We start from the raw sequence: 57,671 nt of genomic DNA, 5'->3' as shown, positions 1-57,671 counted from the left end.
TCCATACTTATATTCAGGATCATATTGATGTATTATGTGTACGCCGTGAAAAGTCTTTTCCTGATAAGGGTGGTCGTGTGAATTGTAGCAATATACTTCGTGTCCTTTTTCAACTAAATACACTGAAAAAAATTCGGCGAATTGTTCGAATCCTCCGTAATAATTGGGCACACCACGAGTTCCTAAGATGGCTATTTTCACTATAATGTTTCTTTTAAGGCGGTAAAAATAAGAAAATACTATGCCATTTAAATAGCTTTAATTACAAAATATTTTCTCAATTGTTTTTTTATCACAATAAAACAGTTGTTAAAACTGACACTATTAGCAATTATGATTTTAATCATGTATTTTATAAACTTTAATTTCTATTTTTGTATGCCTAAATTAAACCAATATCTTATGATTAATTTTGAACGACTTGAAAAGAATTTAGATGCTTTGCGTATTCAATATTTAACAGCTCAACCTTTTCCACATCTTTTAATTGATGATTTTTGTGATTCAGAAAAACTAACAAAAGCATACGAATCTGTACCTGAATTGAATAATAAAAGTCGTGACTATTCCTTTGCAAACAATAAGTTTGAAAAGTCAAATTATAAAGAAATTTGTCCTGAGTTTTTAGATTTATATAACGACTTGTCTTCTGAGAGATTCAATAAAATCATAGCATATATCACTGCTAAAAAAACTTTTGTTGATCCTAAAAACTTTGGTGGTGGTCTACATCAAGGTAAAAAAAACAGTTTTTTAGATATGCATTTAGACTTTAACTACCATCCTTTAAATAAAAACTGGTATAGAGAACTTAATTTATTACTGTATTTAAATAAAGACTGGAAACCCGAATATAAAGGACAATTGAAAATTAAAGATTTAAGAACGAATGAAGAAGCCGAATTAGATGTTCCTTTTAACCGTTTGATTATTCAACAATGTGGGCCATATACACTTCATGGTTATGACATGACCAATTTCCCTGACGGAAAGTTTAGAACTTCAATTGCAACTTATGCGTATCAAGTTCATGAGCGGTTAATTGAAACACCAAGAACAACTGATTGGTTTCCAAAAGAGGATGCTTCTTACTTAAAAAAACAATTTGCAAAAAATTATAATTTTTTAGTTAAGACAAAGAATAAATTCTTTGGAAGTGCAACCGCTAAAAACCAGTAATTTCTGTGAAAAAAAATGTTCTTATAATAAACCAATCAGCAGAGTTATATGGTGCTGACAAAGCATTATTGGAACTCCTACAAAACTATCCTGAAGACTACAACCCTATTGTTGTTTTGCATGAAGAAGGTCCTCTAAAAAAAATATTAGAAGAGCTTGGAATTCAAGTGATAAAATCATCAGTTATAAAAGTTAAAAGAGGTGTTTTAAACCCTTCTTTTTTCATAGCGCTCCCTTTTGATATTATTAGGTCTATTCTGCACATTAAAAAAGAACTTAAAGGTCAAAAAGTTGCTTTTGTACACTCTAATGCAATTTCTGTTTTTATAGGGGCTTTTTATTCTTTTTTTTTGAGAAAAAAACACCTCTGGCATGTTCACGAAATTATAGTTCATCCCGAGAAACTGGCCAAATGGTATCCAAAAATTGTTTCGTTTTTCTCTGATAAAATTGTGTTTAATTCAAAGGCGACTGCTGAACAGTTCAAAAAAAACTGTACCAATATTGAAAAAAAATCTGTAATAGTTTATAATGGTCAAAATAGAAATCAATCTTTTTCTACCTATGAAGAGACTGAACAAATAAGACTAAATGAGTTTAAACTAAGGAACAATTCAATTGTTGCTATTGGGCTCGTTGGGAGGATTAGCCGCTTGAAAGGTCAACAAGTTTTATTAAAATCGTTTAAAAAGCTATGTTCAAAATACCCCAACATCCACTTAGTTTACATAGGTTCAACTCCCCCCGGACAAGATTATTATTTAGATAAGTTGAAAGCTAAAATTGAGGAATATGGACTTTTTGAATATACAACCATATTAGATTTTAAACAAAATATTTGGCCTTACTATGATGCATTAGATATTGTGGTTGTACCCTCTACTGAACCTGAATCATTTGGCCTTGTGGCTACAGAATCTATGTTGTCAAAAAGACCTGTTGTAGCATCAAAATTAGGGGGATTGCAAGAAATAATTTTACATGGAGAAACAGGCTATTTATTTGAATCTGGAAATAGTGCCGATCTTTGTGACCAACTCGAAAAACTTATAGAAAACCCTTCTTTATGCAAAACTCTTGGTGAAAAAGGACAAGAAAGAGTTAAGATTTGTTTTTCAACCAAAAACTATGTTGGAGGAATAAAAAGTGTTTACGACTCTATGTAACCTGATTGGTTAGTAGAGATTAGTTTCTTAGCGATTTTCTCTCTGTAGGCTATTAAAAAACCTATAAGTAAAGCCTTGTTATCAACCTTGAAGTATAATCCCATAAAGACCCAATTGGAAAGTATTAAAAATAATGCTGTCCCTAGGATTAAATTATTCAAGTTAATGATTTCTCTGCTGTTGTATCTGTATTTTTTTTGTAGATAATAAATGAAAATCAACATTAATAGCACTCCGGATAATCCAGCCTTTAAAAGTATTGTCATATAAGAATTATGAAGCGTCGGGACAAATCTTATGAGTTCACCATCATTAGTCCACATTTCTCTACCTATATCAATATATGAACCCATTCCTTTGCCAAAAAAGATTGCTCGCCACCCTTGGTGAGTAACCTGCTTAACGGTCATTATATTTTCAAATGATCTATAATTATCATTAAAGTCTTTCCAGTCATCCTGATTAATTTTAGTCTTAAATGGTTCAATCGGCGCAATTTTAATTTTGTATAAAAACTCCTCTACAGCATCGCCTTTTCTTTTAGGATTACTAACATATATAAGGCCATATCCAATTAAAACAGTAAGTGCAAAAAATGTAACCACTTTAATGCTTTTTGGAGTTAATTTAAAATAACCCATCAAAGCAATACTCAAAATAGCTAATTGTATAAAATTGGTTCTAGCTAAATATAAGAATACTGAAAATGCGATTAAAAGTATAAATAACAACTTTTTCTTGGAAGGTAATTCAAGACCAATTCTATTCGAAAACAATAAAATCACTAAGCCGTAAACCTCAAAATCACTAAAATATCCTCCATACTGTCTTAGTTCTGAAACCGAAGCAATCTTAAAGATAAAGGCACTAATAAGAAGAATTAAAATATGCATAACGGCCAAAACCAAGCTTCCGTATACAATGACCATAAAAGGACTCTTTGATTTTATTTTTCTTATGATTTGATAACCAATCAAAAGCCCTAGTACTGGCTTTATAAGATAGGTGAAATCCCTTATGATGTTGTAGGTTTTATAATCATAGAAAAATATGGCAAAAGCTGCAATGACTATGATAACAATTTTTATAAATATTAGTCGAAATATTTGTGCTGAATAAGTTCTTTGTACTGTTATTAATGCAGCAAGACCCCAGGTTAGAAAGGTAAGTTCAAAATTATTAAATGTTGGTACAACAACACAAATGATGAAAAGCAGAATGTAATAAAACTCAGATTTATTTATTTTCATTGAACTGCAATTCTTTTTGAAGTTAAACTAATCAAATATAAGACGATTAAAATAATTTCAGTTATAATCATTGAAATTATTACTCCAATAATACCAAATTTTGGGACCAATAAAGACATCAATATCAGATTAAATATAACCGTGAAAACCGTAAAGCGGATATAATTTGATCGTTTGCCAATCAAAAAATAAAGCAGCTCTGTAGCAAAGGTTATTGAGAAGACAAAAGGGTAAATCAGAAAAAATCGCAACAGTGTTGATAATTCAGAAATCATTTTGAAATCTACTTTGAAAAAATGAAGTATGGTTGTTGAAAAACAATAAATTGTTATCAATATACTCCATATGAAAATAAAATTTAATGCATTAATTTTTTTCCAAAATGAAAATCCCTGATTATAGTTATGGTGAAGTTTAAAGCTTAATTTTGGATAAAAAAACCGGAAAAAAACTTGAAGATAAGTTCGAATGGGCATAATGATTTGCTCAATAATTTTATAATATCCGGCAACGCTAAAACCACCAAAGAACCCAATTATTACAACTGGAGCATAATTTTTTAAAGCTAAAAAAAATTGAGAGAAACAAAAGGTAAAATCTTCTTTCAGATAGTGTCTAATTTCTTCGTATTTGACTTGAAACAAATTAATTTTATAATCGATGATAATTTTTACACATCCAATTACGTTAGGAATAATCATGCCTATTCCGAAGAAGAAATTGACATAAATGTAATCTTCCTTACCATTTATAAAAGCAAAAATTAGCAGTAAATAGATAACTTTTGAAGCAACATTAACAATAGTTATACTATTATATCTTTCTAATCCTTGAAAAAACCATACAGGATTTAAAAACTGTCCAATTAAAATAGTAAATCCTAAGACTAATGCCGACTGATTTTCTTTGAAATAGGGAACAAAGAAATATGAAATCGTACTAATAACAATAACGGTAATTGCTAAAAAAATCTTGGAAACAAAAATTTTTCTAAAATAATTTGCAATGAGCTCATTATTGTTTCTGTTTACAGCTATATATTTTACTCCTAATATATCTGTTCCGTAATCTATAAAAACAATTAAAAAAAAGGCTATAGCTAGTCCAACTCCAATTTTACCATAATTATCTGCCCCACATTTGCTTAAAAGATATGGCGCAACTAATATTGGTATTAGCAAGTTAAAGCCTTGACCGAAAAGATAAATTGATAAGGTTTTTAATTTTGCGTTTTCTAGATATTGAGCCAGATTATTTAGGATTTTCAAAACACAGTGCTAAGATAAATAAACGTTAGTAAATGTAAAGAGTACCTCTTATGTATAATAAGCTTACTTATTACTTTTCCCAAAGTTCTCCAACATAGGTTTCATGGCATCCATTGGAAAGAAAGATGGCCCAACGTAAGGATCTTTCTTGATTGGCTTAATCAAATTGGTTTCCAATCCTGTCACTAACTCGTTAGGTCTGAAATAAGTTAGGAAATCTCCCCATTTCATGTCTTTTGTTGAGTTAAAATACTTAAGATTTAAGTTGATAAATTCAATGTTCTCTTGATCTTTATTTGTTCCTAAATCTAATCTTAACATTGTAGGATAAATATTTTCAGGTAATTCAAATTTTATTTTTTGTGGGTTTGGATTCCCTTTGAATTCAACCCAAACTGATTTGTCCTCTGTAAAATTTTGAGAACCATCCTCAGAATAATAAATATGGAAGGCATCATCCTTTATAACCTTAGCTTCTAAGGTAATTGTGAATTTATTTTCTACAGCCTTTGCTGGAGTTTCTACCGGTTGCGATTCTTCCTTGTTTTTACATGATGTTAGCACAATAAAAAGAGACAGAATAGAAATTAGTTTACTTTTCATAAATATGTTTTTTTAATTTGCCAAAAATAGAACTTTTTTTCTATTCTAGACAGAAAATTTTTTCCCCGTAAGTACCAAGCCTCTTCTTTTATTTACAAAGTCTTCAATTAAAATTCCAACTTCATAGCTGCCTTTTGATAAAGTGGTTTTATCAATAGTGGCTTTAAATCCTGTATTATCCAAATTAAACTTTTTATTTACAGAATCTGTGATATCCGTTCGTAACACTTTTTCAAACTGAAATATTCTTTGGGCTGAATTTCCACTGATTAAAACTATAGTGGTTTTCGAATTTGTATCATCCTGACCTTCAAGATAAGCCCATCCAAATAGGTCTACTTTATTTTGGCTGTCACTATATCGATCAACCCAACTCCTGATTGAATAGCCATTATTGGCTTTTAACGGTAAAAATTCTGAAATATCTACAGTGGTCTGCAATTTATTTTTAGGAACAAAATGCTTAGTCCAAGCTTGAAAACCTTCGAAATTATTTTCAATAAAAAAATGGTTATCAATAAACTTATGCAATTCTTCATTAGGATTATATTGTCTCCCGAACGCATCAAAATACCAGAAAGCTTCTATTTTGGTCGTGTCTTTTTGCATGTCAGCTAAATAAATTTCAAGTGGCTTATCAACTACATGATAATTGCCAAAATCTTCCTTAAAAAAATAAGGTAAATACCACCCCAAACTACTAACAATAGGCTCTTGATTTCTATTATTTGCCTTTATAAAATTTGTCCCCTCTCTAAATTGTTCTTTGCTTATTCTAGTGTAATAATTACTATGAAAGATTATTTCATATGATGAACCTATTAGGAAAACAACTAAAAAAACAAGGCTAATTTTTTGAAATTTAAATGCATCTAATGCCATAGCTACCATCAAAATTAAAGCTGGTAAAATCGTTATAAAATAACGACTTATAATCATGGGAACAACAAGATAAGAACGAATTATAGGAACTGCTAAAACTAGTACTACCCATAAAAATAAAATTATCCCGCCAAAAAAGTATTTGTTTTCTATACTGTATTTCTTTTTGAAAAGAAGGAAAAGAAAATAACCAATTGCCACAATCCCTAAAATCTGAATAAAATCTGAATTTCCGCAAAAGTCTTTGAAAATTTGTTTTATTGTATCGATAGTAGTAGGAGGAATCCAAAACTCTTTTATCTCTGAAACTTTGATAAAAATCTTGATTGCAGGGATAAAAAGTCCAATTGCTATTACTGCCGATATAACAAATTTTAAAACTACTTTAATTCTACTTTTTTTATCTACTGTTACTAAATAAAGCAGCCCTATAATGGCATGAGCTAAAATAATAAACAAACCAAAAAAATGGGTAAGCAATAGCAACCCAGCTGATAATCCATAATAAATGGCATTAATTGTATTTGGAGTCCTTATAAGTTTGATAAGTCTATAAAAAACAAGTATCGTAAATAACATTAAAAGCTCATAGGGTCTTGCTTCTTGAGAATAGTAAAGGTTAAATATATTCAGTGATAGTAATGCACTTGCTATCAGTCCAACTCTTTCATTTATAAGTTCTTTGCCTAAAAGATAAATAGCGTATAAGCTTAATAATCCTGTTATAGCAGATAATAATCGTGCTACAAAAATGGAATATCCAAAAAATTTAAATAAGAAATAAATACAATAAAAATAGAATGGCGGCATTTGTTCACTCGTCATCAAAGACGTGTAAACTTCGGAAAAAGTTAATTGAGGATTTGCTTCGTTTAAAGTGTGAATTTCGTCAAGCCATGGACTTTGAAAATCAAGCTTGTAAAAACTTAGAATTGCTCCTATGAATAATATAATTGCTAACCATTGGTTTTCCTTTAAATTCTTTATTGCTATCATCTTTCTATACTTTTTTGATGTTTTCTATAAAATCTAAATATATTTTGGCGTTGGGAGCACTAATGTTTTTTCGGGTACTGAGTTGTAACAAAAGGACAATCAATGTTACCGAAAAGAATTGAAGAATAATCCCAGAGATAATTAACACTAAACTTGATGCCCATCCAGGTATGGCATAAGTAGTAAATAGTTTTTCACCTAGTATGTAAAGTAAGGATAAGAAACACAAAAAAATTCCGGCTAAGGATAGTTTCAAAATTTTGATAGAAATTTGGTCAAAATACACTGCAATAGAACTTAGTCCGTGAAGGACTAAACTATTAAAGTTCATTTTAGAAACTCCTTTATATCTTTTTCCTCTATCCAATAATACTTTATCAAAAGGTATTTTTGATTGTATAATGCCGCCTGAATAATGATTCCAAATATTATTTTGATGTACCACTTTTATCAACAAGCTTTTAGGAATGGAACTGAAATTTCCAAAACTTATTTTTTGACCTGTTAAGTAACTAAATAGCCTTTTGTAAAAGAAATAGCCTGTTTTAAATAGTGTTGATTCTTGTCTTTTGTTGCGCTGAGCAAAAATGATTTTGTCTTTTGAATCTTGTTTATTCTTCATAAGCAAGGCTAAAATATCTTCCGGTTTGTCTTCACCATCGCTATCCATAACAACAACATAATCAAAATCATGAATTTCATTATGTATATATTGCAAACCAACAGCTATTGCTCTTTGATGTCCAATATTAATTTTTAAATTAACAAGAGTTATGGGTAATTTAGATGTTGAAAGTAACGTTTGAGGTTCCTCTGAAGAACCGTCGTTTACAATAATGATGTGGAACTCATAGTTGTCATTTTGTTCCATTTGTAGTCTTTCTATATGGCTCAATAAAATGCTACAACTTTCCCAATCATTGTATACTGGAGTTAGACAATAAACTTTTTTTACTTCTTTCATCAAAATATTCATTTTAAACTCTCTTCCCAATTCTTAACTTCAATTCCAAAAACTTGCCTAATCTTACTTTTGTCCAAAACACTGTATTTAGGCCTTTTGGCTGGAGTAGGAAAACTTGAAGTCGGGATTGGTTTTAAATCGATATCGCAATTATTTATTTCGAAAATCTTTTTCGCAAAATCATACCAGCTGCATTGTCCTTCGTTACTGAAGTTATAGATTCCAAAAACATTTTTATTGCTCAATACAATTTTTATTAAAACTTCCGCTAAATCTACTGCGTTTGTTGGTGTTCCTATTTGGTCATTTACTACTGAGAGAGAATCTCTTTCAGAAGCTAATCGCAACATGGTTTTCATGAAATTATTGCCAAATTGGGAATACACCCATGACGTTCTAATGATATAATATTTTTCAAAAACAGCTTGGATTGCCTTTTCTCCGTCTAATTTGGTTTGACCGTAAACTCCTGTAGGATTGGGAGTGTCATCCTCATTGTAGGGTGTGTGTTTATTTCCGTCAAAAACAAAATCAGTAGAAATATGCAGTAATATGGCGTCATTAGCTTTACAAACTTCAGCCAAATTTTTAGCCCCAATTACATTGATTAAATTTGCTTTATCTGGCTCACTTTCTGCTTTATCAACTGCAGTATAAGCCGCTGCGTTAATACAGTATTGGGGTTTTATTTTTGAAAAAGTTGCTTGACAATTTTCGAAATTAGTTATATCCAAATCGGAAGAGGAACAAAAAACGAAATGAAGTCTAGGATAATTTGAAGCAATAAATTGCAAGCTTTGTCCTAATTGTCCGTTAGCTCCAGTTACTAAAACTACCATGCTTTTTTGGCATTTTCTATAGTGGGTTGTACTTTGTCTTTTTCGGAGATGATTAATTCCTCAGTTGGAAAGTTCCAATCAATATTTATCGATTTATCATTGAAAATGATACCTCCTTCTGATTCTTTATTGTAAAAGTTGTCACATTTGTAGAAGAAAGTAGCTGTTTCACTCAAGACTAAAAATCCGTGGGCAAATCCTCTAGGGACAAAAAATTGCTTTTGATTTTCTCCTGATAAAACTACCGATTCATAGTGTCCAAATGTTGGTGAGTCTGGTCTTATATCAACCGCAACATCTAAAACTTCTCCTTGTAATACCCTAACCAATTTTGCTTGAGCAAATTCGCCTGTTTGGTAATGCAATCCTCTCAAAACCCCTTTAGAGGAAAACGATTGATTGTCCTGAACAAAATGAACTGGTTGATTTACTCCTTTTTGAAAAGTGTTTTCGTTAAAACTTTCCATAAAATAACCTCTTTCATCTTGAATTATTTTAGGTTCAATTATAAAACACCCTTCTAGTTTGGTTGCTATAAAATTCATAAATTAAATCAGGCTTATTAAGTGTTTGCCATAACCACTTTTTAATAAAGGTTGGGCTAATTTTTCTAACTGTTGTGCGTCAATAAATCCCATTCGGTAAGCTGCTTCTTCTATGGCTCCAATTTTCAAACCTTGTCTTTCTTCAATAACCTGTACAAATTGTCCAGCCTGCATCAAAGATTGAAATGTCCCTGTATCTAACCAAGCCGTACCTCTATCGAGAATACTTACTTTGAGTTTGCCTCTTCTTAAATATTCTTTATTTACATCGGTAATTTCTATTTCGCCTCTATGGCTAGGTTTGATATTCGCCGCAATTTCAACAACATCATTATCATAAAAATAAATCCCTGGTACAGCAAAATTTGATTTTGGGTGTTCCGGTTTTTCTTCTATCGATAATACTTTCCCATTAGCGTCAAAATCAACAACTCCATACCTTTCTGGGTCATGAACATGATAAGCGTAAATAATTCCTCCATCGGGATTATTATTGGCTAATAACAAATCCGAAAGACCTGTTCCGTAAAAAATATTGTCTCCTAGAACTAAAGCCACTTTATCGTTTCCAATAAATTCTTTTCCAATGATAAAAGCTTCCGCAAGACCATTTGGATTTTCTTGAACCGCATATTCAAAACGGCATCCTAAATTTTTTCCGTCGCCTAATAATTGACGAAATAACGGTAAATCATGAGGAGTTGATATGATTAAAATTTCTCTTATTCCAGACCACATTAAAGTAGATAACGGATAATAAATCATAGGTTTATCATAAATCGGCATCAACTGTTTGCTAACAGCTAATGTCAATGGGTGTAATCTTGTTCCTGACCCTCCTGCTAATATAATTCCTTTCATAATCTATTTTTTCAATTTTGCCATTTGTCTCTGATAGTAGGACTTAAAGTATCCTCCTAAAATGAATAAAAATACAAATAATAACGGTAGTACTATTTTCATTTTCCCATTTACTACTTGAGTGTTTTTTATATTTAATGTTGTGCTATTGTCTTTCACTATTTTATCAAAGTTAACTAATTCTATTCTGTGACTACCTTGTTCATTAGACAAAGCATCTTTAGTTTTAATAACTTCATTTAATTGAGAGTTCTCATTATAATAGACCAATTTATCACTCTTTTGAGAACCGTTTGTGGTGTTAGAAAAGGCATTTAAAAGCCCGTTTATTTGTGAAATGATAGAATCATTTTCAGCCATTTTTATTTTGACGTTATTCAAATAGGCTTTCTGAATTGTGGCGTAATAATCCGAATTATTTAGATATTTCAATAAGGGCTGAACCGTTTTTTCGTTTGACGTTTCTTTATCTGTTGTATATGAAATCAAGTGATACGGATAGTTCTTGCTTGTTAACGATTCGTTGACTATCTTTTTGATGTCACCATCCTCAGCCATTAATTTAATCAGCTCGAAGTTTTGTGCCTTATTATCGATAAATTTATAAACATCCGTAATTGGCACAATGGTAATTTTTTTGAGCTTTTTAGGTTGCTGTATTCCAACAACATTTTTTAGAAAAAGGGTGTCGTTGTCGCTAATTTTTGAACTAATCAAATCAATTTTTGCATATAAATAATCGACAGAACCAAAATTTGGAGAAACTATAATTTCATTATCATATACTTTAGTGGTTTTGTCAAGATATAAACCGATACCAACTCCAAGAATAAATAAAATTCCAATCCATAAAATGTTTCTTTTAAAGAACAAAAAACCTCTAAAAATGCTAGTTGATATGTTCTCAAAAAAACCTCCTATTCTTTTCGAAATTTGCGACAAATCGATTTCTTGATTGTCATTGTTTTGAGGTGTTGCGCTCATAAAAAAATAATTATTTTACGTTAAAAATTTGTTCTAATATTTTAATGGTAATTAAATAAGTCGGTTTCACCCCTGTCGTTCCTAAACCTCCTGAAGCCAATGTACTTCCCGTTTCCAAAGGATTATCAGACGCATAATAAGCATAACGGACTTTTACATTCTGAGGAATACTTTTTCTGATTTTTGATGCTGATTGAATTGCTTTTTGGTAATAAGCCCCCTCCATCTCAAGTCCAATTACTTCCCAAGTTGATTCATGGAAAAATCGCAATAAATCCTTATTCTGAAGTGAAGTTCCTAAAACAGTAACCATAGGCCCTGAAAAAACTGGTATTCCATTTCCTTCAAACATTTCAGCAGTCAATTCATTTTCAAAAGGATAATTATCAGCCGTCCCTTCATTGATGTGAGCTGAAGGTATCATAATATCTCCTTTTCCTCCTTCAAGAATTCCCGCTTTACCCATAATAGAAACCGATTCAACATCTAGAAAGGTTCTGTTTTTGCCTTCTTTATAAGGTTTCAACAATTCATCTATAGTTTCAAAAGCTTGTTCTCCAAAGGCATAATCCATTACAATTAATACTGGTGCTTCTTTGCCTACTTTTGCTTTTGGGAAGCTGGTTTTTGACCAATCAATTTTAGCGGTATCAAATAGTTGAACATCGATATTGGTTCCTGAAGCATCATCCGGAAGTGAAATCATTCCTTGCTTTAAAGCAACATCTTCTACTTTATTTCGTAGATCGTTTGCTCCTGATTTGCTTAGTTCTTCATAAATAAAAAAATCAGATTTGTCTTTGAATTTAGTTTTTAAAACCGTTGTAGCAAAAATCGAATTCATCACACTATGCATATTGGCACTAATGATGTGAATGGGTCTTTCTAAAAGATTATTGTTTTTTAATACTTCTTTGATGTTATTGGCCCAAATTTCGCCATGAATATGGTGACCCAATCTTTCTCTTAGTATCGGACTAAAAGTAATGGTTCTCTTATTGTTGTCAACCACTTCTTCAATGGCTAATTTTCCCAACCAATAAATAACATGTAAAAAACGATCTGGTTTTTCTTTAGTGGCAAAATCTTCATAAATATCTATCACTTCCGAAAAACTTCTTCCTAAAACATTAGCTGCATGTGAAATGGCTATTTCTTTTTCAACCAATGACAGTTTCTTGTTTTGTAAAACCGTTTGACCCAGTTTTTCCCAATCACGAGTAACCTCTACTTCAACATCATCTAATAAAACTCTGTCTTTTATTTTATGCGATTCGATAAAAATAAAAGTTAAGTGAGTTAAAATGTCGTAAATGTCTGAACGTCCTCGGGTGATTTCCACATTCATTTGTTCATCATCAATTCGATAACAATTTCTTCTCCTTTTGGGCGGAACAATAGGTTTGAATTGTGATTTTGAATACCCTTCATCTGAAGTTAAATTGATAAAACGGCATTCTTCTATGCCAACAGGAAGCCTTTCAATTACATAAAGTAAACCGCTAAGTTCTACTTTTTCTTCTGCAATACTTCCGTAAATTTCAGGTCTTAAAGATAATAAGGCCTCTCTTAAAGTTTCTCCCGAAACACCCATGGGTTTGTAAAAACCTCTGTTGAATAAATGTCTCATGGTAATGTACAATCGTTCGATAGCTGCCGACGATTCTTGCGCTCTAGAGCGCGAAATGTTTTTAATTTCTTTCATTAAATTATTTTTTCTAACCCGCAAATATAGGGTTTTTGTCGTTTAGTTGGTTAGAATTAGGTTTATTGCTGGCTCATTAATCATCATGTTTTCCTTTGTATTCCCATTGACTGTTTTAGTTTCCCTATTCCATTTACCTCCATAAAAAGTATAATAGTAATTACTAGGCACAAAATTATAAAGCACAAAAGGGTAATAGGTCTTTTCAACTCGGGTTGTATTTGAATTATAATCGGTAACGGTATTTTCAACTTTATTCTTTTCGATAATTAATTTTTCGAACCCAACAAATAGCCCTTTTTTAGGCATTCTCAGATTAAAGTCGCTAATATTAAAATAGGATTTTTTGACGCCTTTCTTAACCGTGACAATAAAGTCTTTTTCAAGCAACTCATCACTTGGAAACCCAAAATCATCAACATTGTAAAAGTGAAGTCGTATTGTAGCATTTTCAATACTACTGTCGGTGTAGATGGAAACTTGCTTTAAGTATTTTGTTTTTTTATACTTGGGAACGTAAGGAAAATACTTAACATCTATTCTTGGTCCGTTATCAAAAGCTTGTGCAATTTCGTTATTTGTACTGCCAATTTCTATAGTTTTTGTTCCAAATCTTTTAGAAATAACTACCTCATCTAATTGAAAAGTTTTAGGAACTAATCTTACTTCATTAACAAGTGTTGCTTTAATTTTTAGTTTTTCATAGCCTAGCGCTGAAAAAATTAGATTTCTGCTTTCGGGCTTGATGTTAATACTAAACTCTCCATTCTCTTCAGAAGTGGTCCCTTTGTTTTCATTTTCAACAGCAATATTTACGTAGGAAATCGGTTTTCCTGTAATACTATCTTTCACTATACCTTTCACTTGAGCCGATAAAGAAAATCCTATCAACAATACCAACCACAAACTTCTTTTTACCTGCATTTTTTCTGTTTTTAACTATTCTCTTTTTAATAAATCTGCTATTTTTCTATCATTACTAAGTCGGGGTAATTTGTTCTGTCCTCCTAATTTTCCAATTGATTTCATGTAGTCTTGAAATCCGTTATTAGCAACTTTAGTCACAATGACTGTTCTCAAAACATTGCCAATTATTAAATCATCATAATAGGTGTTCTGTTTCCGCATCGCTTGGTCAATAGCCAAAGCAAATACTTCAAGGTCTTCCGGTTCATTTTCAAATTCTATAAACCATTCGTGATAGGGCAACCCTTCGCCAGGATTTATTTGTGGTGCTACTGTAAATTCGTTAACACGAATAGTAGAATTTTCCATAGCTTCTTTTAAAGCACTTTCAACTTCCTTTCCAATCACATGTTCTCCAAAAGCAGAAATGTAATGTTTAATTCTTCCTGAAACGATTACACGATAAGGCTTTAAACTTGTGAACTGAATAGTGTCGCCAATGTTGTAGCCCCAAAGTCCGGCATTCGTAGAAATAATAAGAACATAATTGACATTCAATTCTACTTCTCCAATGGTGTAGCGTCTTGGCTTTTCCGTAAAAAACTCTTCCGATTTTACAAACTCATAGAAAATACCTGAATTCAAAAGCAGTAACATTCCCTTGTCTTTTTGAGAATCTTGGTAAGCAAAAAAGCCTTCGGAGGCTGGAAACAACTCAATCGAGTCCACTTTTCGTCCAATAAGATTTTCAAATTTGGCTCGATAGGGTTCGTAATTTACTCCTCCGTAAATGAATAAATTGAAATTTTTAAAAATGTCTCCAACAGGCTTGTTCCCTTTTTGTTGCAACTTCTCAAAATACATTTGAACCCACGACGGAATGCCTGAAATAACGCTCATGTTTTCGTTAAAAGTTTCTTCTACAATGGCATCCAATTTGGTTTCCCAGTCTTCAATGCAATTGGTTTCCCAACTAGGCATTCTGTTTTTTTGCAAATATTTCGGAACAAAATGCGCTACAATTCCGGAAAGCCTTCCTAATTTGATTCCGTTTTTTTCTTCCAAAATGGGGCTTCCTTGAAGGAAAATCATTTTACCATCTACAAAATCCGTTTTGCCCGTTTCGTGAATATAACTCAAAATGGCATTTCTTGCTGCCTCTATGTGAAACGGCATCGATTCCTTGGTTAACGGAATATATTTAGCGCCCGAGGTGGTGCCTGAAGTTTTAGCAAAATAAATGGGTTTACCAATCCAAAGAATGTCCTCCTCGCCTTTTACTACTCGGTCAACATAAGGACGTAATTCTTCGTAATCTCTTATTGGAACCTGTTTGGCAAAATCTTCGAACGATTTGATTTTAGAAAAATCATGGTCTCTTCCAAACTGAGTTTCTTTGGCTGTTGCCAATAATTCACTTAACACTTTTTGTTGTGTAGCTATAGGGTTTTGAACCCATTTTTGCGTTTTGTTGTGAATGATGTTTGCAAATATTTTGGCAGCAATTGATTTTATAGACATATTATTCGAATTCAATAAAAATACTTGGATCAATGGGATAACCATCTTTCCATAATTCAAAATGCAGATGCACTCCCGTAGATTCTTGTCCTGTCGAACCTGCTAAAGCAATAACTTCTCCTGTTCTTACTGCATCGCCTTGATCAACTGTAACCGAAGAAGCGTGTTTATAAACCGAAATAAATCCGTTGTTATGTCTTATGATAACTACATTTCCTGTATTAGGTGTCCAATCGGCAAAAATTACTTTTCCGCTGAGGATTGATTTTATCGGTGTGTTTTTAGCCAAAGCAATATCAACCGCATAATGTTTGTCTTTAGGATTGAATTTTTCGGTTATCATTCCTTTTACTGGAGGAAATAAAACTGTGGTGACTTTGGGTTTTGCTTTTTCAAAAAGATTGTATTTATCTTCTTGTTCTACCTCTGCTCGTAACTGTAAATCGGCTTTTGAAGGTTTTAATTCCTCCTGCGAAACTGCTTCTTGTGCTGTTGCTAAAATAGAGTCTTTATTGAATTTTGCATAATCTAAATCGCCAGTCAAAATCTTCTTTATCGATTTGATATAAGCATCGTTCTTCTTAAAAGCTTTAGTTAGAGAATCTGATTTCAGTGCCAACTCAGTAGCATCTCTTTTTAATTTTGTTGAAGCATAACCTGGAATAAATTCCCGCAAAGGGGTAAAAGCAATTATGTATGTAGTGACAAAAATAATTAGCAAAGCACCCACTGTGGCCACCACAAAGACATTCATCAAGGTCAATCGAAGGGAGAATATTTCTTCAAAAGTGTCTTCGTTCAAAATAACCAAGCGGTTTTTTGTGAAGAGTTTTTTCTTTATTATTTTTCGTTTGAGTCGTTTTTCAGACATGATTCTTTTGAATGTGTTACAAATATAGAAAATAAGTTGGCACCGAATTGACGGAACAGTGCTGTATTATTTCACTAACTAAAGTTAGTGTACCTGACTGCCACTGGCAGCCCTCCTCTTAATCTCAAATGTTTAACGTATATTTATTATCGTGAAATTCAAAAGAATGTTATTTTCTTTTTACCTTTGCCCAAGTTTATTTAAAATAAAATCTGCGAAAGCATAAAATTATATATCATGGGAAGATTAGGAATGCCTGAAATATTAGTGATTCTAGTTGTTGTTTTATTACTTTTTGGAGGTAAAAAAATTCCAGAATTAATGAAAGGTTTAGGTACTGGAATAAATGAATTTAAAAAAGCCTCTAAAGGAGAAGACGATTCTAACGCTACTTCTAAAAAAGAAGAAGAAACCAAATAATTTTCATTCCATTTAAAAAATATATCCCAACTTCCAGCAATGGAAATTGGGATTTTTTATATTTACCCATTGCATTATACTTTAAACCAAAACACATGAAAACTTACTTCTTTATTATTGTCTCTCTTTTTTCATTTTCCTTTATTTATAGCCAAGAAATTATAGGTTCTTGGGGAGGTGAATTGGATATTCAAGGAAACAAACTCCCTTTGATTTTTAATATCAAACAAAAGGGAAATCAATTGGTTTCTACCATGGATAGTCCAATGCAAGGAGCAAAAGACATTGCAATAAGTCAAACTACATTTGAAAAAAATGAGCTTACTTTAGTTTCTACTACTATGCAGCTTCAATTCAAAGGATCTTTAAATGTTGATAAAATTGAAGGGACTTTTACACAAGGACCTATGAGTTTGCCTTTGATTTTAACTCGAAAAAAAGACGGTGAATCAGTGCTGAAAAGACCTCAAACACCACAACCTCCTTTTAACTATAAAATAGAAGAAGTAACCTTTATCAATCCAATAGATAAAAACACCTTGGCCGGAACCCTGACAACACCTTCAAACAAAAAGGAATTCCCAGTTGTGGTTTTAATCACAGGTTCGGGACAACAAAACAGAAATTCTGAAATTTTTGGACACCAATCTTTTTGGGTAATTGCTGATGATTTTGCTAAAAAAGGAATTGGTGTTTTAAGAGTTGATGATAGAGGAATTGGCGGTTCTGATGGTTTAACGATGAGTGTAACCACTAAAAATTTTGCAGATGACACTAATGCTGCAGTAGATTTCTTAGCTCAAAAAGGATTCTCAAAAATTGGTTTAATTGGTCACAGCGAAGGAGGAATTATAGCGCCAATGGTAGCCTCACAAAACCCGAAAGTAAAATTCATTATTACTATGGCGGGTCCTGGAATTCCAACAGATGAATTGTTGATATTACAAACTAATGCCATTGCAAAAGCTTCGGGAGCTTCAGATGATGCCATAAAATCAGGGGAAGAAACCAATCGAAAACTTTATGCATTGGTAAAAAATCACACTGGAAATGATTTACAAGGGGAGCTCAAAAAAGTGCTGATTGCAAGCATGCAAAAACTACCCGAAGAACAACAACCAGATGCAAAAGAAATAGCAACAGTAGCCGAACAGGAAAGCAAAAAAATTAGCATTCCTTGGTATACCTATTTCTTAAAAATCAATCCGGATGTGTATTGGAGCAAGCTTAAAATTCCGGTATTGGCTATGAACGGAACTAAAGATTTACAAGTAATTTCTAAAGAAAACCTAGCTGGAATAAAAGCTTCATTAGAAAAAGCCAAAAACAAACAATTTGAAATTATAGAACTTCCTAACTTAAATCACCTTTTTCAAGAAGCTAAAACAGGAACGGTCGAGGAATATGGTCAACTAGAACAAACTATCGCTCCGGTAGTTTTAGATAAAATGAGTTCTTGGATTCTTAAAAGATAATTACTTCAAGCGTTATACTTAAATCCCAAATTCTTAATTGCGTTTGGGATTTTTTATTGCAACACAATAGGTTCTTTTTTATACAAGGCTACTCGTTTGTCTCTCCTCCCTTCAAGACTTTGTACAATTCCTCAATTTTTTCCAACGGTAAATTGTGTAGCAGCTTGTTAACTTCCGTAATCGTTTCTGTTTTTGTTAAGCTATGCAAGGCGTGATCCGGAGCTAGTGTTTTTTTGGTTTCTGGAATGTAAGTCAGCAAATCATTGGGAGTGCAATTCAAATCGGTACATAACATCTCTAGCTTTTTCATCGAAAGCGAATCGAGGTTATCGCGTAGCAGATGATAAGTATAACTAGGCGAATGGCCTCGCTGAATAAAAAATTGATTGGCTTCGGTTATCCCTTTTATCTTTAAAATCCTGGTAATGTTTAATCGTATCATGAGTTCCTTATTATAAATTGATTATTCAAAATAAATCCTCTCAAAAAAAGTGCCAAACTATTTTAGTAAAGGGTAATCCGCTCTAGATTAACCTTCCATAGGTCTAGATTGAGCTTCCGCCAATTAGGATTAATCTTCCGTCGGCTGCGATAAACCTACGGACGATTGACTTTGATTTACTGACGATGGAGTTCGATGTAATATCAATGGAGATAAACCTATTTACTATTCAGATGAACCTGCAATCAATCCATTTGAATTGACTAAGGGGTTTTTCGGTTTATAAAAGGACTTTGAAAAGGTTTTCGGCATTAAAAAACCATAGTCAGTTGAATTCTTTTTCGTTCTTCATCCACCTCAACAACTTTCACTTGAACATGTTGGTGTAATTTCACTACTTCATTCACATCTGAAACAAAACCTGCTTTTAGTTGGGAGATGTGAACCAGTCCGCTTTCCTTAATTCCAATATCCACAAAGCAACCGAAGGCAGTAATGTTATTCACAATGCCTGGTAAAATCATTCCGGAACGAACATTTTTTATAGTGGTCACCGTTGGGTCAAATTCGAATACTTTGGCTGCTTTTCTTGGATCGAGTCCCGGTTTTTCGAGTTCTTTTACGATATCTTTTAGTCCAAGCATTCCTATTTCTGGGGTGATGTATTGGTCTAATTTGATTTGCGAAATCTTTTCTTTATTGGCAATTAAATCATTGGTTTTTAGTCCCAAATCTTTAGCCATTTTTTCAACAATTGGATAGGCTTCCGGATGCACCGCTGAATTATCTAGCGGATTTTTTCCATTATGAATTCGAACGAAAGCGGCCGCCTGTTGATAGGCTTTATCTCCTAATCGTGGAACTTTTTTTAGTTGCTTTCTGTCTTCAAAAGGACCGTTTTCCGAACGGTAAGCTACAATGTTTTCTGCCATTTTTTCGCCAATTCCAGATACATAACTCAATAACGATTTACTGGCGGTATTGATATTGATGCCGACCGAATTCACACAACGTACTACAACAGTATCCAATTCTTCTTTAAGTTTATTTTGGTCCACATCATGTTGGTACTGACCTACTCCAATTGATTTTGGGTCGATTTTTACCAATTCTGCCAACGGGTCTGCTAATCTTCTTCCTATAGAAACAGATCCTCGAACGGTTACGTCATATTTTGGAAATTCCTCACGAGCTATTTTACTAGCGGAATACACCGATGCCCCAGCTTCCGAAACTACAAAAACTTGAACCGGTTTATCAAAAGCAATTTTCTTGATAAAGAATTCTGTTTCCCGACTGGCTGTTCCGTTTCCGATGGAAATCGCTTCAATATTATAGGCATTTACCATCGATTTGATTTTCTTCATCGCCATGGTAGTTTCATTCTGTGGCTGATGCGGATAAATGGTTTCGTTGTATAACAAATCCCCTTTTTCATCCAAACAAACTATTTTACAACCGGAACGAAATCCGGGGTCGATGGCTAAAATTCTTTTTTCTCCTAATGGCGGTGCCAATAACAACTGACTCAAATTCCCAGCAAAAACATCAATCGCTTTGATATCCGCTTTGGCCTTAGCGTCTTGCAAGGTTTCATTTGAAATGGCGGGTTCCAATAATCTTTTGTAACTATCGGAAATGGCTAATACCATATGTTCGGTAGTATCGTTGTTGGCTTTTAGGATTTCGTTTTCAATAAAATCAATGGCTTCTTCTTTTTCGAAATCAATGTTTAGCTTCACAAAACCTTCTGCTTCTGCTCGAAGCATGGCTAATAATCTATGCGATGGTGCTTTTGAAATCGGCTCTGCCCAATCGAAATATTGTTTGAATTTTTGCGCGTCTTCTTCGTTTTCTTTTTTCTTAACCACCTTCGTTTCCACGATAGCTTTTCTTTGAAACAGGCGTCGCAGATTTTTTCGGATATAAATATTCTCATTTATCCATTCTGCAATAATATCTCTTGCTCCTTGCAAAGCCTCATCTTCGTTTTTGACTTTAGCGTTGATGTATTGTGTTGAAATAAAATCGACGTCGTCTTTTCCTTGTGCGAAGATGATTTTGGCTAAAGGTTCTAAACCATTTTCACGAGCGATATCGGCTCTTGTTTTTTTCTTCTTTTTATAGGGTAAATACAAATCTTCTATTTCCTGTAAATCGAAACTTTCTTTGATTTTTTTGGCCAATTCGGGAGTTAACTGTCCTTGCTCCTCGATGGTTTTCAATATGCTTTCTTTTCGCTTTACGATATCATCATAGTGTTTAGAAAGTTTCGCTATCGACTCAATAACTACTTCATCCAAATTTCCGGTTTGGTCTTTTCGGTATCTCGAAATGAAGGGAATGGTGCAATCTTCTGATAATAATTTTAAAGTAGCTTCAATACTTTTTGGTGAAGCCGTAACTTGATTTTGAATGAATTGTATGCTAGTCATTGTTGGATTTTAATTTTGAATTTTTTTGAAAGCTTTACCAAGATTTTCAATTACATCAGTAATAATCATGCTTTCTACACTTTGTGATTCTAATGTACTATCGGCTGCTAATCCGTGAAGATAAACGCCTAGAATTGCCGCATATATTGGCTCGTTTCCTTGTGCTAAAAACGCCGTTATAATTCCGGTAAGTGCATCACCCGAACCACCTTTTGCTAAACCCGAATTGCCTGTGGTGTTTTGAAACGAATCGTTTCCATCAGTAATAAAAGTTTGATGTCCTTTGAGAACAATAATTAGATTAAGTTCTGCCGCTTTAGTTGTAGCCGTTGCTCTTCTTTCTTCTTCCGAAGTATGATTGCCAAACAATCTATCAAATTCTTTTGGGTGTGGTGTTAGTATTGATTTTGAAGAAAGTTTGGAAAACCAATCTTGATTTTTGGCTAAAATATTCAAGGCATCAGCATCAAAAACTATTGGTAAAGTTACTTGAGAAATCAATAGTTTCAAAAGATTTTCCGCCGATTTATCAGTGCCAATTCCCGGACCAATAGCAATCGAATTATAGTGACTCCATTCTTTTCCATCTTCTCTGAATTCCATCATTGCTTCTGGAATAGAGGTAAAAACAGCAGGTCTTTCTTTCTTTGGAATATTCACAGTAACTAAACCAGCTCCGGCTCTTAAGCAGGCTTTGGTAGCAATAATCGCCGCTCCCATTTTTGATTTACTTCCAGCAATAATTAATGCATGTCCGTGAGTTCCTTTATTGGAATCGGGCCATCGTTTTTGAAACAATCTTTGAATGAAGGTTATGTCAAGAGTAGTCATGATATTAGTCTTGCACTATGAAATCTTTAGGGTCTTCTTTATTAAATTCGGGTTGAATATTAATATGATTGATGTGAAATTGATCAAATAAAACATGTTCTACCTCATGAAGTAAATCGTTGAACTCACTCATCTTAATATCATGTGAACAATCTAGGTGAGCTTCGAGATGTAATTCTTCATCATTTAAATGCCAAACATGGATGTGATGTAGTTTATTAACTCCTTTGATTTTATGAACTTCGCGAACGATTTCTTTGATGTCGATAAAATCGGGGGTGAAAAGCATGAGCATTTTTGTGGCCGATTTAATCAAATCATAACTTACATAAATTAAGTAAAAAGCAATTAATAAGGTCATCAAACTATCCACCCAAAACCAACCATAAAACTTCATCAACAAACCTCCCACTAATACCGCAACCGAAGCCATCATATCGGTCAACAAATGCAAATAAGCCGATTTCATATTCAGATTGTGTTCTGAATCTTTTTTAAGTAATAAAACAGAACCGCCGTTTACAATAATTCCTAAAATTGCCAGCCAAATAACCAGACCAGACTTAATTGGTTCCGGATGAAATAACCTTGAAGATGCTTCATAAACTAAAAACAATGCTACAATAATTAATGTTATCGCGTTTATAAAAGCAGCTATGAGTTCAGCTCGTTTATAACCAAAAGTGTTGTTTATGGAAGCTTTTCTTCTGGATAATTTGTGTGCTATTAAACTAAAAACCAGTGAAAGCACATCCGAAAAATTGTGAAGTGCATCTGAAATTAAAGCCAAACTTCCTGAAATAATTCCACCAACAATTTGCGCAATAGTAATCAGTAAATTTAAAAGAATGGAATACACTAAATTCTTTCCTTCGACTTCATGTTTGTGAATGTGAACGTGGTTGTGGTTGTGTCCCATTTTATTGACAAGCAATTTTATTCACTCTGTTAGCGTGTCTTCCGCCTTCAAAATTGGTGTTTAAAAAAGTATCGACCATTTCAACCGCTTGTTGTATTGAAGTAAATCTTGCTGGAATACTAATAATATTAGCGTCATTATGTTGGCGAGCCAAAGCAGCGATTTCTTTAGTCCAACACAAAGCGGAACGAATGCCTTGGTGTTTATTCACCGTCATATTGATTCCGTTTCCAGAACCACAAATTACAACACCAAAATCAGCTTTACCTGATTCAACATCTATGGCTACAGGATGTCCAAAATCAGGATAATCAACACTATCAAAAGTATCAGTTCCGTGGTTGATTATTTCGTATCCTTTTATTTCTAAAAATCCAACTATTGCTTTCTTATAATCGGGTCCTGCGTGATCGTTTCCAATGGATATTTTCATAGTATTGTGTATGTGATTAGCAGGACAAATTTACGCAAAGTATTGGTTGTATTTTTAGTTTATTCTAACAGTTTGATATTTAAGGCATAGTGATTTTGTTGTTTTGCATAATTTTCATAACTATTTAAACATCATTAGAATATATTTAGTAAAAATGTTAAAATAGTAGATTGTTAATTATAAAACGCAATTCGTTGATTTTCAGTTAACCTTAAATTAACACCATTTGTTAACAACTTTGGATAGAATTTTAGAAGTTTTTCTTGGTTGTACCATTAAAAATTGTAATCAAAAATTCAGATGGAAAAAACAAATTTAGTTTGAGTAATTTTTAGAAAAGTTATCAATATAAAAAGCGCTTTTTTCAACCGAAATCTTATGATAAAGTTATTTACAAAAAAGCTATTTTTTTAGTTGTGAACAACTGTTAATTAAATATAAAAAAGAGCTAAAAATGAACGTTTTAATTTGGTAAAAGGATGTTGATAAATTGGTATAAAAAATCAAAACTATAAAATCTAGTTTTTAAAAATAAAGTTATTCCACAAATGAACACCCTATAATAACCATCATAAATTTAAATTTTTAAATCTTTTCTTTTTGTTGTTTTTAATAAGTGTTGATAACATTTCTTTTTAAAAAGGAAAAGTTATTTTTTAATTAAAACTAATCACTAATTACTGTTTACTAATTACTATTTCGTAATTTTCAGCATTAATTGAAAAAGATACAATGAGTAAGAAACACAAAAAATTCGGAAAAAATGAAAAGACTTTCTCCGAAAAGATATTTAAAATACTATCAAAGAATGCTAATAAACCTTTTAACTACAAACAAATAGCCGCTATTTTAGAATTAGATGATACTAAAAGTAGAAACGAAATTATTAAAGATTTAAAGATTCTAGCAGCTCAAAAACTAATCATAGAATCAGAACCTGGAAAGTATTTAGTCAAAGCCTCAAGCCAACAATATTATGAAGGTGTTGTAGATATGACATCGAGAAAATCGGGCTATTTTGTATGTGATGAATTAGAAGATGATGTTTATATACCTTTTATAAATCTAAACCATGCTTTGGATGGCGATAAAGTAAAAGCTTATGTTTATAACAGAAGAAGTTCCAGAAAACCAGAAGCTGAAGTAATTGAAATAGTTGAAAGACACAAAACAGAATTTGTAGGTGTTGTTGATATTCAAAAGAATTTTGGATTTGTAACGACAGCTAATGCCAAAATGTACACTGATATTTTTATCCCAAAAAATAAATTAGCCGAAGCTGAACATGGTGATGTAGTTTTAGTGAAACTTGAAGATTGGCCAGCAAAAGCCGATTCCCCTTTTGGTTCTGTTATAAAAGTACTCGGAAAACCTGGAGAACACAATACCGAAATTCATGCCATTTTAGCGGAATATGGTTTGCCTTATGATTTTCCAATTGAAGTAGAAGCTTATGCTAATAAACTAGACACTTCCATAACTCAAAAAGAAATAGACAAACGTCGAGATATGCGTAAAGTACTCACCTTTACTATTGATCCAAAAGATGCTAAAGATTTTGATGATGCTTTGTCTTTCCAAGTTTTAGAAAATGGAAACTATGAAATTGGTATTCATATTGCTGATGTTTCTCACTATTTACAAGAAGGAACTATTTTGGATGATGAAGCTTATAAACGAGCAACTTCTGTCTATTTAGTAGATAGAGTGGTGCCGATGTTACCCGAAGTGTTGTCTAATTTTGCTTGTTCCCTTCGTCCTCATGAAGAGAAATATACTTTCTCAGCGATTTTTCAGTTAAATGCTAAAGCTGAAGTTTTAGATTCTTGGTTTGGAAGAACTATTATTTATTCCGACCAACGTTTTTCATATGAAGAAGCACAAAGTATTATTGAAACTAAATCAGATATTATTCCAGCTGAGATTTCATTGACTGGTAAAGAATACAAAGTTCCAGCGGAAATTGTAGCAGCCACTTTAAAACAGGATGAATTAGCTAAAATTCTTCGTAGAAAAAGAATGGCTGATGGCGCAATATCTTTTGATAAAGTAGAAGTGAAATTTAATTTAGATGAAAATGCTGAACCAGTTGGTGTTTTCTTTAAAGTATCTAAAGATGCTAATCATTTGATTGAAGAATTCATGTTGTTAGCCAATAGAAAAGTAGCTGAATTTATTGGGAAACAAAAGAAGACTTTCATATATAGAATTCACGATGAACCTAATGAAGACAAATTAATCAACCTTCAAACGGTGATTTCAAAATTTGGTTATGCCATTAATATGAAATCAAAACAAGACATTTCTAAATCATTGAATAAATTATTGAATGATGTCAATGGAAAAAAAGAACAAAATTTAGTAGATACTTTAACCATTCGAAGTATGAGTAAAGCCAAATATTCGACAGAAAACATTGGTCATTACGGATTAGCTTTTGATTATTATAGTCATTTTACTTCGCCAATTCGACGTTATCCTGATGTCATGGCACATCGATTATTACAATATTATTTAGATGGAGGAAAATCGGTTGATGCTGAAATTTACGAAGAAAAATGTGCACACTCTAGTGATATGGAAGGTTTAGCAGCTCAAGCTGAAAGAGATTCGGTGAAATACATGCAAGTAAAATACATGCAAGATCATAAAGACCAAGAGTTTCTTGGAGTTATTTCAGGCGTTACCGAATGGGGAATTTATGTAGAAATCGTCGAAAACAAATGCGAAGGAATGGTGCGTATTCGTGAAATTAAAGAAGATTATTATACGTTTGATGAAAAACAATATGCCTTGGTTGGACAAGCAACACAAAGTATATTACAATTGGGTGACGAGGTATTTGTTAAAGTAAAAAATGCCGATTTAGTTAAGAAACAATTGGATTTTCATTTTATTAGAAGGAATGAATAGTTTGAAATAAATTCAAAGGTTATGAAAAATTTAGTTTTTAGTTTATTAGCTGTTAGTTCAATAGCTTTCGGGCAAGTTGAAAAAAATCCAGGAGATTTCAATAAAGTAACTGCATTTGATCAAATCGATGTAATGTTAATTCCTGGAAAAGAAAATAGTGTCCAAATTGATGGAAGAGGTGCTGATGATGTAGAGTTAGTCAATAAAAACGGAGAATTAAAAATCAGAATGCCTTTGCTTAAAATGTTGGATGGTGATCATATTTCAGTAACCGTTTACTATAAAGATTTAAATGCTGTTGAAGCAAATGAAGGTTCCAGAATTGCTTGTGGTGATAAAATCGAATCTACTTCTTTTGATATTATTGCCAAAGAAGGTTCTGAAGTAAAACTCATTCTTGATGTTGATAAATTGAGTAGTAGAACAGCCAATGGATCTACTGTTACTTTATCCGGAACGGCAAAAGTTCAAGATGTTTTAGTGAATTCAGGCGGAATTTATGAAGCTGAAAATCTTAAAACGCAGCAAACCATTATTACTTGTAATGCTGGTGGAGAAGCTAATATTTTTGCTAGTGATTTAGTTGATGCTAAAGTAAGAGCTGGTGGGAACATCACTATTTATGGGAAACCAAAACAGATTAACCAAAAAGTAGTTGCTGGTGGTAGCGTCAAAGAAGCAAAATAGATTTTATTTTAAATTCTAAATTTTAAATTCTAAATTGCAGTGTCAAAAAAATAAGCATGATTTTACTCAACGATATTTTATCTGCCATCTTTCCTGGATTTATTTTAAGCATTATGATTGGACCAGTTTTCTTTGTATTACTGGAAACCAGTGTCGTAAAAGGATTTAGAGCAGCAATATCTTTTGATTTAGGTGTTGTTTTAGCCGATATTATTTTTATCCTAATAGCTTATTTTAGTAGTTACCGTTTAATTCAAAGTATTAAAGACGATCCTGCGCTGTTTATTTTTGGTGGTTTAGTGATGCTTACTTATGGTATTATTTCGTTTCTAAAAAATAAAAAAGAAAACAAAAAGGGATTGACGAAGAAGACCCAGCCGAGTTGGCTAAAAACAATTATTTTTCTCTTTTCCTAAAAGGATTTTTTCTCAATTTTATTAACGTTGGAGTATTAGGATATTGGTTAGTGATTTTAATTACCATTGGTCCAAAAATGGAACTTGACCCAACAAGAATGTTTACTTTTTTAATTACAATGGTAGTTACTTATTTTGTTATCGATATTTTCAAAATACTGTTAGCTAAGCAATTGAGAAATCATCTTAATCAAAAAAACATTAGATTAATCAAAAAATTCATCAGTATTGTTTTAATAGCCTCAGGTATATTTCTTCTGAGTCAAGGCTGGTTTCCTAAAGAACAAAAAATCGTTAACAAAGCTTTCGAAAAGTTTGAGGATAAGAAGTAAAAGTTTAATTCTTCCTAAAAAGTATCACAAAAAAAAGAGCTACTATTTCTAGTAACTCTTTTGAGGCATCGTCCGGATTCGAACCGGAGTAGACGGTTTTGCAGACCGGTGCCTAGCCGCTCGGCCACGATGCCGTTGGAGGGCAAATATACTAAAAAAGTTAAAAGGCAAAAGGCAAAAGGCAAAAAGTTTTAGTTTCGTAATTCGTAATTTGAAATTCGTAATTATTTCTAACTTCGGTATTCTTCCATTTCAATGGTAACCGACTCAACGTCACCACCAATAGGAGGATTGAGTTTTGAAACGGCCAAAAGAATTCGGGACACCGATGGAATTTCTTTAAAAACTCTGACTATAATTCGGTGGGCCACATGCTCTAATAATTTAGAACGTATTTCCATTTCTTCCACAACAATTTTGTTTAAAAGCACATAATCTACTGTATCCTTTAAATCATCAGAGGTTGATGATTTTCTAAAATCAGTTTTAACTTCCAAATCAACTCGGTAATCTGAACCGATTAAGGCCTCTTCTTCCAAACAACCATGAAACGAATAGGTTCTGATATTTTGTAATTTAATGGTTCCCATTTTTTAAGTATTTAGATTAGATTACAGTCTCAGTTCAGTTTTCTGAAGAAAACACTAAACTCTAAACCATAAACTCTAAACTTTTTTATCTTTGCTAAAATTACAAAAATAATGTCAACAGAAGAGAAGTCCCTCAATTTCATTGAACAAATTATCGAAGAAGATTTGAAAAACGGTTTGTCAAAAGACAAATTACGCTTTCGTTTTCCTCCAGAACCTAATGGGTATTTGCATGTAGGTCATGCTAGTGCGATTTGTTTAAATTTTGGATTAGGAATTGATTATCAATCCCCTGTAAATTTAAGGTTTGATGATACTAACCCAGCTAAAGAAGAACAGGAATTTGTTGATGCTATCAAAAGAGACATCGAATGGTTAGGCTACAAATGGGCTAAAGAATGTTATGCTTCGGATTATTTCCAACAATTATATGACTGGGCTGTTGCGTTTATCAAAAATGGAAAAGCCTATGTAGATAGTCAATCTTCTGAAGATATGGCCAAACAAAAAGGAACTCCAACCACTCCTGGAACAGATTCTCCTTATAGAAACCGTTCAGTAGAAGAAAACCTAGATTTATTCGAACGAATGAAAAAAGGGGAATTTCCAAACGGAACCCATATTCTTCGGGCTAAAATAGACATGTCACATAATAACATGTTAATGCGGGATCCAATTATGTATCGTATTTTACACTCGCATCATCATAGAACGGCCGATGCTTGGTGTATTTATCCAATGTACGATTGGGCACATGGCGAAAGTGATTATTTGGAACAAATTTCACACTCTTTTTGCACTTTAGAATTTTTACCTCATCGTGAATTATACGATTGGTTTTTAGACCAAATTTATGACACCACTAAAGTGCGTCCAAAACAAAGAGAATTTGCCAGAAGAAATTTATCTCATACCGTTGTGAGCAAAAGAAAATTATTGCAACTAGTACAAGAAGGACATGTAAGTTCGTGGGATGATCCTAGAATGAGCACCATTTCAGGGATGAGAAGAAGAGGATACACACCAACAGCCATTAGGAATTTTGCTAAAACTATTGGAATAGCTAAACGAACCAACCTTATTGATGTTTCGCTTTTAGAATTTTGTGTTCGAGAAGATTTGAATAAAACTGCACCAAGAGTAATGGCCGTTTTAAATCCAGTGAAGTTGGTTATTACCAATTATCCGGAAGGAAAAGAAGAAAATTTAGAAGCCGAAAACAGTCAAGAAGACCCAAGTTTAGGGTTCAGAAATGTCCCTTTTTCTAAAGAATTGTATATCGAAAGAGAAGATTTTCAAGAAGAAGCCAACAAGAAGTTTTTCCGATTAACCCTTGGTACTGAAGTTCGTTTGAAAAATGCTTATATCATTAAAGGAGAAAGTGTTGTAAAAGATGCAGAAGGCAATATAACAGAAATTCACTGTACTTATGATGAAGATTCTAGAAGTGGAAGCGGTACAGAAGCCAGCCAAAGAAAAGTAAAAGGAACGATTCATTGGGTTTCTATCAAACATGCTATTGAAGCTGAAGTTCGTTTGTATGATCGATTATTTACCCATGAAAACCCAGATGGTGATAAAGAGGTTGATTTTAAAGAATACATCAATCCAAATTCCTTAGAAATTATCACAGGATATTTAGAACCAAGTTTGGCAACAGCAAAAGAGGGTGAACGATTCCAATTTCAAAGATTGGGTTATTATTGTGTTGATAAAGATTCGTCAACACAAAAATTAGTCTTTAATAAAACAGTTGGACTAAAAGATACTTGGGCAAAAGTAGAAAGTAAAGAATAATTTAAACAATAGATTTCATAAATAGAAAGCTCACTTTTTAGTGGGCTTTTATTATTATTATAAAAAACTATGGAAAACAAAAAGAATATAATTTCAGACAATTAAAACTGACCTTTATATTTTGTTTTTCTGGACCCTTTTTAAATTTTATAACACCTACTTCCAATCCTTTTGTGAACTTTCATTATTTCGCTTTAAAATAAGTTTTCGTTGTTTAAAGGGAAATTACTATGAAACACGCTTAAATTTTCGTAATTTTATTCCAATTAAATTTTTAATAATATGTCAACACGAAATAATGGTCTCATTGCACTTTTAGCAGGGGCAGCAGTTGGATTAGGATTGGGAATTTTATTTGCTCCCGATAAAGGTTCAAAAACAAGAGAAAAAATAAAAGACGGTTTAGATGATCTAAAAGATGAGGTGAAAACCAAATTCAATTCGTTGGAAGGAGAAGCCAAAGAAAAATTCTCAAAATCAAAAGACGAACTGAAAGATACCGTTGAAGAGTTACTTTCCAATTCGAGTTACAAAGCAGAAGAAGCTATTACTTTTTTAGAAGAGAAATTAGCAGAACTCAAAAAGCAAAACGCCAAATTACAGAAATAATGGCACTAGAAGAAATCAGAGATAATATCGAAGACATTCAAGAAAATACCAAAGCCTATATAGACACAAGCATTGCTTACTATAAACTTTGGGGTTTTAAAGTAGCTATGAAATCCACCACTTTGGCACTCAAGTTTTTCTTGATAGCTATCTGTTTGGTTATTGTTTTGTTGTTCGTTTCGGTTGCAGGCTCATTGGCTCTTGGTCAAATGTTTCATAGTTATCCTTTAGGTTTTTTATGTGTCGCTGGTGTTTATTTGGTGTTAGCCATGCTTTTGTTTTTAGTAAAAGACAAAATTGTAGAAGGACCAATATTAGAAAAATTCTCAGAAATATTTTTTAACGACTAAGTATGGAAACCAAAAAATATTCCTCCTATGCACAAATAGAAAACGATTTGGAGATTCTGAAAATCGAAAAGGAAATCCATTATCAAAAAATTGTGTTGAGTATCGAGAAAACAAAAGAAAGTTTAGTGCCATCGAAATCTATTTCTTTTGTTGCCGATATCTACAATAAGTACTTATCAGGAACCTATGGAACTATTTTAAAGATTCTAATTCCCTATGCCATCAATTGGTTTATAAATAGAAAAAGAGGCGATTAAGCCTCTTTTTTTTTATAGATATTGAATATTATTTCGCAGGTTCTTCCGGATTGGAAGTGTCTGATGGATTGTAATCCATTGAAGTTTTATTGTTTTTGTTTTTTACTCTTTTCGGTTGATTTTTCATTTGTTCACCCATAATACTTGAAGCAGTAAAACTCGTCACCATATTGTTTAGCATATCGCTGGCTGCTTGCGGAGAATTTGGTAACAAAATCAAGTTGGAATTAGTATCAGCACCAATAGCTTGTAAAGTATCATAGTGTTGTGTGATAACAATCAAAGCGGAAGCTTCTTGAGAATTGATTCCCACATTGTTTAGTACTTCTACACTTTCTACCAATCCTTTCGCAATTTCTCTACGTTGATCGGCAATACCTTGTCCTTGTAATTTTTTGCTTTCGGCTTCCGCTTTAGCCTTAGCTACAATTCTAATTCTTTGCGCATCCGATTCAAACATAGCCGCTGTTTTTTCTCTTTCAGCAGCATTGATTCTATTCATAGCATTTTTCACTTGAATATCAGGATCGATATCAGTAACCAATGTATTGATGATATCATATCCATAAGCCATCATAGCTTCGTTCAATTCGCGTTTTACGGCAATAGCGATATCATCTTTTCTAACGAAAACATCATCCAAAATTAGTTTAGGAACTTCAGCACGAACTACGTCAAAAACATAAGCCGTAATCTGGTCATGAGGATATTCTAATTTATAAAATGCTTCATAAACATGTTCTTGAATCACTTTAAACTGAACAGAGACTTTCATTTTAATAAACACATTGTCTTTGGTTTGAGTTTCGATGATAACATCTAACTGTTGGATTCTCAAATTCACTCGACCCGCGATTCGATCGATGATAGGAAGTTTTAATTGTAAACCCGAATTTCTAATACTTTCAAATTTTCCAAAACGTTCTACAACTACAGCGCTTTGTTGTTTTACGGTAAAGAAAGAGGAGAATAAAATCACAAGACCAATAAATAAAAAGATAAAGATAAATGGCATAATTTTTTAAATATTTAAAGTTAGTAAAGTGATTGTACGAAAAAAATGTATGTTTGTTACAAATTAATAAGTTACCCTTACATGAAGAAAAACATTCTGTTCCTTTTGTTGTTTTCTACAACTATAGGATTCGCCCAATATGGCTATCGCGATGGAAATCGAATCGGTCTTTCCGCGGGAATTTCTCAAACAACTTTATTTACTAACAATTTTGATGTCAAACCCGAAATGGGTTTTGCTGGCGGACTTTCTATTCGAGGAAACTACTACAATAACTGGAGTATGATTTATGGAATGCAGTTTTTTGCCAATAATTTTTCGCTAGAGTCCACTTTTAATCAAAATTTAAAATACAGTGTTCAAGGTGTTCAGATTCGATTATTATTGAGTTATAATGTAGTTAAAGATCATGTTTCTGTTGATTTTGGACCAGTATTACAAATTAATGGAAAACTACAACTTCCCAGTTCAGATGAAAATAAAATTATTAAAGGAACCCTGTTAAAAGCTAGTCAGATAACAGATGTTTCTCCTGTAAGCGGTAATTTTTATTTAGGTTGCTCAGCAGGAAGCAAAACCATCCGCGCTTTGATTTTTTATGAATATGGGTTTACTAATTTATTGAATAAACTCAACAATGATAGTAGTTTACAAGCGTTAAATAACAACAATAGCTTCAAAGGAAACTTAGGAACTATAAACGGGCAGGTGATTTTTAACTTATAAAAAAAGCCCCAATAATTCGGGGCTTATATTTTTTATAAAGTAGCTATTGCTTTCTGTAATCGTTTAATAGTTTCTTCCTTACCAATCAATTCTACAATATCAAAAAGATGCGGACCTTTGAGCGCTCCAACCAAACTCAAACGGAAAGGCTGCATCACTTTTCCCATACCAATTTCATTTTGAGTCATCCAATCTTTGACATCTGTTTCAATGGTAGCAGAGGTAAAATCACTTATATTTTCTAATACTGAAATCAATTCTTGCATCGTTCTTGGCGTGTCTTCTTTCCAGTTTTTAGCCGCTTTTTCATCATAAGAAGTGGGCGCTTCAAAAAAGAAATTACTCATTTCCCAAAACTCGGAAACGAAATTAGCACGCTCTTTTATCAAGGAAACAATTTTTACTAATGTAGTATAATCGGCATCAATTCCTTTTTCATATAAAATAGGAGCAAAGCTTTTGGCCAAACTTTCATCCTCTTGTTTTTGCAAATATTGATGGTTGAACCATTTGTTTTTCTCTGGATCAAATTTAGCTCCAGCTTTGTGAACTCTGTTTAAGTCAAATTTTTCAACCAATTCATCTAATGAAAATAATTCTTGGTCTGTTCCATCATTCCATCCCAATAAAGCTAAAAAGTTAATCACCGCTTCTGGGAAAAATCCATTTTCTCTATAGCCAGATGAAACGCCTTCTTCACTTTTCCATTCCAATGGGAATACTGGAAATCCTAATTTATCTCCATCACGTTTCGATAATTTTCCATTACCGATTGGTTTTAATATTAATGGTAAATGGGCAAATTCTGGAGCTTCCCAACCAAAGGCTTTATATAATAAACTATGCAATGGCATTGATGGCAACCATTCTTCACCACGAATTACATGTGAGGTTTCCATTAAATGGTCATCAACAATATTGGCTAAATGATACGTTGGCATCCCATCACTTTTAAACAAAACTTTATCGTCTAAAAGATTCGTTTCAAAATGAATGTCACCGCGAATAATGTCATGCAAATGCAAAGTCTCGTTCACGGGAGTTTTAAAACGAACGACATAAGCTTCACCTGCTGCAATTCTTTTCTCAGTTTCTTCTTTGGAAATTACTAATGAAGTATCTAGTTTTTCACGATTGTGCCAGTTGTATATAAAAGTTTTTCCTTGCTCCTCATGTTGTTTTCTATGTAAATCCAAAGCTTCAGCAGTATCAAAAGCATAATAAGCCCAACCCGAATCAATCAACTGATCCGCATATTGTTTGTACAATTCTTTTCTTTCGGATTGACGATAGGGTCCAAATTTTTCATTCTTTCCTATTGTTTCGCTAGGTGCAATGCCTAACCATTCTAAAGCCTCAAAAATGTAGGCTTCCGCTCCAGGCACGAAACGGTTTTGGTCAGTATCTTCTATTCTCAAATAGAAAACACCGTTATGTTTTTTAGCAAATAAATAATTAAATAAGGCAGTACGAACACCACCAATGTGTAACGGTCCAGTCGGACTGGGAGCAAAACGAACTCTAACGGGTCTTGACATTGTTTTAAAATTTGGTGCAAAGATAATCAGAAGTTCTAAGTCAGAAGTCAGAAGCGATAAGTTTTTAGGGCTTCATATCTAATGGAATTCTTTTATTCATTAAAGCAAACCAAAGCGGAGGAACCAATGATAATAACATTGACATGGGATATCCATAAGGCAATTGTGGACTTACTTGATGGTATTCTAAAATTTGATATTTCTTTTGTGATTTAAAGTGATGATCGCTATGACGGGTTAATTCATAAAGCATGATTCGACCCAAAACATGATTGGAATTCCAGGAATGCTTTTCACTAACTCGCTCATACCTTCCTGAAGGCAAGAGGTTTCTTTTCAAACCATAATGCTCAATATAATTGATTGTTTCCAATAACAAAAAGCCAACGATGCCTGCAAGTAAAGCAATAACCAGCCCTATAATACCAAAGAATACATAAATCAAAATCAGATAAACAACTTGAATAATCGTAAACCAAAACATATCATTTTTTATAGAAATAAAACTTCTATTTTCTTGTTGATTCAATCGAAGTTGAATTTGCCACGCTTTTCTATAGGTTCCCAAAACAGTTTGAATCCAAAAGCGATATAAGGATTGATTGTATTTTGCTGTCGAAGGATCTTCAGGAGTGGATACATGCAAATGATGACCATGATTGTGTTCAATAAAAAAATGAGTGTAATGAGATGGAATTAATAGCAGTTTACCTAATATCCTTTCGTACAACTTTTCTCTGTGACCCAATTCGTGAGCCACATTAATTCCATTGGAACCTAAAATTACGCCTAGACTGAGAATAACTCCAATGGTTTCTAATTTCGTAAAACCAGATTGTGTGGCAAAAATCAATACAAAAAATAAACTTCCATAAACAATCAAAACATTTATATACAATAGAAAATCAAAAAGATGATTTTTTAATCTACTTTCTTTTTCAATATCAGTATAATTTTCCTCATCGATAGGCAACAATAGCTCCAAAATAGGAAGTAAAACAAAAGCAAATAGTATTCCTGAATAAGTCCAAATCCCTCCAAAATGAATTCCAATTAAAGCTACTAAAGGAATACAATACGCTAATAAATATTTCATAATCAGTTTATTTTGAATTTAAAAATACTCAAGTTTTCTTCAATCTACAAGCATTTTCCATTGGCAAATTTTTAACGCTTGGGTATTCAGTAAAAATTGTACATTTATCGGTTATAAAAAAGAATTGCAAAAATTGGAGAATTCAAATGTCATTTACGATAAGTTAGAAAGCTTTATCAAGAAGTTTTATACCAATGAATTACTACGTGGAACAATTTTCTTCGTCGGAATTGGGTTATTGTATTTTATCTTCACCTTGTTTGTTGAGTATTTCCTTTGGCTTAAACCAAATGCTAGAACCATATTGTTTTACACTTTTGTTCTTGTAGAGTTGTTCCTCTTATTCCGATTCATCTGCTTTCCATTATTCAAATTATTTAAGCTTCAAAAAGGAATTGATTATAATGAGGCATCAAAAATCATCGGGAATCATTTCAGCGAAGTAGGAGATAAGCTTACGAACTTTCTACAACTATCTCAGGACAAAAACAAATCAGAGTTGTTATTGGCTTCGATTGACCAAAAAGCGAACACGCTTCAACCAATTCCTTTTGGAAACGCGATAAACCTTGGAAACAATAAGAAATACTTGCCTTTGGCGATAATTCCCATTTTGTTTTTTGCCTTCTTTTACCTTTCGGGAAACAGTAATTTGATTTCACAAAGTTTAAATAGGGTCGTGAATTTTAAACAGCAGTTTTTACCACCAGCACCCTTTGAATTTCAGGTTTTGAATGCCAATTTGCAGACCGAACAAAATAAAGATTTCTTGCTTAAAGTTAAAACAGTGGGTAAAGTAGTTCCACAGGATGCAACAATTTTTATTGGTAATGAAAGCTACTTTATGGAGAGTAACAAAGCTGGTGAATTTGAATTCGTCATTCCAAAACCCTCAGAAGAAGTTGAATTTCATATTGAAGCTAATGATGTTTCCTCACACGATTATGAATTAAAAGTAGTCACAGTTCCCTCCATAGCCAATTTCGAAATGGTATTGAATTTTCCAAGCTATCTAAATAAAAAAGCAGAAGTAATTAAGGGTACAGGAAACGCCATTATCCCAGAAGGGACTAAAGTCACCTGGAGAATGAATACCCTAGCCACTCAAAAGGTGGATTGGGTAAACGAAAATGCTCATTATGCTTTCACTAAAGAAGATAATATGTTTTTATTATCAAAAAGCATTCTTCAAAATGTGGATTATCAAATTCTAACCTCTAACGCAAAGGTTCAAAATTACGAGAAACTGAATTATCAGATTTCAGTAATCAAAGATCAATTCCCAACCATATCTGTAAATAATGCTCCAGATAGTTTAAAGGTTAATAAGAACTATGTGTTAGGACAAGTTTCCGACGATTACGGACTATCAAAATTACAAATAGTCTACTATCCAAAAGACACGCCAAAAGAGGTTAAAAAGGCCGTTATTTCAGTTAAGCACGATGTTTATGATCAGTTTGTGTTTTCATTCCCTAATAATCTTCCAGTAATGGAAGGAGTCTCCTACGAATATTATTTTGAGATTTTCGATAACGATGCCATTCACAATTTCAAAAGCACTAAATCATCAGTTTTCAGCAACCGTATCGCTACGGAAACAGAGAAGCAAGATGAAATGTTACAACAGCAAAACGAGAATATTAATTCGATGTCAAAATCGCTAAAAGCCCAAGACAAGCAACTTTCAGAAATGGATAAATTGCAAAAGATGGGCAAAGAAAAAGATAATCTAGAATACAAAGACCAGCAAAAAGTTAACGATTTCATCCAACGTCAAAAACAACAAGACGAAATGATGAAAGAGTTCTCGGAGAAGATGAAGGATAATCTGGATAAGTTCAAGACCGAAAAGAAGGATGAAAAGAAAGATTTGCTTCAAGACAGATTAGAGAAAACGAAAGAAGAACTCGAAAAAAATAAAAAGCTTTTAGACGAACTTCAAAAACTGAATGATAAAATCAGCAAAGAAGAGTTGTTTGAAAAGATGGAGAAATTCCAACAAACGAGCAAGAACCAAACCAAAAGTTTGGAGCAATTAGTGGAATTAACCAAGAAGTATTATGTTGAGAAAAAAGCTCAACAAATTGCTGACAAATTAGACAAACTTGCCGAAAAGCAAGACAAGCTTGCCGACAAGACCGAGGAGAACAATGCTGAAAAGCAAGATGAAATTAATAAGGAATTTGATAAACTTCAACAAGAACTAAAAGAGTTAGACAAGGACAACAAGGAATTAAAATCTCCTGTTAGTTTGCCCAAGACAGAAGAGAAAGAGAAAAGTATTGATGAAGATTTGAAGAATGCTAAAGACCAATTACAAAAGCAACAAAAAGAGAAAGCCAAATCAAAACAAAAAAGTGCTTCCAAGAAAATGAAGCAAATGAGCCAGCAAATGGCAGAACAAATGGAAGCCGGAGACAAGGAGCAAATGGATGAAGATGTGGCCATGCTAAGACAAATTTTAGACAATCTCCTTGCCTATTCTTTTTCTCAAGAAGATGTCATGAAGCAGTTCAAAAACTTGAAACGAGGAGCACCATCCTTCAATAAAAACCTTAAAATCCAACAGGACTTAAAACAACAATTCAAACATGTCGATGATAGTTTGTTTGCAATGTCATTAAGAAACCCAAAAATAGCTGAAGACATCACTAAGGAAATTGGAAATGTGCAATATAACGTGGATAAAGCTATTGAGAATTTGGCCGAAGCCAATGTTCCAAAAGGGAATTCTCATCAGCAATATGCGGTATCATCATCGAATAAATTAGCGGACATGCTAAGCGATATTTTAAATAGTATGCAAATGGAAATGTCTGGAGCTGGACAAGGAAAGCCAAAACCAGGTCAAGGACAGGGACAAGGTATGCAATTGCCAGATATCATAAAAAAACAAGAAGGCTTAGGGGAGAAGATGAAGAAAGGAATGAAAAAAGGAGAAAAAGAAGGAGAAGGACAAGAAGGCAATAAAGGAGAAAAGGAAGGTCAAGGCAAGGAAGGACAAAAAGGGAACAATGGTCAAAAGGGAGATAAAGGAAAAGGACAAGGAAACCAAAATGGGGGAGAAGAAGGACAAGACGGAGAAGGCGACGCCAAGAATGTAATGGAAATTTATAAAGAACAACAACAGCTTAGAGAAGCTTTAGAAAAGGAATTGAGAAAGCAAGGAGTTGGAGGAAATGGTCAAAATGTTTTAGACCAAATGAAGCAAATAGAAAAACAATTACTCAATAAAGGGTTCAATAATGAAACGCTTCAAAAGATTTTAAATGTTAAATATGAGTTGTTAAAATTAGAGAAAGCTGTTCAACAACAAGGGGAAGATAAGAAGCGTCAATCGGAAACCAACAAGAAAGAGTTTAACAATCAAGCACCTGCTTTGCCTACCAAACTGCAAGAATATTTAAACAGCATTGAAATTTTAAATAGACAAAGCTTACCTTTGCGCTCCAATTTTAACCAAAAGGTTCAAGAATATTTCAAAACCAATGATTAGTTTTAATTACGAGACAGAATTTATACTGGATAATGAAACGGCTTTTGCTAACTGGCTCTCCAAAGTCATTAGCTCCGAAATGAAGAACGAAGGGGAGATTAATTATATCTTCTGTGACGATAATTATTTGTTGGAAATAAACCAACAATATTTGAACCATGACACGTTAACAGACATTATCAGCTTTGATTATTCTATAGGAAACGAACTACAAGGCGATATTTTCATCTCTGTTCAAAGGGTTCGTGAGAATGCTGATGATTTCAATGTTGCGTTTGACGAAGAATTAAAAAGAGTTATGGCACACGGAGTTTTACATTACTGCGGTTATAAAGACAAATCCGAAAAGGATGAAAAGATAATGCGTGAAAAGGAAGAAGAGAAAATGAAAATGTTCCACGTGAAACAAAATTAAAATGTTTTTAGAAAAATACGATACAATTGTAGTGGGAGCAGGACATGCAGGTTGCGAAGCAGCAGCGGCATCAGCTAATTTAGGTTGTAGCACTTTGTTGGTCACAATGAGCCTACAGAACATTGCGCAAATGTCATGCAATCCTGCTATGGGGGGAATTGCGAAAGGACAAATTGTTCGTGAAATAGACGCACTTGGAGGGTATTCAGGAATTATTTCAGATATTACCGCTGTTCAATTCAAAATGCTTAACAAATCTAAAGGACCTGCTATGTGGTCTCCCAGAGTGCAATCAGACCGAATGCGATTTGCAGAAGAATGGAGATTGCGTTTAGAACAAACACCTAATCTCGATTTCTATCAAGAAATGGTAAAAGGACTTCTAATTAAAAATCAAAAGATTGAAGGAATTGTTACTTCACTCGGAATTGAAATCAAAGCCAAAACAGTAGTACTTACTAATGGCACTTTTCTTAACGGATTAATCCATATCGGTGACAAGCAATTTGGAGGAGGTAGAGCAGGAGAAAGTGCGGCATACGGAATAACAGAGGATTTAATTAATGCTGGTTTTGAATCTGGCAGAATGAAAACAGGAACACCACCTCGAGTAGATGGTCGTTCATTAGATTATTCTAAAATGCGCGAAGAACCAGGGGATTTAGTTCCAGATAAGTTCTCCTATTCAGATGAAACCAAACCATTGGTTCATCAGAAACTTTGTCACATGACATACACTTCAAACGAAGTGCACAATATTCTTCGAGAAGGTTTTGATCGCTCCCCAATGTTTAATGGACGCATTAAAAGTATCGGCCCAAGATATTGCCCATCTATTGAAGACAAAATTAACCGTTTTGCTGACAAGGAGAGACATCAATTATTTGTAGAACCAGAAGGATGGAATACTGTGGAAGTATATGTAAACGGGTTTTCAACTTCCTTACCTGAAGATATTCAATTCAAAGCTTTACGTTTAGTGGAAGGGTTTGAAAAAGTGAAATTCTTTAGACCTGGATACGCTATTGAATACGATTATTTTCCGCCAACACAATTAAAACATACTCTCGAAACGAAGTTAGTTGAAGGACTATATTTTGCTGGACAAATCAATGGGACAACTGGATATGAAGAAGCAGCATCTCAAGGAATGATGGCGGGTATCAATGCAGCACTAAAAGTAAAAGAACAAGAACCAATGATTCTGCGTCGTGATGAAGCTTATATAGGAGTATTAATAGACGATTTAATAACCAAAGGTACAGAAGAACCATATCGAATGTTTACCTCTCGTGCAGAATACAGAACGCTTTTAAGACAAGACAACGCCGACTTTAGATTAACAGCTAAATCCTATAAAATTGGATTAGCTTCTGAAAAACGTCTAAAAAGAATGGAATACAAATTTGAAGAAAGTGAAAAAATGGTCAATTTCTTCAAAGAAACGAGCGTTACTCAAGAGGAAGCCAACCCCATTTTAGTAGAAAAGGAAAGTGCACCAATGAGTCAATCCGATAAAATGTATAAAGTATTCTCTCGACCTCAAATCGAATTAGAGGATATTTTAAAATTTGAAAAAGTTCAAGAATATATCCAAGCAAACGATTTAGATAAAGAAATAATCGAACAAGCCGAAATCCAAGTCAAATATTCTGGGTATATCGAAAAGGAAAGAAACAATGCGGAAAAGTTGGTTCGATTAGAAGATATTAAAATCCCTGAGAATTTTGATTACAACAAAATCAAATCGATGTCAATAGAAGCCAAACAAAAGTTGTCTAAAATTCGTCCAGTAACCATTTCACAAGCATCAAGAATTAGCGGAGTATCTCCATCAGACATATCCGTGTTATTAATTTATATGGGGAGATAGTTTTACGTTCCACGTGAAACGAATTGTGTCAAGCCTTATCAATACAGTCTTTATATGAGTTTTCAAAATAATATTTTTTTCCAAAAAGTAAAAGATTATTCGGTTTCAAAAGAAATATTCGAATTGCATCACAATCCGGAATATGATTTATTGATCACTTTTCCAAAGCCGTCACTAGAGAAATTGCCAAGCTATTACGAAAGCGACGACTATATTTCACATACCGATGGCAAACGTTCTCTATTTGAAAGAGCATACCACATAATAAAAAATGTGGCACTAAAAAACAAAGTAAAATTAATCAACGCACAATCTCAAAAAGGAAAACTTCTAGACATTGGAGCAGGAACAGGAGATTTTTTGGTAGTGGCTAAAAAAGACGGTTGGCAAACTACTGGAATCGAACCAAGCAATAAAGCAAAAGCTATAGCTATCAATAAAGGGGTTTCATTTGCAGATAACCTAGCGAATCTTGAAAGCCATTCTTTCGATATCATCACCATGTGGCACGTGTTAGAACATGTTCCTAATCTGGATGAATATATTTCTGAATTAAAAAGATTGATTAAACCAACCGGAACTATAATTATTGCTGTTCCCAATTTCAAATCATTCGACGCCAATTTCTACGGAAGACATTGGGCTGCTTATGACGTACCAAGACACATTTGGCATTTTTCAAAAATAACTATCGAAAAATTATTCGCAGAAAAAGAAATGAAATTGGTCGAAGTCCTACCCATGAAATTTGATAGTTTTTATGTAAGCTTACTTTCAGAAAAATATAAAACAGGGAGAATGAATTTCATTCGAGCATTTTTTGTCGGACTAAAATCAAATCTGTCAGGAAAGAAAACAAAAGAGTATTCCTCCCATATATATGTCCTTAAAAACAAGTAAAACGCAATTAAATAAGCGTGATTTATCTAAAACGAGGTTAAACATCACTTAACCTAACAAAAAACGAAACGCGGCTTAAAAGCGTTTATTTAAAGCCAAAATCAATAATCAAATCTTATAGGTTTAAAGCAACCAATAACGAACACTTATACTAACAAATCGGCCATTTTTTAGACATTTTAGGGTCATTAGATTATTGCCGTTTATTTTTATACTTTTGAAATCGAAAATTAATTTTTATACTATTCTAATGAAGAAAACAATTATCCTAGTTGCATTGGCCATCTCCATAATTTCATGCAATAAAACAACAACAACCACAAAAGAATTTAAAACAGCCTATATTGATACTTCTAAATTAATGGAAGAATCAACGGAAGCTAAAGATATCGAGGCGAAATATAAAGATAAAGCCAAAGTAATGGGCAACCAGTTAGAAGCAGAAGTAGCTCGTTTCAAATCGGAAGCTGCAAGCTTCAAACAAAATGCACAAACCAAAGGAGAAGCTTGGGCCCAACAAAAAGGATCTGAATTACAACAAAGAGAACAACAATTAAACTACGCTCAACAAGCCATGCTACAACAATTGCAACAAGAAAGTGGTGTAGAAATGGACTCTTTAGTAAAAAGTTATAGAAAAGTAATTAAAGAATACGGAAAAGAAAAAGGATACGATTATGTATATGGTTCAGGTGACTCTTCTCCTTCCATTTTGTATGCGAAAGACGGTTATGATATTACCAATGATATGATTAAAAAAGTCAACGATTTATACAAATCAGTGGGTAAAAAAGAAGAAAAAACTGAAACTAAAAAGGAAGAGAAGAAATAACATATTTGCTTTTAAATGATACAAAACGCCTTAATTACAAGGCGTTTTTTTGTTTGTTTGTTGAAAAACAATGCTTTATATTTGCTTTTCTAAAGTATACGCCATGAAATCAATATCAGCCGAAGCAAACTATGTTTTGCAATTTATCAATCAAACCAATCGGTCTATCTTTCTCACTGGAAAAGCAGGAACAGGAAAAACCACGCTTCTCAAAGAGATAATTAAATCCACACACAAAAATTGTGTGGTCGTCGCACCCACAGGAATCGCAGCTTTAAATGCTGGAGGCGTTACTATTCATTCCCTATTTCAGTTGCCTTTTGGAGGATTCATCCCCGATAATTCATCCCCTCAGTTTTCAGATAATTCAAAATTTGAAACTAAAGCTACGTTACGTAGACATTTCAAAATGAGCACTCTGAAGAAAGCAGTCATTCAAAACATGGAATTGCTTATCATTGATGAAGTCAGTATGCTCCGTTCTGATTTGATGGATGCCATCGATTTTATGTTGCAATCCGTTCGAAAAGGAAACCAAGCTTTTGGCGGAGTTCAGGTGCTCTTTATTGGCGATTTATTACAACTGCCACCCATAATTAGAGAGGAAGAATGGAGAACATTGCGAAAGTATTACAAAGGGAAATTCTTCTTTCACTCTCATGTGATTCAACAAAACCCACCATTGTATATCGAATTGTCTAAAATTTTTCGACAAACTGAGGAACAGTTTATATCGGTTTTGAATAACTTGAGAAACAATCAGATTTCAGCAAACGATATTAAAATCCTTAACCAATTTGTTCAACCTAACTTTGATCTAAAAGCCAATAAAGGCTATATCACTTTAACGACACATAACATCAAAGCTGATGCTATAAACTCGCAATCATTAATTGATTTAAAAGGAAAAGCTAATGTCTACAAAGCATTAATTGTTGATGATTTCCCAGAAAAAATTTATCCGTTAGAAGAACAATTAGAACTAAAAATAGGAGCTCAAGTCATGTTTATTAAAAATGATTTGTCATTCGATAAAAATTATTTCAATGGTAAAATGGGCGTTATCCAATCGCTTTCAGAGGAAGAAATCTGGGTTCACTTTCCCGAAGAAAATAAAACTATAGAAGTCGAGCGATACGAATGGCAAAACATCCGCTATTATGTAGATGAAAACACCAAAGAAATCAACGAGGAAATACTCGGAACCTTTACTCATTATCCAATAAAATTAGCTTGGGCAATCACCGTTCACAAAAGCCAAGGATTAACTTTTGACAAAGCCGCACTCGATGTATCACAGGTTTTCCTACCCGGACAAGCTTATGTAGCTCTTTCCCGTTTACGGTCTTTAAAAGGCTTGGTTTTACTGTCTCCGTTACAAATGAACGGCATTTCTAGTGATCAAGATGTATTGGAATATGCCGAAAATAAAGCCACTACAACACTACTCGAAAACGCACTGAAACAAGACACTAAAAGTTTTATTCATAACTATTTGATTGCCAGTTTTGATTGGACTGATTTGGCACAGGAATGGCGAAATCACCAGTTCAGTTATAACGAAAATTCAGAACTATCGGCGAAATCAAAATACGCCACTTGGGCAAAAAAACAAACCGAAGCCATTGAAAATCTTTTAGATGCTTCTCGCAAATTCGCTGCGCAACTAAACTCGCTTTTTAAAGAGGAAGAAGTCGATTTAAAGTTTGTTTTCGAAAGGGTTCAAGCGGCCTATACTTATTTCTTCGAACCTTTGGATGCCTTGGTTTATGAAATCCTTTGGAAATTAGAGGAAGTAATTCGAATTAAAAAAGTAAAAGCGTTTTACGATGAATTAGTGATTTTGGAAACACTGCAAGTCAAAGCCGTTTTACAATTGATGAAAGCCAAACTGCTCATAGAAACTGTAGCAAAAGGCGAAACCATTTCAAAAGAAAAAGTCACTTCGGAGGAAATTAAATATTATAAAATCAGAAAACTAGAAACGATTCGAGAAGACTTTAAAAAGCTAAATATAACATTAATTGAGGACGAAGTTGATTTAGAACGCTACACCAAAAAGAAAAAAGCGACAAAAGAACCCAAAAAATCAACGGTGCAAGAAACCTATGAACTATGGCTAGATAAGAATTCTATCAAAGAAATTGCAGCCATTCGTAAGCTTACTCCTCAAACAGTAGGTGGACACATGGCCAAACTCATAGAATCAGAAACGATTTCAATTAATGATGTTTTACCTGAAGAAAAAATCCTCGAATTAGCTAAAGCTTTTAAAGGATATAAAGAAGAAACCCTCAACGGTTTGAAAGAACAATACGGAGATAAATTTACCTGGGATGAATTGAAAATGTTTAAGGCAAGCTTGTAAATATCCCGTTAGGGATAAAATTTGGGTAGCCCAACAAAGCAACCAATGTTAAAAATCCCGTTAGGGATGACATATAGGCATCTAACTCAACCAAAAAACAGCTAAAACAGCCGGAACAAAATAAATAGCAATGGTCCTAGCACCATCATAATCTTTAGCTAAACGTTGTCCTAAAAGCAATAAAATCAAGGTAATACAAGAAAAAACAGCCCCATAAAAACCAAAGGTTCGTTCTCCATTAATCAACAATTGAACACAACCTACCAAAGTTAAAACACCAGTAATCAATTCCAAAAGCAAAATAATCCCTAATGCTAAAGGAACATTGTTTTTAAGTAATGTGGTATTCGCAAAATGACCCTTAAGCCACTTAACATTGCCTTGCCAACCAAAAACTTTATCATAAGCAGATTGGATAAAAGTTACGGCAAGAAATAACAGTACTAAAATAGAGGCTGTATTATTCATATCTATTCATTTTTATGGATTAAACGTGTAAGTTTTATTGATAAATCAGTTAAAATTATTTTGGCATTGCCATTCCTTTCAATATGATAAATCGCATCGGAAAGCTCATTAAAAATAGCATTTATATTACCGCCACTAACAAAAGGAGCAAATTTTTCTAAAGTAAATTTCTCCACAGTAGGCTCAAAATAAACCAATTTTTCAGTTTGATAATTAAGCAGTAAAGCCTGGCGAAAGAAATCAATGCAATAATTCAAAAACTGCTTTTGTCCTTCGCGACCTATACTAGCAATTTCCTCACTCCACAAAATCAAATCCTGAATGGCAGCAGCATTTCCCTTAGCTCTAAAAGCAGCTCTTACCCAATCCACAAACCATTTCTCAAAAGGATAATCTACCGTATCATTCTTAACAATATGAAGCGCTTTATTATAATTTCCCTGCGCCTGATGTGCTACTTTAAAAGCAGAAGGTTCATCTAAAAAATAAAATTGCTGCATCGCTTTTGCAATCACAGCTTCTGGCAAAGCACCAAAATGCAATACTTGACAACGGGAACGAATGGTTTGAATGATGTCTTCTTCATTCTCAGAAATCAAAAGAAACAAAGTTTTCTCTGGCGGTTCTTCAAGCAACTTCAATAACTTATTGGAAGCGGCAATATTCATCTTGTCAGCCATCCAAACTATCATCACTTTATAACCACCTTCATACGATTTCAAAGCCAATGATTTCAAAATATCCTGAGCATCATCCACCCGAATTTCTCCTTGCTTGTTCTGAACACCCAAATGCTTATACCAGTCAAACAAACTCCCATAAGGATTCGCCAAAACAAATTCACGCCAATCCATAATAAAATCAGCACTCTTAGGCTTCGATTTTACCTCGTCATTAGTCACATTCGGATAAACAAAATGCAAATCAGGATGCGATAAAGATTGAAATTTCAAATTACAACTGGCATTCCCACCGTTATTTTCTGTTCCAATATTATTACACAAAACAAACTGCGCATAAGCAATAGCCATTGCCAAAGTCCCCGAACCTTCAGGCCCAACAAACAATTGCGCATGTGGAATTCGCCCCGATAAAGCACTCTTAACAAGGTGATTTTTGATGTAATCCTGACCAAGAATTTCTGAAAACTGCATAAAGCAAATATAGAAGAAATATTTGGCTATTAAAACAGGCTAGTGGTGAACCAAAATCAAAACCATATAAGCCCAAAACGAAACAGTCTAAACCCGAAATAAAATAACTTAAGCCCGAAAAGAAACCTGCAGAGCCCTAAACGAAAACACCTAAGCCCGAAAAGCAATAACCTAAGCCCAAAAAGAAAACTGCTAAGCCCTATAACAAATAACCTGAGCCCAAAAACAAATAACCTAAACGCTAAAAGCAACAACCTAAACATAAAACAATAAAGAAATAGCTTAAAAACTTATGAAATAAACACAAATTGAAAACAACATTTCGCAAAAGAAAAGTAAGTAAACTCAAAGTAAAATCAGCTAAACAAAAAATGGAATGGTTTTTGTAAAAAACATATCAAACAGAGTTAAAAACAAAAGAGTACTAACACTAAATGTAATACTAAAATGATAAAGCTCAATATAAGACAAGCGCTTAAAAGCAAAGGCATTGAGAACACGCACCAATTTCTAATGAAATGCGATATTCCCTATCACACAGCAAGCCGACTACTAAATAACAATGTAGAAAGTATCAATTTTAAATACCTCGAAAAGATATGTTTACAACTCCATTGCACCACCGACGACCTTTTCGTTTGGATACCCGATAGCGATAACAAGCCATCAGCGAACCACCCCTTGCAAAAACTGGTGCAAAAAACAGCTAATGAAACCATTACACAAAAAATAAAACAACTCCCTTTTGATAAGATCCAACAGATAAACAACTACATCGACGAACTAAAGAATCAAAAACAATAAAGGATAAAAGCATAAGTTTAATTTTGTAACAAATTGAATATTAAAAAGATGAATCTTAAGATTTTCTTAAAAATCATCGATAAAAGCACAAAAAAGACCGATAAAATTAAATTTTACTATATTTGCAAGGATTCAAACCCTTTACATTACTAAATGAAAACGATTCAAGATTTTAATTTCCAAGCCAAAAAAGCCTTAATAAGAGTTGATTTCAACGTACCGTTAGACGAGAATTTTAACGTCACCGATGCCAATCGAATTGAAGCTGCAAAGCCTACCATAGATAAGATTCTTGCTGATGGAGGAAGTGTAATTTTGATGTCTCATTTAGGAAGACCAAAAGGAAAAGAAGATCAATATTCGCTACAACACATAGTAGCAAAATGTTCTGAAGTTTTAGGAGTAACCGTGCAATTCGCATCCGATTGTAGAGGAGAAATAGCGCAAAATGCAGCCAAAATTCTAAAACCAGGCGAGGTTTTATTGTTAGAAAACCTTCGTTTTTACCCTGAAGAAGAAGCGGGAGATGAAAATTTTGCTAAAGAATTAGCTTCTCTAGGTGATATTTATGTAAACGATGCGTTCGGAACGGCACACAGAGCCCACGCATCAACAACAATAATTGCTAAATTCTTTCCAAACCACAAATGTTTTGGATTGCTTTTAGCCAAAGAAATTGAAAGCTTAAACAGAGTATTAAATAACTCAGTGAAACCTGTAACTGCCGTATTAGGAGGGTCAAAAGTCTCTTCAAAAATAACAGTTATCGAAAATATTTTAGACAAAGTGGATCACATGATTATTGGTGGTGGAATGACATTCACTTTTGTAAAAGCGCTAGGTGGAAAAATTGGAGATTCCATCTGTGAGGATGATAAACAAGAATTGGCTTTAGAAATTTTACGCTTAGCCAAAGAGAAAAACGTTCAAATACATATTCCCGTTGATGTTGTTGCAGCAGATGCTTTTTCAAATGATGCCAATACAAAAATAGTGGATGTTCGTGAAATTCCGGATGGTTGGCAAGGTTTAGACGCTGGTCCTAAATCATTAGAAAATTTCAAAAAAGTAATTATGGAATCAAAAACCATACTTTGGAACGGACCACTAGGTGTTTTTGAAATGGAAAATTTCGCCAAAGGAACTATTGCCTTGGGGAACTTTATAGCTGAATCAACAGCAAATGGAGCTTTCTCTCTAGTAGGAGGCGGAGATTCTGTTGCAGCAGTAAAACAATTTGGGTTAGAAGATAAAATGAGTTACGTTTCAACGGGCGGTGGTGCCATGTTAGAAATGCTAGAAGGAAGAGTTTTACCAGGTATTGCAGCCATTTTGAATTAATAAAAAAAAGTAACACAATAAATTACAATTATTTACGTTGTTAATTATAACATTAACAACACTGAAATTTAAAATACAAACACTTTACAAAATAAAGTTATGACTATAAAAAAAATCACATCACTGGCGTTACTCTTAGCCTCCTCAGCCATCTTTGCTCAGGACACTATTGTCGCAACAGCTGTTAGAAAAGAACCACTAACTAGGAAAGAAGTTTTAGATTCCATCAAAGCAACTTTTGTTCATGATAACTTGGCTTCTTGTATCGATAGCTTGTGGATGAAAGAAATGGTGAGTTTAGATTTATACAATGATCTAACAACCGATATCAAAAACATCAATGTTGATGAAAAAGTTGACTACGAATTACCAACAGAGCTTCTAAAAGAAAGACTAAAGAAAATGGATGAGAAATCACCATTTAATATTGAGTACAATGTTGGATTAGAAAATGTAATCAAATCTTTTTTAAAGAACAGAAAAAGAGCCTTTGAAAGATTAATGGGACTGTCTCAGTTTTACTTTCCTCAGTTTGAAGAATCATTATCTGCACAAAATATCCCTTTAGAAATAAAATATTTAGCCGTTGTAGAATCAGCATTAAATCCAAGAGCAGTTTCAAGAGTGGGTGCTACAGGATTGTGGCAGTTTATGTATCAAACAGGAAAACAATATGATTTAAATATCAACTCCTATGTAGATGACAGAAGCGACCCTTTAAAAGCAAGTAATGCTGCAACTCAATACATGAAAAATATGTATGCCATTTTTGGCGATTGGGATTTGGTTCTTGCCTCTTATAACTCTGGACCAGGAAATGTGGCTAAAGCCATTAGACGTTCAGGAGGAAGACAAAACTATTGGAACATTAGAAAATATTTACCAAAAGAAACTCAAGGCTATTTACCAGCGTTTTTAGCAACGATGTATATTTTTGAATACCATAAAGAACACGGAATCAAACCAGATAGAGCTGTAGCAAATAATTTCGCAACAGATACGGTAATGATAAAAAATGCTATGACTTTCAAACAAATATCTGATTTGTTAGATGTCCCTGTAGCGGAATTACAGTTTCTAAATCCATCCTATAAAAGAGAAGAAGTTCCTTTTATCACTGGCGAAAATCATTATTTAAGATTGCCTATCAATAAGGTTGCAGTGTTTACTTCAAATGAAGATAAAATTTATGCCTTTGTTCAATACGAGGCTAGCAAAAGAGAAAGACCTTACGAGAGTATGCTTGCTTCTAGAAACTCAAACTTTTCAGAAGGAGACAGAACCGTTTCAAGACTTAAATTCCACAAAGTTAGAAGAGGTGACAGCTTAAGCGAGATTTCAGATAAGTACGGAATCACAATGCTAGAACTTAAAAAGTGGAATCATCTAAGAAGTAATAAAGCACCAATGGGTAGAAACTTAAAAATCTACACAACAGAAGTTATAGCTTCAAGAGAAAAGAAGGTTACCAAACCAGATACAGTTGCTGTAAAACAAACTACTGCCATAGCATCAAACGAAAACAAAACGTATAAAGAAGAAAAAGTGATTTCTTATAAAGACGTTGTAAAAATCCATAAAGTTAAAAGAGGTGATAATTTAGGTGAGATATCAGATAAATATGGTGTTACAGTTGCAGAAGTTAAAAAATGGAATCATTTAAAAGGCAATAAAATTCCATTTGGGAAAAGCTTAAAAATCATCAAAAACGAAAGAGTTGTAACTACAGTTAGAAAAGAAGTTAAAGCAGATAAAAATGCTATTGAAACTAGTGTTGCATCAAACGACATAGGTGAAAACCCAAGCGACTATTATGAAGTACAAAGAGGGGATAACCTATTTAGTATTGCCAAAAAATTCAATGTAAGTTTAGAAGACTTGAAGAAATGGAACAATCTTAATGATTTAAATGTTGAACAAGGATCTAAATTGGCATTAGTAAATAATGATGAAACTCAAGCTAAAGAAACTAACTATAAACCAGAAGTTAAAATCACAGAACACGTAGTTGACAAAGGGGAAAGTTTAGGAAGCATTGCAAGAAAATATGATGTCTCAATATCTGATATCAAAGACTGGAACAAAATGGATGATAATACTATCCAATATGGTACAAAATTGATAGTTGGTAAAAAATATATCATCTCTTCTGAAAGCAAAAACAATACTTCAAAAAAGGAGAACATAGCAGTTAATGACCGAGACGAAGTTAAATTATACTATGTTAAAAAAGGAGATTCATTATTCAGCATTGCAAAAAAATATCCAGGAGTTTCTATTTCAGATTTAAAAAAATGGAATGGAATCAAAAACGAAAGTTTAAAAGCGGGTATGAAATTAAAAATTAACGGGTAATTCCGAAAATCTTCCATAAATTTGGGTTTTATTTAGTTATGAATAAAACCCTTTTTTTATGGCTTATAGTCTCCTGTTTTGTGAGCTCTTGTTCATTTAAAAAAGACAAGTTTTCCAATGACGCTGCTTCTGCACCTATAAATACTATTGCAGTAATCATAGATGATCAACTTTGGAATGGTGAAGTCGGAGATAGCATCAGAAATAAGTTTGCTTCACCCGTTTTGGGCCTTCCTCAAGAAGAACCTCTTTTCACCATCAATCAATATCCAGTAAAACTCTTTGAAGGTTTTTCAACTGACACTAGGAATATAATCATTGTGAAAAAAGACAATGAAACTAAATTTGAAATAAAAAGAAATGAATTTGCATCACCACAAAATGCTTTTCATATCTCCGGACGAACTTCTTTGGAAATAGTTCAACTTCTTGAAAAAAATGCTCCCACAATTATTCAAAAAATGAGAGCTATTGAAATTGTTAAGAACCAAAAAATTTTCAAAGACTCTCTACTTAACACCAAAAAAATTCAAAAGAAATTTAATATCGATTTATTGATTCCTTCGAAATATGAATATGTGATGCGAAGAAGAAACTTCATTTGGTTAAAAAGCGAAATAGTTGGAGGGAATACCAGTTTAATCATTTATCAAATTCCATGGAAAAGTATACGTCCTAATTATGCAGTATCGGATGTTTTAAAAGTTAGAGATTCAATAGGTAGATTATACATTCATGGCTCGGCAGCTGGAACCAAAATGGTAACAGAAGAAGCTTATTCACCTTATTTTTCAAAAACAAACTTATCAGGCAATGTAACCTACGAAACCAAAGGAACATGGCAAATGAAAAATGATTTTATGTCTGGACCTTTTATTAATTACGTTATTTTTGATAAAGCTAAAAGAAGACTTTTAGTGTTAGAAGGTTTTTGTTATGCGCCTTCAAAAGAAAAACGTGATTTAATGTTTGAATTAGAATCTATCATTAAATCTATTCAAATTAAAAAATAAGAAACAATGAACCTAGAATGGAAAATAAAGCGATTTGAGGCATTAACTACAGTTGAGTTATATGATTTGTTGCAATTGCGAAGTGAAGTCTTTGTAGTGGAGCAAAATTGCGTCTATCAGGATATTGATAACAAAGATCAAAAAGCATTACACCTAATAGGAGAAGATAAAGGCAAAATTGTTGCTTATGCTCGATTGTTTAAACCAAAAGATTATTTTGAAGAGGCATCAGTTGGACGAGTAGTAGTAAAACCGACTGACCGTGATAAAAAGATTGGTCATATCTTAATGCGAGAAGCTATCTATTACATTAAATCACAATTTGGTGAAACTAAAATTACTATTTCGGCCCAATTGTACTTGAAAAAATTCTATGAAAGTCATGGTTTTATTCAAACCAGTGAAACTTATCTAGAAGATGACATCCCTCACATTGAAATGAAAAGAAGTTAAATCTTTGTGATAACCAATTCTACTCTTCGGTCATAATCAGCACCTTTTCCTAGGGGAACAGTATTTCCATATCCTTTAAAAGTCATTCGGTCTTTGGATATTTTTTTAAAGAGTAAATATTTATATACCGATTCAGCTCTATTTACAGACAATTGACGTTTCCTAGTATCCAAATCAATAGCTTCTTTTTGATACGGAGGCGTGCAACAAACATGCCCTTGAATCTCAAATTGAAGATTTTTATACTTCATTAATAAACGAGAAATTTTGTCTAATTCTGTTTTAGATTTAAACGGTAATTTACTACTCCCTCTCTCAAATAAAATATTTTCTAGATAAATGTGATCGCCAATAATGTGGTGTTTCTGAACCGTGTTATAATAGCCTGGAATTTCAATTTTTGGTAAAGGTTTTAAATTGACAACAATATCAACACGACGATTTTTAGAACGTTTTTCAGGAAGATTTTCCACCATATCATCTTCTATCATAATTCTACCCTTTCCTTCAATGGTCACAATGATTTTACTTTTAATTCCGCTTTGAATAAATTTATCTTGAATAGCATTCGCGCGTTTTGTGGAAAGTTTAAAGTTATATGCCTCTTTTCCCACATCGTCTGTATAACCAAAAATTTGAATAGATTCTATACGGGTGGAATCAGTTTTTTTGATAAAGTCTATAGCTTCATTGACTTCTTTTTCATTCAAAGTGAATTTGTCAAATTCAAAATAAACAGAGTGAACAACTTCTTCTTGTGCTTGTAGAAAACCGAAAAAAAGGAGCGGCAAATACTTTAGAAACTTCATATTAATTCTTTAAAATCGTATTGTATTGTTGTTTATCGTTCAATACTTCAATGGACTTTTTAATCTCAAAATTACTTTTGATGTAATATTGATAGAGACCTTCTTTATACTGGTATCTTTTGATGATTTCATCCAAAATCAAGTTCTTGATTTCCTTTTGATTTTTATCAATCAAAGTTTCTTCACTTTTTTCCAAAGCTGAAACTAATTGTTGGTACTCGGCCGAAATGGCAGAATCAACATTTTCTTTCTTAGCTTTCTCCAAAGTGCTTTTCAAAGCAATTTCAGTTTCAGTATCAAATGATATTTTTTCGCGTTTTAAGAATGCTTTAAAATCAGCAATATCAGCATCCGTTATAGTTGGTATTTTATCACCAAGATTTGGGTTTTTATAATAGTAGTAAGTAGCATAGTTAAAAATCCCATCATTTTTTTGCAAGGCTTCAGCAATAGCACTTGTTTTGGTGTTTTCTAAAACAACATCTGGCAAGATTCCGCCACCATCGTAAACGGTTCTTCCTTTTTTGGTTTTGAAAGCATTATAATTTTTTTCTTCAACTCTAATAGCTTTACCATTTTTATCTTTATGTGCATAATTTAAGGCTTGGATACATCTTCCAGATGGAGTATAATAACGAGAAATAGTTACTTTAACTTGTGTTCCATAAGTCATGTCAAAAGGTCGTTGAACTAATCCTTTTCCAAAACTTCTACTACCCACAATAACGGCTCTATCTAAATCTTGTAAAGCACCAGAAACAATTTCAGATGCCGAGGCACTCTTCCCGTCCACAATAACTACTAATGGAATTTCGGTATCAACAGGTTCACGAGTTGTTTTGTTAGTGTTGTTATATTTGGAATTTTTAGATTTTGTGGTTACAATAGTTTCCCCTTTTGGTACAAAAAGATTGCAAATATTTACAGCTTCATTCAACAACCCACCAGGATTTCCACGAAGATCTAGGATAATTTGGGTAGCGCCATCAGCTTTCAACGACTCTAATGCTTCTTTAGTTTCCGAAGAAGCTTTTTGATTGAACTGTGACAAAACGATATATCCTGTTTTATCATCCACTTTTCCATAAAACGGAACGGCTTTTACAGCAACTTCATCTAATACCAATTGGGTTGACATTTGTTTTCCTTGGCGCAAATATTTGATGTCTATTTTAGTGCCTTTTGCACCTTTCATCAATTGTGAAGCATCGTCTTTGAAATCAGCTAAACGGACATCCCCAATTTGTGTAATTTCATCACCGGCTTTTAAACCAGCTTTATCGGCAGGAAATCCTTTGTAAGGTTCTTTTACGATCAGCCGATCTTCTTTTCTAGTAATCATGGCGCCAATTCCGGTATATTCTCCAGTATTGTTTATTTTAAATTTGATGACATCTTGTTCGTTGAAATAATTGGTATACGGATCCAAATCGGCTAACATACTTTTAATAGCTTTGTCCATTAACTCCGCTGGATTGGTTTCATCAACATAGTTTTGATTGATGGTTTTGTATAAGGTCGTGAAGATTTCAATTTGTTTTGAAATCTCAAAGAAATCGTCTTTAAAACTTACACCAACAAAGAGAAAAATGCTCAAAATTGCTGGAATAAAATATCTTTTTTTGATGAATGATGGCATAATTTTTTCTTTTAACAAGTGAACGAATATACTAAATAACTTCAAATGATTTGGATTACTTTTTAGATTCAGATTTCTCCTCCAATAGGACTTTAGAAAACTTTTCAAAAAGTTGAATTGTTTTTTCGTTTATTTCAGAATAGGATAATCTGTCATTGGTTTGATAAAAAAACATAAAGCAATATTTTGTCTCTATATTTTCAATCAAAAGCGGTTTGTTCAATCGATAGGTTTCCCGAAGCAAACGCTTGTAATAATTTCTATCGACGGCATTTTTAAAATATTTTTTTGAAACAGAAACCCCCATTTTTAATGGAATATTCTCCTCAAAATCATGTTGGATATAAACCAATCGCAGGGGATATTTACTCACTGACTTGCCTTCTGAAAACAACAAATCAATAATTTTTTTACTCTTTAGCTTTTCGGTTTTAGGATAGGAAAAATCCATTGCTACTTGGCGTAGATGTTGTAAACAAATTTTACTTCGTTGTAAGTGATGTAAAACTGAATTCTATTGTTTTCCTTTTTCTTGGTAATGATTAAAATATTACACTTTGAAGAGTTATTGTCAACACATTCAAAAGGAACAATATTTACCTCATCATTATCGGTAATTTCACCATAAGCTTTGATTCTGAATGACTGTACTTCTGCAGAATTAATCGTAATCAAATCTTTTTTAGCATCGAGTGTTATCAAAACTTTAGCGTCTACAAAATCAGACCATTCGTTCCAGCTTCCGTCTTCTTTCTTGTCAGTAAAACTTACGCTACTGGCTTGAAAACGAATAGGCTGAGCATTACTTTTCTGATTCCCATAGGATAAGGCAACAAAAAAGAAAAAAAGTTTCATGTATTTCATAGTGAAAAATATTTGTGGTAAATCTACAAATTCTATTTATTTAACTTCAAAAACATTATTGTCTTTTTTCACATCAGCCATCAAGCCACTTGGATCAATAGTGATTTTTTTAATGTCTGTTTTTGATTTTGAAATTTCGAAAAAGTAATTTGGATTTGCCCAAGCCCAATCTGGTAAAATAGTTCTTTTAATATCAGGTGTTGGATTTCCCTTTTCAAAACTCATCATCCGTAACGGAATGTAAAAACTTTCTTTAGTACCATCAGCATATTCCACTAGTAAATCGATTGGCATTGGAGTTCTACCAATTCTTTGTAATGTTACTCCGGTTCTTTGAACTCCATCAGTGGCCCCTTCCACATTTTTAATTCCATAATCTATAGTGTTTAGCGTTTCGGTCCAATCCGTTAAATACCAATCGAGATTTGCGCCAGACACTCGCTCTGCTGAACGTTTAATATCATTTGGTGTAGGATGTTTGAATTTGAAATCGGTATAGTAACGCTTTAGGGATTTCTCGGTATTCTCTTTTCCAATCAGGTATTGCAGTTGCGAAAGAAACAGTTCCCCTTTTACGTATGAAGCAATACTATAACTTCTGTTTTCATCATAACGATCACCATGCGTAGACAAAGGTTGTTCTTTGCCCGATTCTACTAATTTCACATACGTTTTATAGGAACCTTCAAATGGATTTTCGACTTTCTTTTGTGCAATTTCATTTAGAACTATATCTTCAATGTAAGAGGTAAAACCTTCATCCATCCAAGGATGTTTGGATTCGTTAGAAGCTAAAATATGTTGAAACCAAGAGTGCCCTAATTCATGAGTAGCAGTTCCGACATTTCCTTCTAATGTTCCGTTTCCTAACATCAAAGTACACATCGCATATTCCATTCCACCATCGCCGCCTTGAATAAAAGAGTATTGTTTGTATGGATAGGGACCGACCATTTTGTTGTAATAATCCATTACAGTCGCCATAATGGGTTGCATTTTTTTCCAGTTATCAATAATTTTTGAATTGTTTTTATAAAGAAAATGAAGGTCAACATTATTAGGC

At 33.2% G+C, this 57,671-nt stretch carries 52 protein-coding genes, 1 tRNA gene and 1 pseudogene (2 of these 54 only partly in view); 23 read left to right on the top strand and 31 right to left on the bottom strand.

All coding sequences use genetic code 11. The features are described from left to right. A protein-coding gene (locus tag OLM53_RS09735; RefSeq protein ID WP_264520041.1) for a DUF1972 domain-containing protein crosses the window boundary here: on the bottom strand, positions 1-201 show its start. Its footprint begins 915 nt before the window's first position; 201 of the gene's 1,116 nt are visible here — the first part of the coding sequence; it begins with the start codon at positions 199-201; its stop codon lies off the left edge, out of view. Between the two features lie 201 nt (positions 202-402). On the opposite strand from OLM53_RS09735, the gene OLM53_RS09730 reads away from it, so the two are divergent. Together OLM53_RS09730 and OLM53_RS09725 are read left to right on the top strand one after the other, a co-directional pair. Beyond that, on the top strand, positions 403-1,179 hold the full coding sequence (locus OLM53_RS09730) for a 2OG-Fe(II) oxygenase (RefSeq protein WP_264520040.1): 777 nt from the start codon (positions 403-405) through the stop codon (positions 1,177-1,179). 5 nt (positions 1,180-1,184) lie between these two features. Continuing rightward, positions 1,185-2,345 (top strand): glycosyltransferase family 4 protein, encoded by a 1,161-nt coding sequence (locus OLM53_RS09725; protein ID WP_264520039.1) that lies wholly within the window; start codon positions 1,185-1,187, stop codon positions 2,343-2,345. Here the strand turns inward: OLM53_RS09725 and OLM53_RS09720 are convergent. From OLM53_RS09720 to OLM53_RS09660, 13 genes are all read right to left on the bottom strand, one after another. Next, on the bottom strand, positions 2,330-3,595 hold the full coding sequence (locus tag OLM53_RS09720; protein ID WP_264520038.1) for an O-antigen ligase family protein: 1,266 nt from the start codon (positions 3,593-3,595) through the stop codon (positions 2,330-2,332). The genes OLM53_RS09725 and OLM53_RS09720 overlap by 16 nt on opposite strands. Further along, on the bottom strand, positions 3,592-4,863 hold the full coding sequence (locus OLM53_RS09715; RefSeq protein WP_264520037.1) for an oligosaccharide flippase family protein: 1,272 nt from the start codon (positions 4,861-4,863) through the stop codon (positions 3,592-3,594). The genes OLM53_RS09720 and OLM53_RS09715 overlap by 4 nt, the downstream gene beginning before the upstream one ends. Positions 4,864-4,926: 63 nt before the next feature. Further along, positions 4,927-5,466, bottom strand: coding sequence for a hypothetical protein (locus OLM53_RS09710; RefSeq protein WP_264520036.1), 540 nt, complete (start codon positions 5,464-5,466; stop codon positions 4,927-4,929). 45 nt (positions 5,467-5,511) lie between these two features. Next, positions 5,512-7,344 carry a glycosyltransferase family 39 protein gene (locus OLM53_RS09705; RefSeq protein ID WP_264520035.1) on the bottom strand — a complete coding sequence of 611 codons (1,833 nt, stop codon included), beginning with the start codon at positions 7,342-7,344 and terminating at the stop codon, positions 5,512-5,514. A gap of 4 nt (positions 7,345-7,348) precedes the next feature. Continuing rightward, positions 7,349-8,308 carry a glycosyltransferase gene (locus OLM53_RS09700; protein WP_264520034.1) on the bottom strand — a complete coding sequence of 320 codons (960 nt, stop codon included), beginning with the start codon at positions 8,306-8,308 and terminating at the stop codon, positions 7,349-7,351. Positions 8,309-8,316: 8 nt separating this feature from the next. After that, on the bottom strand, positions 8,317-9,147 hold the full coding sequence (rfbD, locus tag OLM53_RS09695) for a dTDP-4-dehydrorhamnose reductase (protein ID WP_264520033.1): 831 nt from the start codon (positions 9,145-9,147) through the stop codon (positions 8,317-8,319). Then, positions 9,141-9,692 (bottom strand): dTDP-4-dehydrorhamnose 3,5-epimerase, encoded by a 552-nt coding sequence (gene rfbC, locus OLM53_RS09690; protein ID WP_264520032.1) that lies wholly within the window; start codon positions 9,690-9,692, stop codon positions 9,141-9,143. The genes rfbD and rfbC overlap by 7 nt, the downstream gene beginning before the upstream one ends. A 3-nt stretch (positions 9,693-9,695) precedes the next feature. After that, positions 9,696-10,553 (bottom strand): glucose-1-phosphate thymidylyltransferase RfbA, encoded by an 858-nt coding sequence (gene rfbA, locus OLM53_RS09685; protein ID WP_264520031.1) that lies wholly within the window; start codon positions 10,551-10,553, stop codon positions 9,696-9,698. A 3-nt stretch (positions 10,554-10,556) separates the two neighbouring features. Beyond that, positions 10,557-11,537: a hypothetical protein gene (locus tag OLM53_RS09680; RefSeq protein WP_264520030.1), complete on the bottom strand. Its 981-nt coding sequence runs from the start codon at positions 11,535-11,537 to the stop codon at positions 10,557-10,559. Positions 11,538-11,547: 10 nt separating this feature from the next. Beyond that, the gene (locus OLM53_RS09675; protein ID WP_264520029.1) at positions 11,548-13,242 is read right to left on the bottom strand and encodes a DUF6909 family protein; all 1,695 of its coding nucleotides are present in this window, start codon (positions 13,240-13,242) and stop codon (positions 11,548-11,550) included. A 42-nt stretch (positions 13,243-13,284) separates the two neighbouring features. After that, a complete protein-coding gene (locus OLM53_RS09670; RefSeq protein WP_264520028.1) occupies positions 13,285-14,166 on the bottom strand; it encodes a carboxypeptidase-like regulatory domain-containing protein in 882 nt (293 codons plus the stop codon). A gap of 15 nt (positions 14,167-14,181) precedes the next feature. Then, positions 14,182-15,669, bottom strand: a complete 1,488-nt coding sequence (locus tag OLM53_RS09665; RefSeq protein ID WP_264520027.1) for a GH3 auxin-responsive promoter family protein — start codon at positions 15,667-15,669, stop codon at positions 14,182-14,184. A 1-nt stretch (position 15,670) separates the two neighbouring features. Next, positions 15,671-16,540, bottom strand: coding sequence for a M23 family metallopeptidase (locus tag OLM53_RS09660; RefSeq protein WP_264520026.1), 870 nt, complete (start codon positions 16,538-16,540; stop codon positions 15,671-15,673). A 237-nt stretch (positions 16,541-16,777) separates the two neighbouring features. Here OLM53_RS09660 and tatA point away from each other — a divergent pair, with 237 nt between their 5' ends. Both tatA and OLM53_RS09650 read left to right on the top strand, forming a co-directional pair. Beyond that, on the top strand, positions 16,778-16,960 hold the full coding sequence (gene tatA, locus OLM53_RS09655) for a twin-arginine translocase TatA/TatE family subunit (protein WP_264520025.1): 183 nt from the start codon (positions 16,778-16,780) through the stop codon (positions 16,958-16,960). Positions 16,961-17,055: 95 nt separating this feature from the next. Then, positions 17,056-18,435: an alpha/beta hydrolase family protein gene (locus OLM53_RS09650; protein WP_264520024.1), complete on the top strand. Its 1,380-nt coding sequence runs from the start codon at positions 17,056-17,058 to the stop codon at positions 18,433-18,435. Positions 18,436-18,523: 88 nt separating this feature from the next. On the opposite strand, the gene OLM53_RS09645 is transcribed toward OLM53_RS09650, so the two are convergent. From OLM53_RS09645 to rpiB, 5 genes are all read right to left on the bottom strand, one after another. After that, on the bottom strand, positions 18,524-18,877 hold the full coding sequence (locus tag OLM53_RS09645) for a helix-turn-helix domain-containing protein (RefSeq protein ID WP_264520023.1): 354 nt from the start codon (positions 18,875-18,877) through the stop codon (positions 18,524-18,526). Positions 18,878-19,188: 311 nt separating this feature from the next. Further along, complete coding sequence (locus OLM53_RS09640; protein WP_264520022.1) at positions 19,189-21,312, bottom strand: Tex family protein; 2,124 nt, start codon at positions 21,310-21,312, stop codon at positions 19,189-19,191. Between the two features lie 9 nt (positions 21,313-21,321). Next, a complete protein-coding gene (locus OLM53_RS09635; protein WP_264520021.1) occupies positions 21,322-22,143 on the bottom strand; it encodes an NAD(P)H-hydrate dehydratase in 822 nt (273 codons plus the stop codon). 4 nt (positions 22,144-22,147) lie between these two features. Then, positions 22,148-23,062, bottom strand: coding sequence for a cation diffusion facilitator family transporter (locus OLM53_RS09630; RefSeq protein WP_264520020.1), 915 nt, complete (start codon positions 23,060-23,062; stop codon positions 22,148-22,150). 1 nt (position 23,063) lies between these two features. After that, positions 23,064-23,495, bottom strand: coding sequence for a ribose 5-phosphate isomerase B (gene rpiB, locus OLM53_RS09625; protein WP_264520019.1), 432 nt, complete (start codon positions 23,493-23,495; stop codon positions 23,064-23,066). Positions 23,496-24,227: 732 nt separating this feature from the next. On the opposite strand from rpiB, the gene rnr reads away from it, so the two are divergent. The 3 genes and pseudogenes from rnr (at position 24,228) to OLM53_RS09610 (ending at position 27,843) form a co-directional block, all read left to right on the top strand. Then, a complete protein-coding gene (gene rnr / locus OLM53_RS09620; protein WP_264520018.1) occupies positions 24,228-26,408 on the top strand; it encodes a ribonuclease R in 2,181 nt (726 codons plus the stop codon). A 21-nt stretch (positions 26,409-26,429) separates the two neighbouring features. Next, the gene (locus tag OLM53_RS09615; protein ID WP_264520017.1) at positions 26,430-27,095 is read left to right on the top strand and encodes a head GIN domain-containing protein; all 666 of its coding nucleotides are present in this window, start codon (positions 26,430-26,432) and stop codon (positions 27,093-27,095) included. Positions 27,096-27,151: 56 nt separating this feature from the next. Further along, positions 27,152-27,843 (top strand): annotated as a pseudogene (locus OLM53_RS09610) (LysE family translocator). A 63-nt stretch (positions 27,844-27,906) separates the two neighbouring features. Here OLM53_RS09610 and OLM53_RS09605 read toward each other — a convergent pair. Both OLM53_RS09605 and folB read right to left on the bottom strand, forming a co-directional pair. Continuing rightward, positions 27,907-27,977, bottom strand: a tRNA-Cys gene (locus tag OLM53_RS09605). Between the two features lie 96 nt (positions 27,978-28,073). Beyond that, entirely contained in the window at positions 28,074-28,433 is a 360-nt protein-coding gene (folB, locus tag OLM53_RS09600) for a dihydroneopterin aldolase (protein WP_264520016.1), read from the bottom strand. A gap of 111 nt (positions 28,434-28,544) precedes the next feature. On the opposite strand from folB, the gene OLM53_RS09595 reads away from it, so the two are divergent. The 4 genes from OLM53_RS09595 (at position 28,545) to OLM53_RS09580 (ending at position 31,446) form a co-directional block, all read left to right on the top strand. Further along, positions 28,545-30,230, top strand: a complete 1,686-nt coding sequence (locus OLM53_RS09595) for a glutamine--tRNA ligase/YqeY domain fusion protein (protein ID WP_264520015.1) — start codon at positions 28,545-28,547, stop codon at positions 30,228-30,230. Positions 30,231-30,512: 282 nt separating this feature from the next. Beyond that, a complete protein-coding gene (locus tag OLM53_RS09590; protein ID WP_264520014.1) occupies positions 30,513-30,839 on the top strand; it encodes a YtxH domain-containing protein in 327 nt (108 codons plus the stop codon). Continuing rightward, on the top strand, positions 30,839-31,189 hold the full coding sequence (locus OLM53_RS09585; RefSeq protein ID WP_264520013.1) for a phage holin family protein: 351 nt from the start codon (positions 30,839-30,841) through the stop codon (positions 31,187-31,189). The genes OLM53_RS09590 and OLM53_RS09585 overlap by 1 nt, the downstream gene beginning before the upstream one ends. A gap of 2 nt (positions 31,190-31,191) precedes the next feature. After that, a complete protein-coding gene (locus OLM53_RS09580; RefSeq protein ID WP_264520012.1) occupies positions 31,192-31,446 on the top strand; it encodes a DUF6327 family protein in 255 nt (84 codons plus the stop codon). Between the two features lie 28 nt (positions 31,447-31,474). Here the strand turns inward: OLM53_RS09580 and OLM53_RS09575 are convergent, their stop codons facing one another. After that, positions 31,475-32,461 carry an SPFH domain-containing protein gene (locus OLM53_RS09575; RefSeq protein ID WP_264520011.1) on the bottom strand — a complete coding sequence of 329 codons (987 nt, stop codon included), beginning with the start codon at positions 32,459-32,461 and terminating at the stop codon, positions 31,475-31,477. Between the two features lie 81 nt (positions 32,462-32,542). Between OLM53_RS09575 and OLM53_RS09570 the strand changes: the two genes are divergently transcribed. Continuing rightward, on the top strand, positions 32,543-33,187 hold the full coding sequence (locus OLM53_RS09570; protein WP_264520010.1) for a PorT family protein: 645 nt from the start codon (positions 32,543-32,545) through the stop codon (positions 33,185-33,187). 32 nt (positions 33,188-33,219) lie between these two features. Here the strand turns inward: OLM53_RS09570 and gltX are convergent, their stop codons facing one another. Further along, complete coding sequence (gene gltX, locus OLM53_RS09565) at positions 33,220-34,725, bottom strand: glutamate--tRNA ligase (RefSeq protein WP_264520009.1); 1,506 nt, start codon at positions 34,723-34,725, stop codon at positions 33,220-33,222. Between the two features lie 64 nt (positions 34,726-34,789). Continuing rightward, positions 34,790-35,821, bottom strand: coding sequence for an alkane 1-monooxygenase (locus OLM53_RS09560; RefSeq protein ID WP_264520008.1), 1,032 nt, complete (start codon positions 35,819-35,821; stop codon positions 34,790-34,792). Between the two features lie 133 nt (positions 35,822-35,954). On the opposite strand from OLM53_RS09560, the gene OLM53_RS09555 reads away from it, so the two are divergent. From OLM53_RS09555 to OLM53_RS09530, 6 genes are all read left to right on the top strand, one after another. Continuing rightward, positions 35,955-39,320, top strand: coding sequence for a DUF4175 family protein (locus tag OLM53_RS09555; protein ID WP_264520007.1), 3,366 nt, complete (start codon positions 35,955-35,957; stop codon positions 39,318-39,320). Further along, positions 39,313-39,735: an rRNA maturation RNase YbeY gene (gene ybeY / locus OLM53_RS09550; protein WP_264520006.1), complete on the top strand. Its 423-nt coding sequence runs from the start codon at positions 39,313-39,315 to the stop codon at positions 39,733-39,735. The genes OLM53_RS09555 and ybeY overlap by 8 nt, the downstream gene beginning before the upstream one ends. A gap of 1 nt (position 39,736) precedes the next feature. Further along, complete coding sequence (mnmG, locus tag OLM53_RS09545; protein ID WP_264520005.1) at positions 39,737-41,608, top strand: tRNA uridine-5-carboxymethylaminomethyl(34) synthesis enzyme MnmG; 1,872 nt, start codon at positions 39,737-39,739, stop codon at positions 41,606-41,608. Between the two features lie 54 nt (positions 41,609-41,662). Next, complete coding sequence (locus tag OLM53_RS09540; protein WP_264520004.1) at positions 41,663-42,508, top strand: class I SAM-dependent methyltransferase; 846 nt, start codon at positions 41,663-41,665, stop codon at positions 42,506-42,508. A 250-nt stretch (positions 42,509-42,758) separates the two neighbouring features. Beyond that, positions 42,759-43,340: an OmpH family outer membrane protein gene (locus OLM53_RS09535; protein ID WP_264520003.1), complete on the top strand. Its 582-nt coding sequence runs from the start codon at positions 42,759-42,761 to the stop codon at positions 43,338-43,340. Between the two features lie 103 nt (positions 43,341-43,443). Further along, positions 43,444-45,708 carry a helix-turn-helix domain-containing protein gene (locus OLM53_RS09530; protein WP_264520002.1) on the top strand — a complete coding sequence of 755 codons (2,265 nt, stop codon included), beginning with the start codon at positions 43,444-43,446 and terminating at the stop codon, positions 45,706-45,708. An 81-nt stretch (positions 45,709-45,789) separates the two neighbouring features. Here the strand turns inward: OLM53_RS09530 and OLM53_RS09525 are convergent, their stop codons facing one another. Both OLM53_RS09525 and OLM53_RS09520 read right to left on the bottom strand, forming a co-directional pair. Continuing rightward, positions 45,790-46,176 (bottom strand): DoxX family protein, encoded by a 387-nt coding sequence (locus OLM53_RS09525; RefSeq protein WP_264520001.1) that lies wholly within the window; start codon positions 46,174-46,176, stop codon positions 45,790-45,792. 2 nt (positions 46,177-46,178) lie between these two features. Beyond that, positions 46,179-47,330, bottom strand: a complete 1,152-nt coding sequence (locus OLM53_RS09520) for an ATP-binding protein (protein ID WP_264520000.1) — start codon at positions 47,328-47,330, stop codon at positions 46,179-46,181. Positions 47,331-47,777: 447 nt separating this feature from the next. Here OLM53_RS09520 and OLM53_RS09515 point away from each other — a divergent pair, with 447 nt between their 5' ends. The 5 genes from OLM53_RS09515 to OLM53_RS09495 all read left to right on the top strand — a co-directional run bounded on the left by OLM53_RS09515 (position 47,778) and on the right by OLM53_RS09495 (position 53,296). Further along, positions 47,778-48,134: a helix-turn-helix domain-containing protein gene (locus tag OLM53_RS09515; protein WP_264519999.1), complete on the top strand. Its 357-nt coding sequence runs from the start codon at positions 47,778-47,780 to the stop codon at positions 48,132-48,134. 153 nt (positions 48,135-48,287) lie between these two features. Further along, positions 48,288-49,475, top strand: coding sequence for a phosphoglycerate kinase (locus tag OLM53_RS09510; protein ID WP_264519998.1), 1,188 nt, complete (start codon positions 48,288-48,290; stop codon positions 49,473-49,475). A gap of 99 nt (positions 49,476-49,574) precedes the next feature. Further along, positions 49,575-51,830 (top strand): LysM peptidoglycan-binding domain-containing protein, encoded by a 2,256-nt coding sequence (locus tag OLM53_RS09505; RefSeq protein WP_264519997.1) that lies wholly within the window; start codon positions 49,575-49,577, stop codon positions 51,828-51,830. Positions 51,831-51,868: 38 nt separating this feature from the next. Further along, the gene (locus OLM53_RS09500) at positions 51,869-52,843 is read left to right on the top strand and encodes a DUF4837 family protein (protein ID WP_264519996.1); all 975 of its coding nucleotides are present in this window, start codon (positions 51,869-51,871) and stop codon (positions 52,841-52,843) included. A gap of 6 nt (positions 52,844-52,849) precedes the next feature. Further along, positions 52,850-53,296: a GNAT family N-acetyltransferase gene (locus OLM53_RS09495; RefSeq protein ID WP_264519995.1), complete on the top strand. Its 447-nt coding sequence runs from the start codon at positions 52,850-52,852 to the stop codon at positions 53,294-53,296. On the opposite strand, the gene OLM53_RS09490 is transcribed toward OLM53_RS09495, so the two are convergent. The 5 genes in view from OLM53_RS09490 to OLM53_RS09470 are tightly spaced (at most 55 nt apart) and all read right to left on the bottom strand, a layout consistent with a single transcriptional unit that may run on beyond the window. Continuing rightward, positions 53,293-54,105, bottom strand: coding sequence for an OmpA family protein (locus OLM53_RS09490; protein ID WP_264519994.1), 813 nt, complete (start codon positions 54,103-54,105; stop codon positions 53,293-53,295). The two genes, OLM53_RS09495 and OLM53_RS09490, sit on opposite strands and share 4 nt — an antisense overlap. Before the next feature lies 1 nt (position 54,106). Continuing rightward, positions 54,107-55,744, bottom strand: a complete 1,638-nt coding sequence (locus OLM53_RS09485; protein ID WP_264519993.1) for a S41 family peptidase — start codon at positions 55,742-55,744, stop codon at positions 54,107-54,109. Between the two features lie 55 nt (positions 55,745-55,799). Then, positions 55,800-56,195 carry a ribonuclease P protein component gene (gene rnpA, locus OLM53_RS09480; RefSeq protein WP_264519992.1) on the bottom strand — a complete coding sequence of 132 codons (396 nt, stop codon included), beginning with the start codon at positions 56,193-56,195 and terminating at the stop codon, positions 55,800-55,802. A gap of 2 nt (positions 56,196-56,197) precedes the next feature. Continuing rightward, positions 56,198-56,608, bottom strand: coding sequence for a hypothetical protein (locus OLM53_RS09475; RefSeq protein ID WP_264519991.1), 411 nt, complete (start codon positions 56,606-56,608; stop codon positions 56,198-56,200). Between the two features lie 36 nt (positions 56,609-56,644). Then, positions 56,645-57,671: the 3' portion of a M1 family metallopeptidase gene (locus tag OLM53_RS09470; RefSeq protein ID WP_264519990.1), read on the bottom strand. Its footprint extends 860 nt past the window's final position; 1,027 of the gene's 1,887 nt are visible here — the last part of the coding sequence; the start codon falls outside the window, past its right edge; the stop codon is at positions 56,645-56,647.

Origin of the sequence: Flavobacterium sp. N1994, assembly GCF_025947145.1 — a bacterium.
Taxonomy (GTDB): Bacteria; Bacteroidota; Bacteroidia; order Flavobacteriales; family Flavobacteriaceae; genus Flavobacterium.
The sequence above is the reverse complement of the archived record's forward strand: the minus strand, read 5'-3'. Positions and strand labels throughout refer to the sequence as shown.

Coding starts and splice junctions, on each gene's coding strand:
- OLM53_RS09730 (WP_264520040.1), top strand. CDS start 403: ATGATTAATTTTGAACGACTTGAAAAGAATTTAGATGCTTTGCGTATT.
- OLM53_RS09720 (WP_264520038.1), bottom strand. CDS start 3,595: ATGAAAATAAATAAATCTGAGTTTTATTACATTCTGCTTTTCATCATT.
- OLM53_RS09710 (WP_264520036.1), bottom strand. CDS start 5,466: ATGAAAAGTAAACTAATTTCTATTCTGTCTCTTTTTATTGTGCTAACA.
- OLM53_RS09705 (WP_264520035.1), bottom strand. CDS start 7,344: ATGATAGCAATAAAGAATTTAAAGGAAAACCAATGGTTAGCAATTATA.
- OLM53_RS09700 (WP_264520034.1), bottom strand. CDS start 8,308: ATGAAAGAAGTAAAAAAAGTTTATTGTCTAACTCCAGTATACAATGAT.
- rfbD (WP_264520033.1), bottom strand. CDS start 9,147: ATGGTAGTTTTAGTAACTGGAGCTAACGGACAATTAGGACAAAGCTTG.
- rfbC (WP_264520032.1), bottom strand. CDS start 9,692: ATGAATTTTATAGCAACCAAACTAGAAGGGTGTTTTATAATTGAACCT.
- rfbA (WP_264520031.1), bottom strand. CDS start 10,553: ATGAAAGGAATTATATTAGCAGGAGGGTCAGGAACAAGATTACACCCA.
- OLM53_RS09680 (WP_264520030.1), bottom strand. CDS start 11,537: ATGAGCGCAACACCTCAAAACAATGACAATCAAGAAATCGATTTGTCG.
- OLM53_RS09675 (WP_264520029.1), bottom strand. CDS start 13,242: ATGAAAGAAATTAAAAACATTTCGCGCTCTAGAGCGCAAGAATCGTCG.
- OLM53_RS09670 (WP_264520028.1), bottom strand. CDS start 14,166: ATGCAGGTAAAAAGAAGTTTGTGGTTGGTATTGTTGATAGGATTTTCT.
- OLM53_RS09665 (WP_264520027.1), bottom strand. CDS start 15,669: ATGTCTATAAAATCAATTGCTGCCAAAATATTTGCAAACATCATTCAC.
- OLM53_RS09660 (WP_264520026.1), bottom strand. CDS start 16,540: ATGTCTGAAAAACGACTCAAACGAAAAATAATAAAGAAAAAACTCTTC.
- tatA (WP_264520025.1), top strand. CDS start 16,778: ATGGGAAGATTAGGAATGCCTGAAATATTAGTGATTCTAGTTGTTGTT.
- OLM53_RS09650 (WP_264520024.1), top strand. CDS start 17,056: ATGAAAACTTACTTCTTTATTATTGTCTCTCTTTTTTCATTTTCCTTT.
- OLM53_RS09645 (WP_264520023.1), bottom strand. CDS start 18,877: ATGATACGATTAAACATTACCAGGATTTTAAAGATAAAAGGGATAACC.
- OLM53_RS09640 (WP_264520022.1), bottom strand. CDS start 21,312: ATGACTAGCATACAATTCATTCAAAATCAAGTTACGGCTTCACCAAAA.
- OLM53_RS09635 (WP_264520021.1), bottom strand. CDS start 22,143: ATGACTACTCTTGACATAACCTTCATTCAAAGATTGTTTCAAAAACGA.
- OLM53_RS09630 (WP_264520020.1), bottom strand. CDS start 23,062: ATGGGACACAACCACAACCACGTTCACATTCACAAACATGAAGTCGAA.
- rpiB (WP_264520019.1), bottom strand. CDS start 23,495: ATGAAAATATCCATTGGAAACGATCACGCAGGACCCGATTATAAGAAA.
- rnr (WP_264520018.1), top strand. CDS start 24,228: ATGAGTAAGAAACACAAAAAATTCGGAAAAAATGAAAAGACTTTCTCC.
- OLM53_RS09615 (WP_264520017.1), top strand. CDS start 26,430: ATGAAAAATTTAGTTTTTAGTTTATTAGCTGTTAGTTCAATAGCTTTC.
- folB (WP_264520016.1), bottom strand. CDS start 28,433: ATGGGAACCATTAAATTACAAAATATCAGAACCTATTCGTTTCATGGT.
- OLM53_RS09595 (WP_264520015.1), top strand. CDS start 28,545: ATGTCAACAGAAGAGAAGTCCCTCAATTTCATTGAACAAATTATCGAA.
- OLM53_RS09590 (WP_264520014.1), top strand. CDS start 30,513: ATGTCAACACGAAATAATGGTCTCATTGCACTTTTAGCAGGGGCAGCA.
- OLM53_RS09585 (WP_264520013.1), top strand. CDS start 30,839: ATGGCACTAGAAGAAATCAGAGATAATATCGAAGACATTCAAGAAAAT.
- OLM53_RS09580 (WP_264520012.1), top strand. CDS start 31,192: ATGGAAACCAAAAAATATTCCTCCTATGCACAAATAGAAAACGATTTG.
- OLM53_RS09575 (WP_264520011.1), bottom strand. CDS start 32,461: ATGCCATTTATCTTTATCTTTTTATTTATTGGTCTTGTGATTTTATTC.
- OLM53_RS09570 (WP_264520010.1), top strand. CDS start 32,543: ATGAAGAAAAACATTCTGTTCCTTTTGTTGTTTTCTACAACTATAGGA.
- gltX (WP_264520009.1), bottom strand. CDS start 34,725: ATGTCAAGACCCGTTAGAGTTCGTTTTGCTCCCAGTCCGACTGGACCG.
- OLM53_RS09560 (WP_264520008.1), bottom strand. CDS start 35,821: ATGAAATATTTATTAGCGTATTGTATTCCTTTAGTAGCTTTAATTGGA.
- ybeY (WP_264520006.1), top strand. CDS start 39,313: ATGATTAGTTTTAATTACGAGACAGAATTTATACTGGATAATGAAACG.
- mnmG (WP_264520005.1), top strand. CDS start 39,737: ATGTTTTTAGAAAAATACGATACAATTGTAGTGGGAGCAGGACATGCA.
- OLM53_RS09540 (WP_264520004.1), top strand. CDS start 41,663: ATGAGTTTTCAAAATAATATTTTTTTCCAAAAAGTAAAAGATTATTCG.
- OLM53_RS09535 (WP_264520003.1), top strand. CDS start 42,759: ATGAAGAAAACAATTATCCTAGTTGCATTGGCCATCTCCATAATTTCA.
- OLM53_RS09530 (WP_264520002.1), top strand. CDS start 43,444: ATGAAATCAATATCAGCCGAAGCAAACTATGTTTTGCAATTTATCAAT.
- OLM53_RS09525 (WP_264520001.1), bottom strand. CDS start 46,176: ATGAATAATACAGCCTCTATTTTAGTACTGTTATTTCTTGCCGTAACT.
- OLM53_RS09520 (WP_264520000.1), bottom strand. CDS start 47,330: ATGCAGTTTTCAGAAATTCTTGGTCAGGATTACATCAAAAATCACCTT.
- OLM53_RS09515 (WP_264519999.1), top strand. CDS start 47,778: ATGATAAAGCTCAATATAAGACAAGCGCTTAAAAGCAAAGGCATTGAG.
- OLM53_RS09510 (WP_264519998.1), top strand. CDS start 48,288: ATGAAAACGATTCAAGATTTTAATTTCCAAGCCAAAAAAGCCTTAATA.
- OLM53_RS09505 (WP_264519997.1), top strand. CDS start 49,575: ATGACTATAAAAAAAATCACATCACTGGCGTTACTCTTAGCCTCCTCA.
- OLM53_RS09500 (WP_264519996.1), top strand. CDS start 51,869: ATGAATAAAACCCTTTTTTTATGGCTTATAGTCTCCTGTTTTGTGAGC.
- OLM53_RS09495 (WP_264519995.1), top strand. CDS start 52,850: ATGAACCTAGAATGGAAAATAAAGCGATTTGAGGCATTAACTACAGTT.
- OLM53_RS09490 (WP_264519994.1), bottom strand. CDS start 54,105: ATGAAGTTTCTAAAGTATTTGCCGCTCCTTTTTTTCGGTTTTCTACAA.
- OLM53_RS09485 (WP_264519993.1), bottom strand. CDS start 55,744: ATGCCATCATTCATCAAAAAAAGATATTTTATTCCAGCAATTTTGAGC.
- rnpA (WP_264519992.1), bottom strand. CDS start 56,195: ATGGATTTTTCCTATCCTAAAACCGAAAAGCTAAAGAGTAAAAAAATT.
- OLM53_RS09475 (WP_264519991.1), bottom strand. CDS start 56,608: ATGAAATACATGAAACTTTTTTTCTTTTTTGTTGCCTTATCCTATGGG.